At 40.3% G+C, this 49,158-nt stretch carries 51 protein-coding genes and 2 riboswitches; of the genes, 37 read left to right on the top strand and 14 right to left on the bottom strand.

The genetic code is table 11. From position 1 onward, the window contains the following. Positions 1-91: 91 nt before the first annotated feature. Positions 92-598, bottom strand: coding sequence for an Lrp/AsnC family transcriptional regulator (locus tag BBA02S_RS14710; RefSeq protein WP_041096671.1), 507 nt, complete (start codon positions 596-598; stop codon positions 92-94). A gap of 211 nt (positions 599-809) precedes the next feature. Here BBA02S_RS14710 and BBA02S_RS14705 point away from each other — a divergent pair, with 211 nt between their 5' ends. After that, a complete protein-coding gene (locus tag BBA02S_RS14705; RefSeq protein ID WP_041113357.1) occupies positions 810-1,727 on the top strand; it encodes a DMT family transporter in 918 nt (305 codons plus the stop codon). A 150-nt stretch (positions 1,728-1,877) separates the two neighbouring features. Here the strand turns inward: BBA02S_RS14705 and BBA02S_RS14700 are convergent, their stop codons facing one another. After that, the gene (locus tag BBA02S_RS14700; protein ID WP_041096667.1) at positions 1,878-2,141 is read right to left on the bottom strand and encodes an excalibur calcium-binding domain-containing protein; all 264 of its coding nucleotides are present in this window, start codon (positions 2,139-2,141) and stop codon (positions 1,878-1,880) included. Positions 2,142-2,529: 388 nt separating this feature from the next. Beyond that, a riboswitch (glycine riboswitch) is annotated at positions 2,530-2,610 on the top strand. A gap of 163 nt (positions 2,611-2,773) precedes the next feature. Here BBA02S_RS14700 and BBA02S_RS14695 point away from each other — a divergent pair. Both BBA02S_RS14695 and BBA02S_RS14690 read left to right on the top strand, forming a co-directional pair. Continuing rightward, positions 2,774-4,132 (top strand): amino acid permease, encoded by a 1,359-nt coding sequence (locus BBA02S_RS14695; protein ID WP_041096663.1) that lies wholly within the window; start codon positions 2,774-2,776, stop codon positions 4,130-4,132. A gap of 393 nt (positions 4,133-4,525) precedes the next feature. Beyond that, entirely contained in the window at positions 4,526-5,044 is a 519-nt protein-coding gene (locus BBA02S_RS14690; RefSeq protein ID WP_041098113.1) for a hypothetical protein, read from the top strand. A 336-nt stretch (positions 5,045-5,380) separates the two neighbouring features. Here the strand turns inward: BBA02S_RS14690 and dapA are convergent, their stop codons facing one another. After that, positions 5,381-6,274, bottom strand: a complete 894-nt coding sequence (gene dapA / locus BBA02S_RS14685) for a 4-hydroxy-tetrahydrodipicolinate synthase (RefSeq protein WP_041096661.1) — start codon at positions 6,272-6,274, stop codon at positions 5,381-5,383. A gap of 128 nt (positions 6,275-6,402) precedes the next feature. Further along, a riboswitch (Lysine riboswitch) is annotated at positions 6,403-6,582 on the bottom strand. A 214-nt stretch (positions 6,583-6,796) separates the two neighbouring features. Here dapA and BBA02S_RS14680 point away from each other — a divergent pair. From BBA02S_RS14680 to BBA02S_RS14665, 4 genes are all read left to right on the top strand, one after another. Then, a complete protein-coding gene (locus BBA02S_RS14680) occupies positions 6,797-7,279 on the top strand; it encodes a DUF2975 domain-containing protein (RefSeq protein WP_041096660.1) in 483 nt (160 codons plus the stop codon). 10 nt (positions 7,280-7,289) lie between these two features. After that, positions 7,290-7,505 carry a helix-turn-helix domain-containing protein gene (locus BBA02S_RS14675; RefSeq protein WP_041096658.1) on the top strand — a complete coding sequence of 72 codons (216 nt, stop codon included), beginning with the start codon at positions 7,290-7,292 and terminating at the stop codon, positions 7,503-7,505. 77 nt (positions 7,506-7,582) lie between these two features. After that, positions 7,583-8,374: a DUF817 domain-containing protein gene (locus BBA02S_RS14670; protein WP_041113358.1), complete on the top strand. Its 792-nt coding sequence runs from the start codon at positions 7,583-7,585 to the stop codon at positions 8,372-8,374. Positions 8,375-9,115: 741 nt separating this feature from the next. Continuing rightward, a complete protein-coding gene (locus BBA02S_RS14665; RefSeq protein ID WP_041096654.1) occupies positions 9,116-9,457 on the top strand; it encodes a hypothetical protein in 342 nt (113 codons plus the stop codon). Positions 9,458-9,513: 56 nt separating this feature from the next. On the opposite strand, the gene BBA02S_RS14660 is transcribed toward BBA02S_RS14665, so the two are convergent. Beyond that, a complete protein-coding gene (locus BBA02S_RS14660) occupies positions 9,514-10,119 on the bottom strand; it encodes a restriction endonuclease (protein WP_041096652.1) in 606 nt (201 codons plus the stop codon). A 255-nt stretch (positions 10,120-10,374) separates the two neighbouring features. Here BBA02S_RS14660 and BBA02S_RS14655 point away from each other — a divergent pair, with 255 nt between their 5' ends. Genes BBA02S_RS14655 through BBA02S_RS14635 form a run of 5 tightly spaced genes read left to right on the top strand, consistent with a single transcriptional unit; the run spans position 10,375 to position 15,321 of the window. Continuing rightward, positions 10,375-10,881: an RNA polymerase sigma factor gene (locus BBA02S_RS14655; RefSeq protein ID WP_041113359.1), complete on the top strand. Its 507-nt coding sequence runs from the start codon at positions 10,375-10,377 to the stop codon at positions 10,879-10,881. Further along, a complete protein-coding gene (locus BBA02S_RS14650; RefSeq protein ID WP_041113360.1) occupies positions 10,871-11,809 on the top strand; it encodes an anti sigma factor C-terminal domain-containing protein in 939 nt (312 codons plus the stop codon). The genes BBA02S_RS14655 and BBA02S_RS14650 overlap by 11 nt, the downstream gene beginning before the upstream one ends. Before the next feature lie 51 nt (positions 11,810-11,860). Beyond that, positions 11,861-13,834, top strand: a complete 1,974-nt coding sequence (locus BBA02S_RS14645; protein ID WP_041113361.1) for an ABC transporter permease — start codon at positions 11,861-11,863, stop codon at positions 13,832-13,834. Between the two features lies 1 nt (position 13,835). Next, positions 13,836-14,702: an ATP-binding cassette domain-containing protein gene (locus tag BBA02S_RS14640; protein ID WP_041113362.1), complete on the top strand. Its 867-nt coding sequence runs from the start codon at positions 13,836-13,838 to the stop codon at positions 14,700-14,702. Next, positions 14,695-15,321, top strand: a complete 627-nt coding sequence (locus BBA02S_RS14635) for a hypothetical protein (RefSeq protein WP_041113363.1) — start codon at positions 14,695-14,697, stop codon at positions 15,319-15,321. The genes BBA02S_RS14640 and BBA02S_RS14635 overlap by 8 nt, the downstream gene beginning before the upstream one ends. Before the next feature lie 552 nt (positions 15,322-15,873). On the opposite strand, the gene BBA02S_RS14630 is transcribed toward BBA02S_RS14635, so the two are convergent. Continuing rightward, complete coding sequence (locus tag BBA02S_RS14630; RefSeq protein WP_041096650.1) at positions 15,874-17,220, bottom strand: TrkH family potassium uptake protein; 1,347 nt, start codon at positions 17,218-17,220, stop codon at positions 15,874-15,876. A 253-nt stretch (positions 17,221-17,473) separates the two neighbouring features. Between BBA02S_RS14630 and BBA02S_RS20750 the strand changes: the two genes are divergently transcribed. The 3 genes from BBA02S_RS20750 (at position 17,474) to BBA02S_RS14620 (ending at position 18,872) form a co-directional block, all read left to right on the top strand. Further along, entirely contained in the window at positions 17,474-17,641 is a 168-nt protein-coding gene (locus BBA02S_RS20750; protein WP_156141441.1) for a manganese catalase family protein, read from the top strand. 110 nt (positions 17,642-17,751) lie between these two features. Further along, on the top strand, positions 17,752-18,135 hold the full coding sequence (locus tag BBA02S_RS14625) for a VOC family protein (RefSeq protein ID WP_041096648.1): 384 nt from the start codon (positions 17,752-17,754) through the stop codon (positions 18,133-18,135). Between the two features lie 212 nt (positions 18,136-18,347). Then, positions 18,348-18,872, top strand: coding sequence for a DinB family protein (locus BBA02S_RS14620; protein WP_041096646.1), 525 nt, complete (start codon positions 18,348-18,350; stop codon positions 18,870-18,872). 75 nt (positions 18,873-18,947) lie between these two features. Here the strand turns inward: BBA02S_RS14620 and BBA02S_RS14615 are convergent, their stop codons facing one another. Together BBA02S_RS14615 and BBA02S_RS14610 are read right to left on the bottom strand one after the other, a co-directional pair. Beyond that, positions 18,948-19,646, bottom strand: coding sequence for a DUF421 domain-containing protein (locus tag BBA02S_RS14615; RefSeq protein WP_041113364.1), 699 nt, complete (start codon positions 19,644-19,646; stop codon positions 18,948-18,950). Positions 19,647-19,777: 131 nt separating this feature from the next. Next, entirely contained in the window at positions 19,778-20,176 is a 399-nt protein-coding gene (locus BBA02S_RS14610) for a DUF1259 domain-containing protein (RefSeq protein ID WP_041113365.1), read from the bottom strand. 256 nt (positions 20,177-20,432) lie between these two features. Here BBA02S_RS14610 and BBA02S_RS14605 point away from each other — a divergent pair, with 256 nt between their 5' ends. Beyond that, the gene (locus tag BBA02S_RS14605; protein ID WP_041113421.1) at positions 20,433-20,930 is read left to right on the top strand and encodes a hypothetical protein; all 498 of its coding nucleotides are present in this window, start codon (positions 20,433-20,435) and stop codon (positions 20,928-20,930) included. A 405-nt stretch (positions 20,931-21,335) separates the two neighbouring features. Next, the gene (locus BBA02S_RS14600) at positions 21,336-21,764 is read left to right on the top strand and encodes a cytidine deaminase (protein WP_041096640.1); all 429 of its coding nucleotides are present in this window, start codon (positions 21,336-21,338) and stop codon (positions 21,762-21,764) included. A 192-nt stretch (positions 21,765-21,956) separates the two neighbouring features. Here the strand turns inward: BBA02S_RS14600 and BBA02S_RS14595 are convergent, their stop codons facing one another. After that, entirely contained in the window at positions 21,957-22,409 is a 453-nt protein-coding gene (locus BBA02S_RS14595; RefSeq protein ID WP_041096638.1) for a hypothetical protein, read from the bottom strand. Positions 22,410-22,630: 221 nt separating this feature from the next. Between BBA02S_RS14595 and BBA02S_RS14590 the strand changes: the two genes are divergently transcribed. The 7 genes from BBA02S_RS14590 (at position 22,631) to BBA02S_RS14555 (ending at position 27,283) form a co-directional block, all read left to right on the top strand. Further along, the gene (locus BBA02S_RS14590) at positions 22,631-23,041 is read left to right on the top strand and encodes an AAA domain-containing protein (RefSeq protein ID WP_370670963.1); all 411 of its coding nucleotides are present in this window, start codon (positions 22,631-22,633) and stop codon (positions 23,039-23,041) included. A gap of 274 nt (positions 23,042-23,315) precedes the next feature. Next, a complete protein-coding gene (locus BBA02S_RS14585) occupies positions 23,316-23,507 on the top strand; it encodes a hypothetical protein (RefSeq protein WP_041113367.1) in 192 nt (63 codons plus the stop codon). Further along, the gene (locus BBA02S_RS14580; protein ID WP_041096633.1) at positions 23,504-23,875 is read left to right on the top strand and encodes a GntR family transcriptional regulator; all 372 of its coding nucleotides are present in this window, start codon (positions 23,504-23,506) and stop codon (positions 23,873-23,875) included. Before BBA02S_RS14585 ends, BBA02S_RS14580 begins: the two co-directional genes overlap by 4 nt. A gap of 4 nt (positions 23,876-23,879) precedes the next feature. Continuing rightward, positions 23,880-24,746 (top strand): ABC transporter ATP-binding protein, encoded by an 867-nt coding sequence (locus BBA02S_RS14575; RefSeq protein ID WP_041096631.1) that lies wholly within the window; start codon positions 23,880-23,882, stop codon positions 24,744-24,746. Further along, the gene (locus BBA02S_RS14570; RefSeq protein WP_041113368.1) at positions 24,739-25,344 is read left to right on the top strand and encodes an ABC-2 transporter permease; all 606 of its coding nucleotides are present in this window, start codon (positions 24,739-24,741) and stop codon (positions 25,342-25,344) included. Before BBA02S_RS14575 ends, BBA02S_RS14570 begins: the two co-directional genes overlap by 8 nt. A gap of 268 nt (positions 25,345-25,612) precedes the next feature. Next, positions 25,613-26,575, top strand: a complete 963-nt coding sequence (locus BBA02S_RS14560; RefSeq protein WP_041096625.1) for a helix-turn-helix transcriptional regulator — start codon at positions 25,613-25,615, stop codon at positions 26,573-26,575. A 75-nt stretch (positions 26,576-26,650) separates the two neighbouring features. Continuing rightward, on the top strand, positions 26,651-27,283 hold the full coding sequence (locus BBA02S_RS14555) for a type 1 glutamine amidotransferase family protein (RefSeq protein WP_041113369.1): 633 nt from the start codon (positions 26,651-26,653) through the stop codon (positions 27,281-27,283). Positions 27,284-27,405: 122 nt separating this feature from the next. On the opposite strand, the gene BBA02S_RS14550 is transcribed toward BBA02S_RS14555, so the two are convergent. Next, positions 27,406-28,320: a LysR family transcriptional regulator gene (locus BBA02S_RS14550; protein WP_041113370.1), complete on the bottom strand. Its 915-nt coding sequence runs from the start codon at positions 28,318-28,320 to the stop codon at positions 27,406-27,408. A gap of 261 nt (positions 28,321-28,581) precedes the next feature. Between BBA02S_RS14550 and BBA02S_RS14545 the strand changes: the two genes are divergently transcribed. Beyond that, complete coding sequence (locus BBA02S_RS14545; protein ID WP_041113371.1) at positions 28,582-29,112, top strand: cupin domain-containing protein; 531 nt, start codon at positions 28,582-28,584, stop codon at positions 29,110-29,112. A 124-nt stretch (positions 29,113-29,236) separates the two neighbouring features. Beyond that, positions 29,237-30,040 (top strand): dihydrodipicolinate synthase family protein, encoded by an 804-nt coding sequence (locus BBA02S_RS14540; RefSeq protein WP_041096617.1) that lies wholly within the window; start codon positions 29,237-29,239, stop codon positions 30,038-30,040. Between the two features lie 177 nt (positions 30,041-30,217). Here BBA02S_RS14540 and BBA02S_RS14535 read toward each other — a convergent pair whose 3' ends face one another. Next, the gene (locus tag BBA02S_RS14535) at positions 30,218-31,069 is read right to left on the bottom strand and encodes an alpha/beta hydrolase family protein (RefSeq protein WP_041096615.1); all 852 of its coding nucleotides are present in this window, start codon (positions 31,067-31,069) and stop codon (positions 30,218-30,220) included. 608 nt (positions 31,070-31,677) lie between these two features. Here BBA02S_RS14535 and BBA02S_RS14530 point away from each other — a divergent pair. From BBA02S_RS14530 to BBA02S_RS14500, 7 genes are all read left to right on the top strand, one after another. Further along, positions 31,678-32,397 (top strand): ABC transporter ATP-binding protein, encoded by a 720-nt coding sequence (locus BBA02S_RS14530; RefSeq protein ID WP_041113372.1) that lies wholly within the window; start codon positions 31,678-31,680, stop codon positions 32,395-32,397. Further along, complete coding sequence (locus tag BBA02S_RS14525) at positions 32,366-34,828, top strand: ABC transporter permease (protein ID WP_041113373.1); 2,463 nt, start codon at positions 32,366-32,368, stop codon at positions 34,826-34,828. The genes BBA02S_RS14530 and BBA02S_RS14525 overlap by 32 nt, the downstream gene beginning before the upstream one ends. Positions 34,829-34,832: 4 nt before the next feature. Further along, on the top strand, positions 34,833-35,336 hold the full coding sequence (locus tag BBA02S_RS14520; RefSeq protein ID WP_041096608.1) for a PadR family transcriptional regulator: 504 nt from the start codon (positions 34,833-34,835) through the stop codon (positions 35,334-35,336). 245 nt (positions 35,337-35,581) lie between these two features. Continuing rightward, on the top strand, positions 35,582-36,886 hold the full coding sequence (locus BBA02S_RS14515) for a hypothetical protein (protein ID WP_041096606.1): 1,305 nt from the start codon (positions 35,582-35,584) through the stop codon (positions 36,884-36,886). 131 nt (positions 36,887-37,017) lie between these two features. Beyond that, positions 37,018-38,427: a YfcC family protein gene (locus tag BBA02S_RS14510; RefSeq protein WP_041096604.1), complete on the top strand. Its 1,410-nt coding sequence runs from the start codon at positions 37,018-37,020 to the stop codon at positions 38,425-38,427. A gap of 21 nt (positions 38,428-38,448) precedes the next feature. Continuing rightward, positions 38,449-39,630 (top strand): M20 metallopeptidase family protein, encoded by a 1,182-nt coding sequence (locus BBA02S_RS14505; RefSeq protein WP_041113374.1) that lies wholly within the window; start codon positions 38,449-38,451, stop codon positions 39,628-39,630. Then, on the top strand, positions 39,611-40,726 hold the full coding sequence (locus tag BBA02S_RS14500; RefSeq protein ID WP_041096600.1) for a mandelate racemase/muconate lactonizing enzyme family protein: 1,116 nt from the start codon (positions 39,611-39,613) through the stop codon (positions 40,724-40,726). The genes BBA02S_RS14505 and BBA02S_RS14500 overlap by 20 nt, the downstream gene beginning before the upstream one ends. 153 nt (positions 40,727-40,879) lie before the next feature. Here the strand turns inward: BBA02S_RS14500 and BBA02S_RS14495 are convergent, their stop codons facing one another. Beyond that, a complete protein-coding gene (locus tag BBA02S_RS14495) occupies positions 40,880-42,364 on the bottom strand; it encodes a flavin monoamine oxidase family protein (protein WP_041113375.1) in 1,485 nt (494 codons plus the stop codon). A gap of 342 nt (positions 42,365-42,706) precedes the next feature. Here BBA02S_RS14495 and BBA02S_RS14490 point away from each other — a divergent pair, with 342 nt between their 5' ends. Together BBA02S_RS14490 and BBA02S_RS14485 are read left to right on the top strand one after the other, a co-directional pair. Continuing rightward, entirely contained in the window at positions 42,707-43,366 is a 660-nt protein-coding gene (locus BBA02S_RS14490; RefSeq protein ID WP_041113376.1) for a GntR family transcriptional regulator, read from the top strand. Positions 43,367-43,880: 514 nt separating this feature from the next. After that, positions 43,881-44,879 (top strand): TauD/TfdA family dioxygenase, encoded by a 999-nt coding sequence (locus BBA02S_RS14485; RefSeq protein WP_041096593.1) that lies wholly within the window; start codon positions 43,881-43,883, stop codon positions 44,877-44,879. 232 nt (positions 44,880-45,111) lie between these two features. Here the strand turns inward: BBA02S_RS14485 and BBA02S_RS14480 are convergent, their stop codons facing one another. Together BBA02S_RS14480 and BBA02S_RS20745 are read right to left on the bottom strand one after the other, a co-directional pair. Further along, positions 45,112-45,669, bottom strand: coding sequence for a DUF4256 domain-containing protein (locus BBA02S_RS14480; RefSeq protein ID WP_041096592.1), 558 nt, complete (start codon positions 45,667-45,669; stop codon positions 45,112-45,114). A gap of 123 nt (positions 45,670-45,792) precedes the next feature. Further along, positions 45,793-45,975: a hypothetical protein gene (locus tag BBA02S_RS20745; RefSeq protein WP_156136592.1), complete on the bottom strand. Its 183-nt coding sequence runs from the start codon at positions 45,973-45,975 to the stop codon at positions 45,793-45,795. Positions 45,976-46,088: 113 nt separating this feature from the next. Here BBA02S_RS20745 and BBA02S_RS14475 point away from each other — a divergent pair, with 113 nt between their 5' ends. Then, positions 46,089-47,279, top strand: a complete 1,191-nt coding sequence (locus BBA02S_RS14475) for an RNA-splicing ligase RtcB (RefSeq protein WP_041113377.1) — start codon at positions 46,089-46,091, stop codon at positions 47,277-47,279. Between the two features lie 128 nt (positions 47,280-47,407). On the opposite strand, the gene BBA02S_RS14470 is transcribed toward BBA02S_RS14475, so the two are convergent. Continuing rightward, positions 47,408-47,941 carry an SMI1/KNR4 family protein gene (locus BBA02S_RS14470; RefSeq protein ID WP_041113422.1) on the bottom strand — a complete coding sequence of 178 codons (534 nt, stop codon included), beginning with the start codon at positions 47,939-47,941 and terminating at the stop codon, positions 47,408-47,410. A 690-nt stretch (positions 47,942-48,631) separates the two neighbouring features. Here BBA02S_RS14470 and BBA02S_RS14465 point away from each other — a divergent pair. Continuing rightward, positions 48,632-48,940: a hypothetical protein gene (locus BBA02S_RS14465; protein ID WP_041096588.1), complete on the top strand. Its 309-nt coding sequence runs from the start codon at positions 48,632-48,634 to the stop codon at positions 48,938-48,940. Positions 48,941-49,158: the final 218 nt, after the last annotated feature.

Here is a 49,158-nt window from a genome sequence, read left to right as displayed (position 1 = left end):
TGGAGAGCAACAGCCCCATCTACAAGAAAATTAAAAAGCCTGTAGATACAATTCAATTTTCATTGAGTTTGTCTACAGGCCGGAAGGTGAACTATTCACCTTCTTTTTTAGTTGTTCCCGGAGCTGGCAGGATAGGCAAAACAGTAGAATACTTGATTTCCCTTAAGGATAAATTTGTTTGGATTCTAGATATCCCCAGCTTATTTAACTTTCTGATGAAAACGTCTAATTCCTTTCTATCTCTGATAGCCGCTTTTAAAAGATAGTCATGTTCCCCTGTCAAGCAATGGCATTCCAGTATTTCCGGCATGGATTTTAAGGCATGTTCTAAGTCCTCTAATTGCTTTTCCTGATGCAGATTCGTACTGATTAAGATGTAGCAAAGCAAATCAAAATTCAGCTTTTCTTGATTTAATATTGCAACCTGTGCATCGATAAACCCTTCATTCTCCAGCCGCTTGATTCGCATATGCGTGGCTGGCGGTGAGAGAAGAATGCGCCTGGCTATTTCAGCATTGCTTAAACTGGCGTTTCTTTGAAGGATATCTAATAGCTGAAGGTCAATATCATCTAAAGCTTTTTGCTCGTAAAATGGCATGTCATCGGCTCCTTTTGTTTATTCAAAAAAATGTCCTTATTTTTCATTTGAAATGAACATTATTTTGAAAAGATAGTTCATGGCCTTATATTATTTTAAATTATTTGTATCAATAGTTTTTTTATTTTGTAAATGAATTCAAGATGTTAACATTATTATAACATTCCTTGTATTTAGCATAAAAGTGTTTAACAAAGGAGTTCTATGAGACATGAAAGATAGAAAAGGTTTTTATGTTTTTTTAATGCTTTTAACAAGCTTTCTATGGGGCGGGAATTTTGTAGTAAGCAAATCGCTAGTTTCTCATGCTTCCCCGTTAACCTTGACGAGCTTAAGATGGTTGATTGCTATTGTTTTGCTTTTACCGATGGTGTGGCGAACAGAAAGAAGAATCCTCCCTCCGCGCAAGGCTATTTTGCCCTTGGTTTTGATGGGAATCACAGGAGTGGTCCTATTTAATATTTTTCAATTTTTAGCACTAGAGCGAACTGCTTCCAATAACGTTGCTTTAATTTCTACATTAATTCCGATTGCGATTGCTGTTTGTTCCTTTATTTTTCTGAAAGAAAGAATGAATGCACTTCAAGTTTCCTCAATGATTCTTTCGCTTTTTGGTGTCCTTCTTGTCCTTTCTAACGGAAATATCAGCTTAATCTTTTCGCTGCAGTTTAATGCGGGGGATTTGTGGATGATAGGGGCGATCAGTGTATGGGGCCTGTATTCTATTCTCAGCAGATGGGCAATGAAGGAGACCTCATCGCTGATGGCTACTCTGTATTCGGGGGTTTTCGGGCTGCTGATCCTGCTGCCGTTCAATGTGTTTGATTTTGCTATATCCAGCATAGATCAGTCTTTTATTGTGTCTATTCTATATACAGGTGTTGTATCTACCGTAATTTGTATGGTGCTCTGGAATAGTTGCACCCAGAAATTAGGTGCTACAGCAGCGGGTGTTTTCTTAAATTTCAATCCAATATTTACAGTGATTTTGTCCTTTTTATTTTTGGGAGAACAACTTTCCATCATACAAAGCATAGGCGGCTGTCTAGTCATTGCAGGCTGCATTGCTTTCCATCATTTTCAATCGAAAACACCTTTTGTCAGTATAGCCGCAGTGGAGGCAAAATAGCTTTTGGGAATATATTTTTAACGAAACTGCTAGCGGGCTGCATTCATAATTTGCATTTCTACTCTAGATGCAAATATGTAAACTAGAGAAACGACCATTTAAAAAGGGACAAAAATTATCCCTTTTTAAATGGATAAATGGGAAGCCTGTTTATTTCTCGCAAGCAATGCCGTCTTTGTCTCTATCAAGCTTCGAATTGGCTTTGTAAAGCTCTGCTGAGACAGTTGGAGCAAATTTAGTTTTGCCGCCTTTATTTTGTACTTTAGCGTCTTTTGCTACGCCGCCTTTATAAGTCTTGTTTAGCTCCGTACAGTTTTTATAAGCCTTTGCAGCTGCATCAGCGGACGAAGGGGAGACAGCTGAAACTCCTAACAGTAAAGATGAGGATAGCACAACTGCAGTAATACGTTTCACAATCAATCAGCTCCTTTAAGTGATTTTTTTAGCCTTATAAACAATGAAAAAAGATTCGGGTAAAAATACCGGTGAAACCATATTGGCATATGTAAAAAGATATAGGTATTTTCCTATATTATCTAATATAGAAATTCAAAATTCTATATTTATCATTCGACAGTTAATGACAATGGACCTAAAATGAATGATTTAAAAAGGCCTGTATGATTATTTGGGCAGTTCCTATTTTATTTGCAGGAGATTCAATCAATAGACCGTCTTTTAGTTATTGACAAAACCTTTAACTGCTAGTACTATTAAAATTAAAAATTATTCAAAAATAATTATAGGTATCAAAAAATTTAATATACAGCGAGCTATAATTGCTATGGATCACACTATAGCAGGAGCAGCTTCTGGAGAGACCGCGGGAATTCCGCGGCGCCGAAGGGTTCACAATCTCAGGCAAAAGGACAGAAGAGTATTGGAATATTTATTTGTTGTACTGACAATAGTTAGTATGGCAAATATTATTTGTTATACTTATGACCATGAGATTGGATGTCCTCCAATCTCTTTTTTTATGGGTCTTGATTTATTGCTCATTATTTCACATTCATAAGTTCGCAGACTTCAAGGAGGAGTTACAGGTGGCACAACAAGAATTAAAGAGGGATCTATCCAATCGGCATGTTCAACTCATTGCCATTGGCGGCACTATCGGTACAGGATTATTTTTAGGATCCGGCAAAGCGATACAAATGGCTGGTCCCTCTATCATCTTTGCTTATTTAATTATGGGTATGGCTCTTTTCTTTGTTATGAGGGCACTAGGGGAACTCCTGCTATCGAATGCAGGCTATCAATCCTTAACAGACATTGCCGAGGATTACCTTGGACCATGGGCATCATTTGTAACAGGGTGGACCTATTGGTTTTGTTGGATTATGACCGCTATGGCTGACGTGATTGCCGTTGGTGTATATGTACAATATTGGTTCCATATCCCGCAATGGATTCCTGCCGTGATTTGCTTGCTCATTTTATTAGGGCTTAACCTGTTGACGGTCAAGTTGTTTGGGGAATTAGAGTTTTGGTTTGCTTTAATAAAGGTTATTACTATTCTTGCGTTAATTGCCATTGGAGTCATTTTGCTGATGGCGGGATTCAAGACAGATTCGGGAGCGGTTACGATTCAGAATCTTTGGGAGCATGGAGGGTTGTTTCCAAATGGGATTTCAGGCTTCTTGCTTTCCTTTCAAATGGTTGTATTTGCTTACGTCGGCGTGGAACTGGTAGGTGTGTCGGCAGCAGAAACGTCTAACCCGGAAAAAAACATCCCATCAGCCATTAATAAAATTCCTTTAAGAATTTTATTTTTCTACGTTGGTGCCTTAATTGTTCTTTTGTGCATCAACCCATGGACAGAACTAAATGCAGCAGAAAGTCCGTTTGTGAAAACATTTAGTTTAATCGGAATTCCGATTGCTGCAGGAATTATTAATTTTGTTGTATTAACTTCAGCCGCTTCCGCTTGTAACAGCGGCATGTTTTCAACTAGCCGGATTTTATATAATTTAAGCAACAGCGATCAGGGGCCAGCCGGTTTTGCAAAGCTGAACAAAAATCACGTACCGCGCAACGCGTTGTTCGTATCGACGCTTGTCATATCAGCGGGGGCTCTCTTGAGTAAACTTATACCCGAACAAGCCTTTGGAATCGTGACGACTATTAGCGCTCTTTGCTTTATTTGGGTGTGGAGCATTATTCTTATTTGCCATTTAAAATATAAGAAAACCCGTCCGCAATTACAGGCAAAGTCAACATTCAAAGCACCATTCACGCCGTTTGTTAATTATGCTGTTTTGACGCTCTTTGCTGCGGTTCTTGTGATTATGCTGGTTTCTGAAGAGACGCGCCCGTCCTTATTGCTCACTCCTTTATGGTTTATTCTCTTGTTTATTTTGTACGGAAACAGAAGAAAAAAGGAGAAAAAAGAAGGAATATAAAGATGGAGCAGCGATGGATGCGCGCCGGCTATGTTATTCAGACGCAAGGGGCAACTTCAAGAAAGCTGTGCTTTGGATTTCAGGCAGTAAATAAGGCTGTTAAGTGATAAATGGTTTACACTCCCTCAACTAGAGGCAAGCACGCGGCTTTTAAAAATGAATACACTAGTATTGATAAAGCTGGGCTTTTTCGTAAATACAGGGAGGGAGAAGGGCATGCACTATTTTTTAAATAGAGAATCTGTTTATATGATGCCAGCTTACACGGTTCCCAGTTACTTTTATATCGCTCCAGAACATGCTTATCCGGGCCGGCAAACGGGCCGCTCGCCATTAGTCCTTAATCAAAATAGCCGGCGAAAGGAATGTGTGACGCAAAGAGAAGTTGAATTGATGAGAAATGAGCGGAGCCTTTGGGAGGAGCATGTTGCTTGGACGAGAATGGCCATCATCAGCCTGACATTTAATCTTCCGGATGTTAACTTTGTGATCGCTCGTCTTTTGAAAAATGCTGGTGACATGGGTGAAATGTTCCGGCCTATTTATGGAGAGCCTGCCGCTAAGACATACGCAGCCTTAATTAAGGAGCATCTTCTGGTGGCAGCAGATCTTGTCAAGGCAGCTTTAGCCGGCAACACACAGGCAGCTGAGGCAGCCGAACGAAAATGGTATGCCAATGCAGATCAGATTGCCCTTTTCCTTAATAGTGTGAACAAATTTCTGCCAAAAGAAAAAGTGAGGGAAATGTTCTATCAACATTTAAACTTAACGAAGCAAGAAGCTCTGTATATGATCAATAAGGACTATCAGAAGGATATTGCTGTATATGATGAAATCGAAAAACAAGCCAGGGAAATGGCTGATATGATTTCAGATGCAATGATCAAGCTCTATCCGGATTTGCAGAGGTAGAGGAGAAAACAGAAGGTATTAGTTTGACAGATATTTTCGAGGGCAGCCGTTTGGTGGATAGGAACCCAAACTATGCTTGAAGCAGTTAGTGGAAAGAAAACACAAATGAGATGTCCCTCGTTTGTGTTCTTTTTATGCTTGTTACTGCACGAGGAGGGAGTTTCATCCATACTATGCTCAAGAGGCGGCGGACAAAGGCCGGTGTTGGTGTGAAATAAGAAGGGAGCTGACTTTTATGCGGAAGGCATAGGGGTCAGCTCCTTTTTCCATAAACAGGTTTCCTTTGACCAAGTCAGTCCAAGGCTCGGCTCATGAACAAATCATCAGAAAAGCTTTTTAAGAAAAAACCTTTTCTTCTGTATTCAGCAATTGCAGTGTTTGCTGCAGGGCCTGTTGTTCTTGGTCATTTAGAGGAATCATCGGCAAGCGAACACCGCCGACAGGGACTCCGTTTAAATTTAATGCTGCTTTTACAGGTGATGGACTTGGTGCAGAAAATACCGCTTTGATGATAGGAAGGAGGCTGCGGTGGGCCAGAGCAGCCTCTTGGAGCTTCCCATTCTTAAAGTTTTCAATCATCATCTGCATTTCATTCCCAATAATATGTGAAGCAACTGAGACGACTCCAGTGCCGCCAATTGATAATACTGGCAAGGTCAAGCCATCATCGCCGCTGTACAAAGAAAAATCTTCAGGTGTTTGGCTGATAATTTCGGTCATGGCCTCTAAATTGCCGCTGGCATCTTTAATGGAGACGATATTTGGAATGCTTGACAGGCGAACGACCGTCTCAACAGACATATTGGCAACGCTTCGTCCTGGTATGTTGTATAGCATAACCGGTAATGGCGTGGATTCTGCAACCGCCTTAAAATGTTGATATAGTCCTTCTTGAGATGGCTTGTTATAGTAGGGAACAACAAGCATAATTCCATCGACGCCTGCTCTTTCTGCAAGGTTCGTTAAGTGAATAGAGGCTCTCGTATTATTGGAGCCGGTACCCGCAATGACGGGTACTCTCCCGTTTACAACCTCAACCACAAATTGGAATAACTCAGCTTTTTCTTCTGTCGTTAGCGTAGGGGATTCACCGGTTGTTCCGGCTACCACTAAACCGTCTGTTCCATTGTCAATTAAATGATTGATTAAATTTTGGGCGGCATGAAAGTCAATCTCTCCATTTTGAGTAAATGGGGTCACCATTGCAGTTAAAATTTGTCCAAAGTTCATTGCTTCTCCACGTCCTTTATTTTTTTTATTCAATAGAGGGAGAAGGGCGATTCAGTATTCACGCAAAAAAGCAGCAACGAGGCTTCGTTGCTGCAGTAGAAACAATTATGTAGAAAAATTATTTCTGTGCGTAAGATAGCCCTCCATATAGTTTCCTATATGACAGTTCTGTATTTATTCAATAACAGAACCAGCTTCAAGAAAAATGAGATTCTTTTGGCTTCGGCAAATCCCCCTTTTCACAATCATCATCGGATCTCATTCTCCTCACATTGCGTACTCATGGTCTTTGCGCCTCTATCCTTACTTCAAAAAAGATTGAAATAAGTAAGTATTTAATTAGACTACATAATACCAGTTTTTTGGCTGAATTGCAATGAAGAGTTGACCATATGTCTAAGTGTTTGAATGAAGTGAAGGGATATAACAATAAAATTATGGTAAAATTCGATAATTATTTATTGTTAAACGATAAATAATAAGCTAAAATCAAGTTTACACTAAATAAGTGAGGTGCTTCTTATGAAAAGTGGTTCAACACTTTTTTTGAAGCTGGCTGTTTTTCTGATTGGAACACCAGTTTTTGCCTTGTGCCTATTTTGGCTGCCTTGGATCGTCAATGAAGCAGTGGAACATATTCCGAAGCTGGCTTATTTGCAGTATCCCGCTTTAACGGGCATGTATGTAACAGCTGCAGCGTTTTTTGCTGCACTGTATCAGGCATTCAGGCTTTTGAGCTTTATTGACAGAAACGAAGCTTTCTCAGAATTGTCTGTAAGGTCGTTAAAGAATATCAAATATTGTGCAATTGTAATCAGTGTTTTATATGTAGCAGGTATGCCGCTCTTATATCTCGTGGCGGAGGCAGATGATGCGCCGGGTCTCCTTATTCTTGGATTGGTCATTATTTTTGCCTCAACAGTCATCGCCGTCTTTGCGGCTGTTCTCCAAAGACTGTTACAAGAAGCTATTCATATAAAATCAGAAAATGATTTAACGGTCTGAGGTGGAAAACATGGCAATCGTAATTAACATTGATGTGATGCTAGCTAAAAGGAAAATGAGTGTAACGGAACTTTCGGAAAGAGTGGGAATCACAATGGCGAATCTTTCTATATTGAAAAACGGAAAAGCAAAAGCCATTAGATTTTCAACTTTAGAGGCAATTTGCAAAGCGTTAGAATGCCAGCCGGGGGATATTCTGGAATATCGAAGGGAGGAAGAGGAATAGTTTTCATATGGAAAGAAAGATTTTATTTTCCGGCATTTGATGGGTTAAATTTATAAGAAACTTTGGGGGCTCAATTTATGAGAGCAGTAAAGCAGCTCGTTTATTTTGGTTGGGAGCAGGCTTTGTCATGCTTGTTTCCGGTTGTTATTTTTGCCTCTTTGGCTTTTACACAAATCGTGCCGCTTCCCTTCCTGCCGCGGTATGACTGGCTCCTCATTATCTGTTTGCTGATGCAGTGGGGAATGGTGCGTGCCGGGCTTGAAACGCGGGATGAGTTAAAGGTCATCACATTGTTCCACCTGATTGGACTTGCTCTTGAAATTTTCAAGGTACATATGGGTTCCTGGTCTTATCCGGAGGAAGGATATTTCAAAATTTTTGGAGTGCCTTTATACAGCGGGTTCATGTACGCAAGCGTAGCGAGCTATCTTTGTCAGGCTTGGAGGAGACTGAGGATTGAGCTTGTTAAATGGCCGCCGCTTTGGGCAGTTGTTCCTCTTGCCGCTGCAATATATTTGAATTTTTTCGTTCATCATTACTGGATGGACGTTCGTTGGTGGTTATCCGGACTTGTAATTATCGTATTTTGGCAATCCTGGGTCCTATATGAGGTGAACGGCACTCGTTATCGCATGCCGCTTGTCCTTTCATTTGCGCTCATTGGTTTTTTTATATGGATAGCCGAAAACATTGCCACCTTCTTTGGCGCTTGGAAATATCCAAACCAAACCGATGCATGGAGTCTCGTTCATTTAGGAAAGGTGAGTTCCTGGCTCTTATTAGTAATTGTCAGCTTTCTGATCGTAGCCACTTTAAAGCAGGTGAAGAGAAAGAGCTCGGTGGGGATGGATACTGGTCAAACTCTGTAGCTGTTAACGGCTTTTTGATCTGAAGTATGTGAATATAAAGAGACAGTCCCGAAGTAATATAGACGACTAACGTGCTTTTGATGGAAAAAGGAGGGCGTCATGCTTGGGATGCAAAATTAAACCAATCAATTGGAACTTAGGTAATATTCGTACAGCACTCGACTTGCCAACTCTCTAGCACAGTTACAGGAACAGTTTGTTATTCAATATATAAACTGTTCCTTGCCTCTTTTCCAGATGGCGCATCTTCACAACCCGAATCCTCTAAGTTTGACTGCAGCAGCTTGCTTTGCGGCAGTCAGGTCTTTCGCCGGCCTGTTCTTCTTTCTCCACTTCTAACCCGGTAAAACCTCGGTTTTGCGGGCGTCTATATAACTAACCATTAACCCAACATACAGGCACGCCGAAATGAGATAAGCTAAAAAGCATGTTTATGTCATTCAGTAAATTGGTTGCCAATTATATATTTACCATTCGACAGTTACTGACAATATCTCCGCATACCATTCTTTACAATAAGTAGACAGCCCTCCCTGCAGCAATGAGCGGCCGCAGGGAGAAAGCCAGCTTACGCCTTATCAAATATACGGCAGGGAACATGGCAGGCTGTTTCACTTCGTAAACCTCGAGCGTATGAATGATAAGGACAAGATGAGTATCCTTCAATAAAGAGGGAGAGAAGTAATGGATGTTATTAACGGTTTATTTTTGTGAATGATCAAGAAAGGGGGAGTCCTGTGGATGAAAAAAATCTTTTTAATGTTCCTGTCATTGTTCGTTCTTTTCATTAGTATAAATGCTCCGGTCATTTTTCAAGAAGGCAACCCTATTCCACTCGCAGTTGGTATAGCAAAATTACATACGACGGATCAGAGTGTGGTCAAAATAGACGGTGAAAACAAAAGATATGTAACAAAAGCCGACTCTCAAGGAAACCAGCCATTTCTTGATTTGATGAGCTCAAAGAAATGGGTCTTTAAAGAGCAGGCTGGGGCAGGTCTGTTCTTTACTAAAGGCGAGAAAGAGTTGATTGTCGAAAGCGAAATGTATACATCGAAGTATAAAATTTATACATTAGATTAAAGGAATAAAACGTATAAATAAGCCCCGATCTGTTTAGATAGGGGCTTACTTGTATGTCAAGATTCTTCGTTTAGGATCACTTTTGCCCGAATTGGCCGTTCTCCATATTTATACATTAACGAAACCAATTCGTCCCGATCAATCAAGGCTACGTTATTGGCCATCGCTAAATGCTCTGCCTGTTTAGTGAAATAGCGATTGGTCACAACCATGCCTGTTGAAGCTTTATATATTGCTAAGGCGCCTACTACTTCTTGTACGGCCCTAACCCCTATTTTTTTGCCGTCTCCATAACATTTGGCTTGAACAATACTTCGCTGTCCTTTCTTACTCAAAATTAAATCCGCACCAAAATCACCGGCGCTTTTCGTTACTTCCGTCCGGTAGCCTTGCTTCTCAAATAACGGAACCAAGAAGTGTTCAAATTCATGCCCGCTTAAACAATCAACATCTTCAATGTGAGAAGAGAGGTAGCGGCGGTTTCTTAAAATCACCATAAAAGGCTTTCCAAATAGAAGATGAGCGCCATAAAAGAAGCCGATTATACAAAGTGGAATCAGGATGTCCGCGCTGTTTTTTGCTTGAGGGAGAAGGGCCACTAAGATAATCAATAGTGCAGGAGTGGCGATATGTTTATTCCGATGCCTTTTCCGCCTGGCCATAGAATCACCTGTTTTCTTTTTTCTTATATATGCCCAAAGAAGATGGCAGGTATTCGGAACAATACAGCAGCTGCTTCTCGTTGCTTTATATAGTTTTGCCATTTATATGTGCCGAGCTGTGTGGAGGGAAAATCCTACCAAGCTTAGTTGGTTAAAATATTGAGATATTTATCCTTTTATAAAAGTGCTTTTGGAAATGTGGCATTTTTGTTTACCTTCTAAAAGTTCAATCGTTATATAAGTAGGAGGGGCGATATGAATGATGCGTTCGAAAAAAAATTACAGCAACAATTACATGTGGTGTACTTAACCTTAATGAAGATGGGGACCAGTAAAGAAGATGCTGAAGATATTACGCAAGAAACAGTGATTGAATTCCTTCAATATATCGATGGAATTGATAGTAACTTTGCGCAGGCTTGGCTATACCGTGTAGCGATCAATAAATATTATGATTTGCTAAAGAAAAAGAAATCTCATGCAAATTATATATTGACATTTAATATGAATGAACTTTTTGATTACAACACACCGGAATACTTGTTATTAAGAAAAGAACTGCAGAAAGATATTCAACATGTGTTAAGGAGAATGAAGCAAAAAGAGGCAGAACTGCTTTTAATGAAATATAGTGCCAACTTTTCTCTGAAGGATATCGCGATACTATTTCACACAACTGATAAAACGATCAAAACACAGCTAGCGAGAGCGAAACGAAAATTGGTGAAGTTATTAGAGGAGGATAGGTTAAATGAAGGATAGGTCAATATTTGAGCAGGATGATTCATTCTCTGAACTGATGAAAAAGGCCAAACGTAAATCTATTAAGCGAAATATTATCATCTCCTTGTTTGTAAGTATTAGTGTATTAGTTGTTTTATGGTTACTTTTGTATATTGGTCAACATTTCATGTATGAAAGAATGTACGAGGATGCGGAAGAAACAAATGACTATTATCATATGTACGGGGCAAATGTCTACCCTAACGGAGCATCATATGATTATTTTTTCGTGGCAGGCCGCTCAAATGCATCTACATACAAAAAGGTGAACGGTCATTTGATTAATTGGGATTTTAAAAGCAATTTTCATACCATCCTAGGAACAAAAGCAAGTATAAATACAGCAGTTCTGATCGACAGAAATGACAGTACATATAAAAATAATTATAAAATGGTGAACTTTCATTTGCCTAATGAAAAAACGATTCATGACGACTTGAGCTATTTGAAAACTTTACCGGATTTTTATAGCGTAGAAGCGGCTTTATCTTTTCACGAAGAGATGACACTCAGTGAAGTTAACAAAGTCTTTCCAGAAGCGAGTTGGGTGTGGCTGTTGCAGGATCACTTATATAGAAATGCGTCATCTTTAAAAGAAACCTATCAAGATAATACCCTATCCGTAAAGCGAGATTTTAGCGAAGTGGATGGAGATCATGCACTTGGATTTTCTGTTGAAGCTAACAAGGCCTTTAAAAAAGGCGCTAAACAATATATCACATTCCTTGAAGAAAGATCAGATAGTTTAGCAGGTGCAAAAGAGGCCCTGCAGATGTTGAAACAGCAGGACCTAGATCAAATCCCTGTAGCAGGCGTTATTTTAACAGGAACAGCAGAGGAAGTCTTACCTTATGCAACAAAAGCACCTGTAAGAGTAGTTCGAACAGGGGTGATCATCCCGTATTAGGAGGGAGAACCATAAACAATATGTTAATTATAGTGAAACGAGGGAAATAAATTGCGCTGGAAATATCTTGTTCTTTTTTATATCAAACAAATAGCTAGGAGTAGGTTGTATGTTGGCGCGAGTGCATTATTCTTCCTTTTGTTAATCAGTCGACTAATCTTGTTTTTTTTCAATCCACATCATATGGAGCAATATGGACAATTACCGAGTGAGGTAGCGATGATTGTCCAAATGGTCTCAGTTTTTTATATAATTTTTTTCTATCGCCTTCATTCCAATGAATTACTTTATGGAACTCAGTCTTTCATTGTGGATGGTTATCGAATTATGTTAGAGAAAATTAGTGCCATGTTCTTAGCACATGTTATGTATCAAGGAATAATGTTAGCCGTTACATATACTATTTATACAGGAATTTATTTTAGCGTTGGGATAGAGCCTTCTGGCTTTTATCTGTCTTTGTGGCGTTTTTTGATCATTTATCTGTTTGCCCCTCTGATTTTAAGTATGTTATATGGTGTGGTTATAGCAATGATTTTTGGGGTAAAAAAGAGCAGCTTTTTGGTTATTTTATTGCTGTGGATTATGACCGGAAGTATGAGCACAGAGTTATTTTTTGATTACTTTCATAGTGTTCATGCGGATGAATGGTCGTCTTTACTTTTCATCGGAATGAATACGGTACAGCATGTATATAACTCTTATGTTGGTTTCGATGTGCATTGGGGAAATGAACTAAAGCTGATTACCTGGTTTCTGGTTAGTACGGGAGTTGCTTTGATTTTGTCACTTCGCTGGACACGTAGAGCAGAGGAGAGGAACCTTATCATTAAAGTGCTATTGGGAATGCTCTGTCTTTCTCTATTTGCTGCTTATGGAGTTACAGCATTAAGCACAAAGGCTTTTAGTAGAGCAGATGACTCGACAGAAACAAATTATTATATGAATGTAAATCAAGCTGAAGCGGACTTGCGTTATGAGGTTGAATCGTATTCGATTTCATTGGAAGGAAAACAAGCAACTGTCCATATTGAACTTTCTGGAATACATACTCTCGAACCAAGCTTTCAATTATATCATGCCTATCCAGTTAAGTGGATTAAAGCAGGCGATGAAAAGGTGAAGTTCGAACGTTATGGAGACATTCTGACGGTCCATCTGCCATCGAATCAGTCCTCCTTCACTGTTCGCTACGAAATAGCAGATACAAGCTTTATTCCGTATACTAATGGAAGAGTCTTACTGCTTGCTGATAAAGCTTGGTATCCGAAAAAGAGAGCTTCACATATGTATGAGAGGAATGAAAATACGGGAGAGATCGAGTTGAGCGAGAGCTTTTTACCTGAAGAACGTTATTCCTTTACGGTGAAAACGGAAGAGGTACTGTTTAGCAATTTGCCAAGGCAAGGAGATGAATACAGCGGTGAGGCACAGGCTGTGACTATTATAAAGGGGCAGGGGAAGCAGTTAATATATGGCGATTACAATATTACATATCCCGCAGACTGGCCTAAAATGAAAGAGAGAGTGCCAAAGGTATTGTCACAATTAGAAAAGACGATATACGAGGTGCAGCAACTTGTCCCTGAAGCAATCCAATTGTTACCTAAGTCTATTGTGTTTTCCAATTATGGGCTGTCTTCCTTAGTGACGAAAGATCACTTGGTATACAATACTAATTATGGAGATGCGGTGGATTCATACGAGACGACAAAGGATTTTCAAGAGAATCTCTTAAAGCTTGCCGTACAAAAAAAGGGGCCATATAAGCTGTATAGAGAATGGCTTTATCTTTCCAGTCAATTTATTCGGCAAAAAAATAACTGGAAAATTGAATCTAGAGAAAGAAGTGTTGACTCATTTTCTTTACCGAAAGCAGAACAAGAGTCAATAGAGTTTATTTACCATTCTTTTTATCAATTAAACGATAAACAACAACGTCAGTTTCTAAGTGGATGGTATGAAAAAATGAATGGAAATTGGACATGGGATCAGGTGCTGGACTTAATAAAGGAGGGAAAGTAGCGTGGAGATTTGCGTTCAGGAATTGACAAAGATTATCAAAAAACAACAAATATTATCCAATGTCAACCTTTCTTTCTCTGGAATTTACGGCCTGTTAGGACCCAATGGTGCTGGTAAAACGACATTGATGAAAATATTAGCAAGTTTGACTGAGTTTAATGAAGGAAGCGTATATATTGATGAGGAATTAATAAGCACAGTGACTTATGTTAAGAGAACAAACCATATTGGGTATTTGCCTCAAGACTTTATGATTTATCCTGAACTTAAGATGTATGAGGTACTTGAACATATTGCTGTTCTTCAAGGAAGTAAATCTACTATGTCGTATGACATACAAATTAAAGAAGTTGCAGAAGAAGTTAATCTGTCTGATCATTTAGATAAAAAAATGCGAGAATTATCTGGTGGAATGCGGAGACGTGTAGGCATTGCACAACTTTTATTGCGTAAACCCTCTATTTTGATTTTTGACGAGCCGACGGCTGGACTTGATATTGAAGAACGAATACGTTTTCGCAATCTGCTGAAGCAGATAGGGAAACACCACACGGTCATTATTTCCTCTCATATTGTTGAAGATATTGAATTTCTTTGTACGAAAATTGGTGTTATCAAAAGTGGAGAGGTGTTATTTGAAGGAACTCCAGAAGAACTAAAGCATAAAGCCGCTCACTGCACATATGAAATAAATATTCCACTCGAAGAATTAGACAAAGTTATTGCGTCAAAAGAAGTGGTCCAGATAAATGAAGAACCTTCTCACATTGTGGTGCGCGTATTATCAGATGAGCCAATCGGTCAGCCTGTCAGTCCGCGCTTAATGGATGGCTATATGGCACTTTTAAAAGAGGCGGCTCATGGATAAGCTCATTCATTTGTTTACCTTTGATATCAAATTGCTTCGGTATTTGTATGGCTTTCCATTTGTCGCTTACACCCTGTGTATTTTGCTAATGTTGACGATTGGGATGCGCTCTGATTCTCCGTTTACATCGTATATCTTCGTGCAGGGGATTGCTGTGCCGATGGCTGGCTTGCAATTGGTGTTCCTCTACAACAGTTTGTATGAGGAGGGGGCAAGAGAGACGTTACTCTTTTATTATCGCAAGGTGCTAATCGTCGATGTAATGCGCTATGCTTTTTTACATGGGGTATTTATTTTGTCGCTTGTAGGCTTAACGATTTGGATGAACGGTATGGGATTCTTTAACAGCACTATTATTATTCATCTTATTATGCTGTTTATCTTCTATCAAGTAGTAGGAATTGCCATTTTAAGCACCACAAATAGTTTCGATATCACTCTAGCCATAGTGGCAACATATACCTTTATGGAAATAGCAACGCAAGGTACGTTTATGCCTTGGCCACATTTATTTCTATTTGTCAAACCTATTGACGATATCTGGCTTTGGCTTACCTTTTTATCATTAGGAGTAGGAATTTTATTATCAGTGGTTCAGTTATTGAGGAAATTTAGATAAGAGAATAAGTGATAAGAGGAAAATAGGCATAGCTTGCGTGTAGAGCACGATTATATTAGCACTAGTTATTTAGCAGCATACAAACAAATACATAAATAAAGGAACTGTTCAATACGTCTCTAAAATTAAAACAGGCTGAGAAAAATGATGGGTTTTTCTCAGCTGATTGGGATGAAAGGGGCGGCTCCTGCGGGGATAGCACGAGCTGAAGACCTGCCCACAGAAAGCGTCCACCGGAATGAAGATTAGATTTTTTTACGTCAACAACCGTAACTTTATCGTATTCGCATGCTTTTGAGTACGATTTTATTTCTTCAATTGCACGTATTAATTTTTCATCATTTCCGCGATAGACATCAATCACAACTTCATTTTTATCTACTCATGCTCTTTTCTTTATTTTCAATAGGATGCGGGTGGATAGTTTTTACTGATAGCTTCTGCATGAACAATATAACGGCATATGTCAAAATCGAAATGCTGAGGACAGATGACAACAGCCTTGGTGAGAGCTATTTTTCAATAATGTTTCATATTTGGATGAATTAGTAGCTATCCAATGATCACCCGCTCTTTTGGATAATGATAGTTTTCCTGCGGTGTTCCCTTGCTCAATAAAAAGATAAAGGACAAAATTCCGATCCTGCCAATAAACATCAACAAGATAATCACACATTTCCCTGCAGAACTTAACTCCGGTGTGATCCCCATTGACAATCCCGTTGTCCCGAAGGCGGAGCTTACTTCAAATGAAATTTCCATCAGAGAAAACGGTTCGGTTGCAGAAAGGGCAATGGTAGCGATAAAACAGATAAAAAAGGCTGTAAAGGTAACGACAAACGATTTTCTCACATCTTCTATATGCAATTCACGCTTAAATACTTTTGTGTTCTTGTACCCTTTCGCGAAAGAATAAAGAAACAATAGGTTTACCGCAAAAGTGGTTGTCCTTACGCCTCCTCCGACAGAACTGGGAGAAGCGCCAATAAACATTAAAAAGGCTATCACCAGTAAGGTGGGGTCGGAAAATTCACTGACGTCCATGGTCGCCAGCCCGCCATTCCTTGTCGTAGCAGATTGGAATAAAGCGTAAAAAAAGGATTCGTGCCAGCTTTTGCCCTGAAAAAAGTGATTGGCTTCCAGCAGCAAAATCATGATGGTTCCAAACACAAGCAAAGAAAAGAAAGTAATGGTGGTTAATTTGGTATACAGGGAAAAGAAAGGTCCTGATTGATTTTTCTTGCTGACCATGAAATTTTTTAACTCAATCAGCACCGGGAAGCCGATAGCTCCCAGTATTAATAAGATAATGTGAACAAATTGGACAAAGTAATCTTGGGCAAAGGGGACCAGGGAGCTGCCTGTAATGTCAAATCCAGCATTGGTTGTAGCACTAATTGCTGCAAATAGTCCTTGGTAGTATGCTTCCTGCCATGTTGGGAAATAGTTCAGAAAATAGGTGCCTAATATCATTGTGCCAATCAATTCTATTAAGACAATGATGGCTAAAATTTGCCTCATTAAATTGACCAGTCCAGACAACTGTGATTGATTCTGATCGGTCATAATTAATTGCCGCCCTTTCAAGCCAATCCGCTTGCGGGCAAGCATCCAAATAAAAGTGCCGAGTGTCATAATGCCAATGCCGCCAAATTGAAGAATGAACATTAGAATAAAAATGCCCGCCGTACTGAATGTGTCGACGATTGGGACAACAGACAGGCCCGTTACACTAATAGCGCTCACGGCTGTAAACAGGGCGTCCAGAAAAGATAAGTGTACTCCTGGCTTTAATGCGATAGGCAGACTAAGCAAGGCAGTAGAAACAATTGTAGCAATCAGATAAAAAGCCACAATGATTTGAGACGGTTTTAAAGCCTTTTTTCTTATAATTCTCATGATGAAAATAGGACTCCTTTGTTCACTGATTTCTCACAGGATAAGTGCAGTGTTTAGCTAAATTTATCTCCCATTCCCTAAGGGCATAATCCACAAACTTCACAATGAATCCAGCATGCTTCATAGTATAGTGTCCACGCTTCTTTTCTATAATAAACGAATTCTCCTGATCATCAAGTAACTTTTTATGTCAAAGCAGCGTGTGGCCGAGCGGGGAATGCAGGCTGTCAAATGCTTAAAAAGATAAGGGGCCGTGAAAGATAAAGATTTACTGATGGATACGGGAACTGAAGAATTGGCTCATATAGAAATGCCGGCAGTGACTGCTGCGGAAAGCGTCCGCCTTCATTCTGATCAGCCGGTTGTTGAGAAGAAAAAAGGTCTGTCTCAAAAAGTCATTTTTCATGATCTTTTGAGATAGACCCTTTTGCATTTTATTCATTATTCCAAAAGAACATAGCCAATAAAAAGGTTATTCGTGTGAACTGTAGAAATAAATAAGAGCAAGAAAACATGTAAGGGGGGAACGAAATGATTCACAAAGTCGGCCAAATTATGCTTTATGTAAATGATCAAGATGACGCGGTGAAATTTTGGACGGAAAAAGCAGGATTCAGTGTTATTTCTGAAGAAGATAACGGTCAAGGAATGAGATGGATCGAAGTTGCGCCAACAAAGGAGTCAGAAACGAGTATTATTCTGCATAACAAAGAATTCGTCGCTAACATGTCGCCTGGGTTAAATCTCGGCACACCTTCTTTAATGTTCTTCTCGGAAAATCTTGATCAATTACATCACGACCTATCAAATAAAGACATTATAGTTGGAGAAATTGTCAATATGCCTGCGGGCAGAGTGTTTAACTTTGCGGATAGCGAAGAAAATTACTTTGCAGTTATGGAAAAGCACAAATAGGCCAGGCTTCTTAGGAAGAGCAGTTTGACGAGATATAGTTGCGGCAAAATTAAAGAGAAATTTTTTTGCTTTAAGAGCAATCTATTTTGCTCTTTTTCTTTTGGAATGGTGTGCGGTCCTACCCGGCTAGAGTCCGTTACACTCGCAGCACGGAGGACGGGAAACCATGTGGATAAAGAAAAGCAGGATAAGACCAGAATGGAGGAATTCCTATGGCGAATCAAATCATTCAGTTGTATGGGTATCATGCTTGGGCGAATAAGACTGTTTTTGAGCATTTGCGAAAATTGCCTGAAGATAGATGGCAGAAGGACGTATTAAGCGTGTTTCCATCTGTTTGTCATGTCATGGCGCACATTTATGCAATGGACACGATGTGGCTCAGTGTTATGAGGGAACGGCCGTTTAACGAGGCGAGGGAGCTGTTGATGCAGCTGCTTGATGAATCAAGCAGGGAGAGCTTGGAAGGCATGAAGAAGCGGTTCATTGAAACTGAAAATAAGTATCGGGATTTCTTGAATATGGCAGATGTTGAGAAGGCTATTCCCCTGTCACATCCTGTACACGGCTCTATTGGCACGCCATTGTCAGAATTAATACAGCATGTTGTCAATCACGGAACCTATCATCGCGGCAACCTGACGGCCATGCTGCGCCAGCTCGGCCATAGCGGCGTTCCGACGGATTATGTCTTTTATCTCTATACAGTGGAGGACGGCAGCCTTCCGCATTCATGAAACAGGCAGGCCGCCAATAAAGCTGATATTCTGGCCGGACCATCAGGAGGGCAATGGGAAACGCACGATCAACATTCAATGAAGCCGATCATTGTTAGTATCGATATACAATGTTCCATCTTTTTGCACTTCAGCATAAAAGACGTCTTCAATAGAGTGTATTCCAGCAAATTCCAGCTGCTGGTTTAACCAGCCACGGTCCAAGTTTAAGCTCTTTAAATGGTCATCGTTTACTTTACCATCTAAAATAACAGCCATCGGAATGGGGAAAACCTCTGTAGCAGGTTGTTTACGGTTCATATCACTCTTTGTTACAGGCTGTTTGGATTCTTTTTTCATAACAGAGAGGCTGCCATCTGTCTCAAGGATTGCATAGTCAACCTCAGAAATTGAAAATACATTTTTCTTTCGCAGCAAACTATTTAGTGAGTCTAAATCCAGCCGGGCCTTGCGGAGAGCATGCTCCATGATTTGGCCTTTCCTAATCATTATAATTGGATTCCCGACAATAGCATAACGGGCTGTTTTGGATTTTATATCTAAAAATCCAAGCAAAATAGTGAAAAACGTCCAACCGACAAGTGCGATTAAGCCATTGCGGATGCTGAATGAAGGATCCACCGCAAGAGAGGCGCCAATGGTACCGATAGAAATAGCAGACACAAAGTTGAAGAAGGTCATTTGTGAAATCTCTTTTCTTCCCATAAGCCTTGTTAAAGCTAATAAGGCAACAAATGCAATAGCCAGTCTAAGCAACAGTTCGTCAATTGCCAATGGTTGGACTCCCTTCTTAAGAAAGTGGATTATAGTACGTTATTGTTCCAACTTTCTAGTTTCTCATGCAGCGGATTTTCACAGCAGGCTATCGGCACCTGCAGAAGGGAGCTTGTTCTCTCTTACAGGAATTATCCATTTGTTTTTAGCCGCTTCAACGCCTCAGCTACTTTCCGGGCAAAAGATAAGGGAGGTTCCACGGACTGAAAGTGGACATAGAGGATATTCGGCTTCGTGTACAGCCAATGATTATGCAGAGCGCTTACTATGATCCCGCTTTTAACAAGAGCATTTGTGAATCGGGGAACTTCTTCTTCAAGAAGTACAATTTCTCCAAGATTAAGCGCATTGCCTTTCTGATCGAGTGACTCAAACATTATTTCGGCATGAAGTTCGCCGCGGCTTGGACGTCCTTGGATGGTTACGTGGAGATCGCGGTCCATCTCTACGGAACAAACGCCATGTGTGATCGTCGGCTTTTTATTAAATACTTGAGCATATTGCTGGCATAGCATGTGGAGGTTATTCATCCGGCAACATCCTTACTATTTTTAATACAATGTATGTTTGCGTGTTTATTTGGCAGCTTGTATATGAAAAAGGTTATTTAGGAGGGAAGGATGGAGTGTGCTGTAAACCGCTTTAGGGAGAACGAGTGGCATTTATTGAAGAAGATGATCTCTGGCGAATGATCAATTGGAGCTTTCAGCATGCAAGCAGATCTTTGGGTTAAAAGACTCTTCAAATATCTATCTGAAGTTTATACAGGAATACGAGGTGATTTCATTGTTTACGATCGAAAAATATAGCCATACAGTGAAGGAAAGTTTACAAAGAAGTTCAGAAGAATTAATTCAACAAATAAGAAAAACGCTTGATTTTAATTATTATGATCAGGTTGATTTATTGGATTATACGGCATTTATTCAGCCGTATGAAATTTCCGTCGTGATGTACTCTATGGACAGGAACGCAAATGAGGTTTTTTATCACGGAAGTGAAAGCAACATTTTTGCGGGCAGTTACGACCTAATGGAGGATGTTGAGTATTTTAATCTACCTGATGACGAAGAAGATGATTTTTGGACGTTTTATGAACAGCATGAGGAAGAAATCTCTAAAATTGAAACACAAATAATGGTAGATTGGTTCAAAGATTGCTGGAAGCAAGCAGGCGGAGAAAGGGTTAAATTACCGTCCTATTTCAGCTTCCATGATTATGATCATTGCTTTGATTTGAAGAATAATCAATGGATGACTGACGGAGACAAATGGTTGAATTAAAAACGGAAACTAGAAAGCCTGCAAAAAGATCTGTTTGTTTAGTTGGCCCCTATAATCGGTTCATAGGAATATCAGGGGAAGCGTCTACCTGAAAGACAGAAGAAGAGCTTCCTATTTTAAGTGGAAAGATCAGAAAACCTGGAGAATCTCCCTTTAAAATGCTTATGTGCATTCCGACAAACATTCGGACAGGCTTTTTATGCTGTGTAAAACGATTGTTGTGAGCAAAAGCAGGGAGAAAATCATCGAAAAAGCTAAGGGAACGAACTTTATAGCCCGGGCAATAGTTGTGTAAAGGTTGTGTGGGATTTCTCAGGGAAGGCTCGCAATGGTAAGGGGGATTATGTTGGTAAAAAATATCACGGTGTCAATAGCTGCCATAACGAAATGGAAGAGAGATGGAATTTGAGCATGGAACAACAATTATATAACCTGGTAAAAGATTTAATTGAGCAAAGATATCCTCACGGCTGGGGAGGAGCCGCAGCCGTTCGCGTGGAAGATGGAACGGTTTATACGAGCGTTGCGCCAGAGGTAATTAATGCTTCTACGGAGCTGTGTATGGAAACAGGCGCAATTTTAGAAGCGCATAAATTTAAAAAGAAGGTAACGCATTCTATTTGTCTTGCAAGAGAAAATGAACAGGCCGAATTAAAGGTTTTATCCCCATGCGGTATATGTCAAGAACGTTTATTTTATTGGGGACCGCACGTGCAATGTGCGATCACCAATCCTAAACAAGCAGTGATTTTTAAAACACTGCAAGAGCTTCAACCGTATCACTGGACAGACGCCTATCATGATGAAATGGCGGAAGAATGGCGCAAACGATAAAGAGACTGGTTTCCCAACATAAACAGCCCCTGTCTTTCAGCGCCTTCAATTAGTCACACTTTATCGAGAGTAATGCAGCAACACGAACAGCGCGAGTACCAATTGAGGCACTCGCTGTTTTAGTTCGTTCAGATCTAGTCGCTTTTCAGCCATGTCTATCTTGGCGTTCAGCTAAAAGGGACAACTGTTTTTTCAACGTCTGGCTCTCCCGTAAAGATAATCTGATGTCACAAAGACTCCAACAGGCGGCAACGCAGAAGTACTCATAGGAGGTCCAGTTAAAGCGGTGGTGGTCGTAGCAATCCAAGTTCCGCGCTCTCCTGCTTGCAAAGAGGGAGGCTTCATGACGAGAGATCCACTTAAAATAAAATGCCGGGCTCTAATAGAGGGGTCATCGAATATAGACAAATGACCAGAATACATAGCATAAGGTGAATCAAATCTTATTTGTTTGGTGCTTTCATTCCAATATCCACTAATCGGAATATCAGTGCCGCGGAAGTTGATTGTGCCAGTTACATTGTTGCCTCTGACAGAGTTGATAACGAATGTACCTGAAACGAGCGGTCTGCCAGCTACAGTGGAGTCGATGCCCCATCGTGACGGGGATGGCAAACTGAACTCGATGTTCTGAGGAGATGGCAAAGCGGATACCCCCTTTCTTTTGATAATAGTTTATGCAGGGAGCTTTAGTGTGGGAATACAGAAAAATTTACTGGGTAAAGGGATGGTCTATTTCGCTGCTGATGGTGTTTCGAAAGCCTCCTCCTCACTTCAAGCGTTTGATCGATTTATTTTTAAACAAGCATCATTCTACGGCTGCCTTCTTTTTGTGTCTTCTGTTGATTGGAAAGGAAGACCATATTATGGAATTGTGGAAGAAGGCTGCCGGGCCGCCAAATGTGTATGTGATCTCTCCTTTTACTGCAGTAAAGGATGGAATCAAAAAAGTTCTCAAGGATAGATTAAAAAGCATGAATGTTTCTGCAAAGGTATTAAATGGCTGGATACAGAATTCTGTCGGTACGGTTCATACATTTCAAGGAAAAGAAGCCGAAATTGTGTATTTCGTAACCGGAACTGACGAAAATAGTGATGGCGCAGCCAATTGGTCCTGTTCAAAGCCAAATTTAATTAATGTAGCTGTTACCCGGGCTAAGCAAGAGTTTTATGTAATTGGTGATTACAGCCGTTTTTCTAAAAAACCTAACTATACTTCTATCGCAAAAAACATAGGTAAAGTACAAGATACAAATCAATCGACCATAAAACTTTAAGAAAGGTAAAGGCAGGGGAAGGATAACTTTCTTCTCACTCTGAACGGACCCCTTAAGACGGGAAAAATAAAACACCTTTAAGTTGAAAACGGGTATGAAATACCTGAAAAACTTAGAGGTGTTTTTTTAATGGATACGAGAGTTAGTTATAAAGCGGACGTATTAAACAGGTGGACGCTGAGATAGAAAACAGCTGAAAACGTGGATAAAGTGGTACAAGGCAGGCGCACTTCACCGTTTTAAAATAGGGGTATTCCTCCGTAAAAGGATGTGAATGTACGCTATTATTTTTAAAAGTGATAGATCAAGTATCCTTTCTTTTCGGAAAAAAATGGTTGCAAAACGCTTGATTTTTGTATATATTGTACATGTGATATATACACAATATATACATGTCGGTTTTGAAGGGAAAAGAAGAGCGATTACTACTGTATTTCTAAAAAATAAAGAAGAGGGATTGGCATGAAAATAATTATTTCCAACAGTTCAAAGGAGCCGATTTATGAACAAATTACTAATCAAATTAAATCGTTTATTTTAGCAGGCGAATTGCGGGAGGGGGCAGCCATCCCTTCTATGCGCAAACTCGCGAAGGACTTGCAAGTTAGTGTCATTACGACGAAACGCGCCTATGAGGAGCTGGAGAAGGCTGGCTTTATTTATTCTATTGTCGGCAAAGGCTCTTTTGTCGCAGAGCAAAATGTAGAGGTCATGAGAGAGAAGAAACTGAGGGTCATCGAGGAACAGCTGAGCGCCGTCATAGCGAATAGCAGAGAAATGGGGCTATCACTCGATGAACTGCAGCAGCTAATGAAGATTTTATATGAGGAGTGAGAAAGTGGAAAATGTAGTTGAATTAAAAAATGTGACAAAAAAATTCAAGGATTTTTCCGTTAAACCTATTGATTTGCAAGTGAAGCAAGGATTTATAACGGGATTCATTGGAGAAAATGGCGCTGGCAAGTCGACAACGATAAAAATGATGATGAATTTATTAAGGCCAGATGCCGGGGAAATAAAGGTTTTCGGGTTGGACTACAGGACACATGAGAAGGCGATCAAGCAACGTATTGGATTTGTGTATGATGGCAATGTGTTTTTTGAAGGACTGAACTTAAAGGATATCAAACGTATTGTAGCACCAGCTTATCAACGCTGGGATGATGCACTGTTTTATCAATATGTAGAGAAATTCCAACTGCCGCTTAATAAAGCAATGAAAACCTTCTCAAAGGGGATGCAGATGAAAGCGTCATTAGCGGTAGCACTATCACATCATGCAGAGCTGATCATCATGGATGAGCCAACAGCAGGGCTAGATCCCATTTTTAGGAGAGAACTGTTGGGGCTCTTGCAGGAATTAATGATTGATGGTGACCGCACGATTTTCTTCTCTACACATATTACAACGGATTTAGACCGCATCGCAGATTATATAGCTTTTATGCAGGGTGGGAACTTGGTATTTAATCAGTCTGTTCATGATGTAGCTGAAAACTATGCGCTCGTTAAGGGAGGGTTGGATCTTCTGGATAGAGACACTGAACAGGCTTTTGTTCATGTTCAGCGTGCATCAACAGGATTTGAGGCATTAACAGATAATATTCAAGCAGTGAAAGATATTTTCGGAGACACAGTGCTCATGGAGCGCGCTTCTCTCGAAGATATCATGTACTACTCGAAAGGGGGCGTATCTCATGTTTAATTTAATCAGACGTGATGTCATACTGCAGAAAAGACAGCTCATCATCTTTATTCCTTTTATCTTGTTCTTTATTATAATGGGTGTTCCCCCGGTTTTGACTTTTCTGGTTTCCAGTATTTTCATTCCGTTTAACACATATGCGTACGATGAAAAGGCAGAGACGAATATATTATTAAACTCCTTGCCTTATACACGTGCCGAAATTATCGCATCACGCTATCTTGGCGCGATCGTATATATGATTTTATCCATTGGGGTGACCAGTCTGGCCTTATTTGCTTTCAATCAATCTTTTACTATAGCTGATGTGGCGATTGGCAGCGGCTTATTCTTATTGTTTGCCGGGCTCACCTTCCCATTATTTCAGATATTTAAACCAGGCTATATTACAACCGTTATTCTTATTAGCTTTGTTATTTTAACATTGATAGCGCGGCCTATGATATCATTTATAGCTGAGCACTTAACAGCCATCACCGATTTTATTGCCAATGCATCCATCCTGGCTTTATATACGGGTGCGGCACTTGCTATTCTGACCGTCTATGTGATTTCTTGGGGGATCACCACTATAATTTACCAACGAAAGGCGTTCTAAGCGGGTTTAATACCCCTTGGACAGAGCCTAATGAAATTTCTTCAAAAACATTTCCTGACACTGGGCAAAGAAGGAATCCGTTTTGATCATCTTTTTTCAAAACGGGTTTATTTTTATTTTGGAGCTGCATCTTACATAGGAAATTCATTGAACAGGCTTACCCGCAGCCAGCTCCCGAAGCGGTTGATCAAAGTCTTTTCGGGGAGAGGCAAGCCGGATGGCGGAATGATTAGACCAACTTACATTAACGAGACAGAGGTGGGGTTGTATGCCTAAAATGGACAATATGCTAGCCATCCTATGGATGCTTAGTTCAGGCAAAAAAATAACTGCAAAGCAAATTTCCGAAAAGTTAGAGGTGAATATAAGGAGCGTATATCGTTACATTGATACACTTTCAACAAGCGGCGTGCCTATCATTTCAGACACAGGACATAACGGCGGCTACACTTTATTAAACAATTTTATCCAGGCGCCGCTCTTTTTTGATTCTGAGGAGCAAACCTCTTTGTTTCACGCTGCCGTTTTTGCAGAAGAAGCCGGATATTATGGAGGTGAAGCGCTGCATCGGGCGATGTCAAAGCTAAGCAACTATTCGAATCAAGAGCAGGAAGTAAAGGTAAACCGACATGTAACTAGTCTTGAAGTAATCAGTCGAATCAGTTCCCTTTCATTAACGCCTTTCTTGAAGGAGCTGGAGCAGGCTGTAGCTGATGGCTGCTCTGTGAATATTCACTACCATCAAAGCGGGACAGAGCTATTCAAGTACAGGCTGGTTGATCCGTACAAAATTATTTATTGGAATAATAAATGGTATGTGATTGGCTTTTGTCACCTTAGAAGGGATTTCCGCAGTTTCAGGGTAGATCGGATGGAAAGCTTGATGGTGACGGAAAATAAGTTTAACCGGACAGAAAACTTTTCTGCATATGACTTTTTTATGAAGAATCTCCTGCCAACGACAGAAAATAAGGAAGAGATTGTTTCAGTGATTATTACTGGGGATATAAGGGCATTGGATGATATTTGCCAGCATTGGTTTTTAGGTCATTATTTACAAGAGCGAACGTCAAAGCAAGCAGTGTTTTTTCTTGAAAAAGATATGATACATACATACGTACCTTATTTGCTTTTGCCCTATGGCAAATCGCTTCAGGTTATTGAGCCAGCCAGCCTTAAGAAAAAGCTTATTGAAATTCTGTCGGAATTAATCAACTTTCATCAAGTATAGTAACTTCCCTGACGTTAGCTGTCAGGGAAGTTATCTTATACTAGGCTATATGAATGGTGAGGGGAGCGTTATTGGATGAAAACAAAAAAAGCTTATCTGTATGTATTTCATACCATGTCCGATTGGGAATACGGATATTTAATTGCTGAATTAAACTCGGGCAGATATTTCAAACAAGGTATAGCGCCTTTAAAGGTAGTTACGGTAGGAACGACTAAAGAAAGCATCATGACAATGGGAGGGGTGAATATAAAACCGGATATTTCCCTTGATGAGTGTACGGTGGGGAGTAAAGATCTGATCATTTTACCCGGCGGGAACACGTGGAGGGAAGAGATTCATCAACCTATTCTGAAAACAATTGGTGCAGCTTTAAAGCTTGGCACGGTTGTTGCGGCCATTTGCGGGGCAACTGAAGGCCTTGCAACGATGGGCTATCTCGATTCTAGAAAGCATACGAGCAACAGCCTGGAGTATATGAAAATGGTTTGTCCTGATTATAAAGGAGAAGGGTTTTATGAGATGGGACCTGCCGTATCCGATAAGAATTTGGTGACGGCATCAGGGGTAGCTCCTCTGGAATTTGCCATGGAAGTACTGAAAAAATTGGATGTATTCGCACCGGACACGTTGCATTCATGGTATAGCCTAAACAAGACTCATCAGCCTGAATACTTCTTCCAGTTAATGAATTCGATCAAACATTAGATAATTGGAGAAAGTACTTCAGACAGTCTCGTTGGGTGACCACTATCTATGAATATCCTCTGATTAAGACAAATCCCCGCTGAAGAAACCTGAATTCAGCGGGGATTTGCCAGTGCAGCTTTTTAGTCAGTGCTTTCAGTTGCCCTGTTATTTAAATGAAGCGACATGTCTTTTAGGTTCTTAATGAAAATATGTGCGGCGGCAGACAGATATTTGTCTTTTCTGTAGACGATTCCTATTTCCCGAGAAAGATTGGAATGTGAAATTGGAATAATCTTCAAACCGCTATGGCTAAGGTATTCTAAGTAGGGTTTAGGCAATATCGTTATTCCCGCACCCTCTATAACCATATTAATTAACGATTCCATGGTTGTAATTTCAAAGACTGGCTCGGGAACAAAACCAAAATCCTTACATGCCTTATTAATAAGCTGCCTGATAAAATAATTTTCCGGAAGCAAGATCGAAGGTGTTGTCTGCAACGCTTCTAAGCCTAATATCCTCTCTTTTTCTAATGGATGGCCAACGGGTACTGCAAAGGCCATTTCCTCTGTATATAAAGAAATTGTTTCTAATTCTTCCCCTTTCATAGGCAAGAAAACGATCCCGAAATCCAGCTGATTCTCCAATAAATGTTTTTTGATGTCCCCAGTACGAAGCCCAAATACCGATATCTTAATGGCGGGATACAGGCGATGAAAATCAAGCAGGGCAGGCGGAATAAGATAATTTTCAACTGTTAATACGGTTCCGATGGAAAGGGTTCCCCTTTGAAGTCCATTCAATTCATTGATTGACGTTTTTGCTTGTTCTATTTCCGAAAAAATATTGCGGGTATATTTTAAAAGTAATTTTCCCGACTCGGTAAGATCTATCTTTTTGCCTATGCGATCAAATAAAGGTGTACCTATTTCATGTTCTAATAACTTAATTTGCTGGCTTAGAGAAGGCTGGGTAATACCAACCTTTTCTGCAGCTTTTGTAAAGTGAAGTTCCTGGCAAACGGCATAAAAGTATTCAAGTTGTCTTAATTCCATTCTAAAGCCTCCTTGTTTAAAAAACATTCCGCAAAATACCAATGAAACGATGATTACAACTACACAGGTTATAATCATAGTTTTAACCTATCATTATTATACAAATAATTGAATTGAACTATCAATTATCCTATCTTAAACTATTCATAACATAAAAGTCCAACTTATTAAGGTAGTTAGATTAAGTATGGAACATCAATTAGGATGACAAAGCTTTTGATTGATGCTTTTATGGATTAAAAATTTAAGGGGGTTCACAAAATGAGCAATGAAAGAACGGGTATTATCAGCTACAGGGAGTTTTTGAAAAAGAGCAGGAAGCCGGCCATTCGGGCATGTTCCTGGAAATGGAAAGATATTTATCCTTTGCTTAATCAGTCTGTATCAGAGGATTTTCTTGAAGCTGGACGCGGAACATTATCGCTCATTCATAAGGATACGGGAGATGCGTATGGAACGTCATCAACGATGAACGTAGTAGTTCAGGTTTTCAAACCTGGTGAGCATAACAAGCCGCATCGCCATACGAATGTAGCTTTAAATTTAGTATTTCAGGGGAAAGGTTTTAGCATCGTAGATGGCGAGAAGATTGAATGGGAAAAAGGAGATCTATTCCTGGCTCCGCCTTGGTCTTCCCATGAGCATTGCAACACCTCCGAAACAGAAGATGCTATTCTTTTTACTTTCCAGGATGTTCCGGTTCTTACTTCAATGGGCACATGGTTTTTGGAAGAGCCAGTGGGGACTGCACCTCGACACATAGTAAAACCGGATGTGCCGATAAAGAAATAATAAAAAGTACTGGCAGGCAGCTGCCAGACGCACATTTTATGCAAACTAAAAACAATGTAGTCATTGAAATGTAATCTAACCTATAAGTCTAAATTTTTGTAATGAATACTGGAGGATTAAATAGATGAAAAATTTTAATGTGGCTATTCCCACTCCCTTTCACGAGGATGAGAGCATATATTTTGAAAGCTTTAATCCTATCGTTGAGTACTTAACTTATAACGGAATAGAGTCATTGCTTGTATCTGCTACTACAGGTGAACAAAACTCGATGAGCATCGAAGAGCGAGTGCAAATCATTGATTATTTTAACCAGCAGAAGTTTAAACATGTTGAACTGATGTTTGGTGTATCAGCTACAAGAACCAAGGATGCCATAAAGCTGATCGAGAAGCTGAATGACTCTGTTTTCGATGCGATTCTCATTCAGTTTCCTCCATATATCCAACCGACACAAGAACAAGCGGTTTTCTATATAAATGAGCTGCTGGGCCGCACAACGAAGCGCGTTGTGCTTTATAATAATCCGTTCCGAACAGGGTTTGAGCTGAGTGCCGAATCACTTGAGGCACTTATGAGTCAAAAGCACGCTAATCTGGTAGGACTGAAAGAAGAAAGCGATGTGAAACGCCATAAGAACACAAGTTTACCTAAGGATTTTATTATGTTTGCTGGAGGGGATGTCAACTTCACAGAAAAGGTAAGGGAGGGCTGCAACGGACTTTCCAGTATGGTAGGGAATGTCTACCCTAAAGAAATGAAGCAAGCCTTCAATGATCTCTTAATGAATAAGCCGGTTGATCTTAGAAACATCAATCAGCTGATTAATGAAGTGACGCAGCATCAGACAATTATAAACATAAAAAAACATTATAATTCTTTAGGCATAAAAGTGGGAAGCTGCCGTTCTCCTATTAAAGATATTTAACTGTTGAAAAAAACATTTTAAAATAACCGCTGAAATAACTAGATTGAGGCCGCCTTCTTACTAGAGGAATGCGGCCTCAATCATTCTTAATCTATTTCTATATGTGATGCTCTATTCAAGCGGCTGATTCTGGAATGATTCAGGTTGTTGAAACGGACTCATAAGCTTGAACGCTGATCAATCATTCCGTCCTAACTGCTTAATCATCCACTGGGTACGTTCTTGATAGGCAAGACGGCAATTCGTGAAAAGATGATCAGTTTTATACCAGGAAATCTTCTTTGGCAAGCTTGCAGCAGAATAGAATGTATCTGCTTGATGCTTTGGCACAAATTCGTCATCATAAGCAAATTGAAAGAACAGTGACGCAGGGGCAGCTTTATTTATGTAATGAACTGCATCCAGCGGCTCCAATTCAGAAATAAACTTCTGAAACGGCTGTTTGGGGAGTGCGGTGCGAATCAATGCCGCTAATGGGTGCTCACTTGTTTTATGCCACTCAGATACACTGGAGAACCCAGCCATTAAAACATATGATTGAATCCGTTCTTCAACCCCGGCAAGAACTCCGCCCCAAGTCGCACCCAAACTATGGCCAATATAGGCAAGACGGTTTGAATCAATATTTTCGAAGCTGCAAAGAAGATCAATACCCCTTTGAATGTCAACTACTGTCTGAGCATATTGACTAACCGCAGTGATTGTCTTGATCATCAGATTAAATTGCTCTTCCTCCGATAAGTCCTTTGGAGGCTGACTTCGCATGGCAGGGGCAGCAATTAAAAGAGAGACTATTCCTTTGGAAGCTAAAGATTCAGCTTCAAGCAAAAAAGTTGAGCGGCTGCCTTGGCCTGGATGCATAAAAACAACTGCTGGCAAAAGACCGTCAGTATTTGGAACGACTAGATAGGCAGGCACTTTCCCGCCATATGGACTTATATAAGACACATCCTTAACTGCATAACCATCCTTTTCAATACTCGAGTATTCTTCGAAACCTAAAGACAAAGAACGATTATAATTAAGCACGAACCCCACTCCTTTAAGGTTATTCAAAAGCGCCAGTGTTTTTATTTATATTACCACAATTTACCTCTGTGTTTTAGGAAAATTCGTTTCACACATAGACTTGTACAGATAGTTCCTTGGAAAGCGAGGGTCTCAAACGGGCTCACTTTTTTATCAACATTCGTGTTTGTCATTAGAATTATACATTCTTACAAGTAAAGTTTTGGATTTTCTGAGAGAAGGATAAGAGGCAATAGTCATCCTTTAGTTAAGCATAAACATTATATTTCATTATGTGCAAAATTCATATAAGTAATCAAACCATTACGCAGCAAGATAATTTGCCGCAATCTAAAGAGATGAAAGTAAAAAAGAGAGAAGCTGCCAATAGCACTTATTTTTATCACTGTAGTACGAGGGCGTATGGCGAGCTGCCTTTAGTTAAACTTGATAGAAAACAACCGCTTGATACAGCCTAATTCTCTTCTTTAGCACTTTCAGAATATATTTATTTAGTATATATACTTTAAGGGCTTTTTTAAGGAAAAAGAAAAAATAATCTATTTTATTCTTCTATTAGATATATACTTAGTATATAATGATAAAGGAAAATGATGGGAGGAGAAGCTATGATTAAAGTGACCAATCTAACAAAGGAATTTGTACAGGGGCAAGAGAGAACACAAGTGTTGAAAGGTATTGATCTGCATATTGAAGAAGGGGAATTCGTGGCTATAATGGGTCCAAGCGGCTCTGGAAAAAGCACATTGCTTCAATTGCTGGGGGGATTGGATGTGCCTACCAAGGGAGATATACAAGTTGATCAGCACTTTTTAAATAAAATGAAAGAAAGAGAAAGAACAATATTTCGAAGACAAAAGTTAGGCTTTATCTTTCAAAATTATCAATTGCTGCCGACTTTAACTGTGGAGGAAAATATCGCATTCCCGCTTCACGCAGACGGAAAATTAACGAATGAAAAAAATAAATGGATTCATGAATTAATTGCTTCTGTAGGATTAGAGGGATTAAATCGCAAGCGTGCCAATCTGTTAAGCGGCGGTCAGCAGCAGCGTGTGGCTATAGCTAGAGCGCTTGTTAATCATCCAGCTGTGCTATTAGCGGATGAACCGACAGGAAACTTAGACAGGGCTAAGGCAGAAGAAATTCTTGTTTTATTGTCAACGTTTCACCGTAGGAAAAAACAAACGATTGTAATGGTGACACATGATATTTTTGCAGCCGGTTTTGCAGATCACCTTATCCTTTTTAAAGATGGAGTAATAGATCAAGTGATATCCAGGAAGGAGGAGGACTATGCTAAATATTTGGCGAATTTCATGGCGTAATATAACCCAAAACAAAAAAAGATTTTTCTTTACATTGCTGGCTATGATACTGGGGACGTCTTTTTTAACATCTATGCTGGTAGCCGATAAAACAACAAAGGACGTATTTGACTATTATGAGCAAATGTATGTGGCTAATGCCGACTATTGGGTGCTTAGTGATGAACATACCTATCCTGAGAAGCTGATCTCGTCCATTCAAAAGGATTCTGCGGTCACTCATACATTACTTGCCCTTGATAAGCAAGCCTTCTTTGAACTTGACGATGATCACTCTTTGAATGAGAGGTCGGTTCGAATTACAGGAGTAAATGATCAAAATAGCCCTTTACTGAAGCTCCCAGTCATTGAAGGCAGCTTAGATAATAAAGGAATCATCTTGCCGGAAGCTGCTGCAAAGCTGTTGGGAAAAGGAGTTGGGGATACCGTTCGGTTTACCGATATGGGAGAGGCGAAAATTTCTGCCGTTGTTGAGTACACACAACTGCTTGCGAGTCCCAGTGATTGGGAAAGTGCAGAATCAACCAGCTTTCGCGTTATGGCTCCGCTTGAAATGTTAAGAGAGTGGACAGGAAAGAATGACGAGATTTCCTATATGCGCTTTCAAGTTGAAGGTGACGGCACGGATCTCTTTCGCTCTTTTCAGCAAGCATCCGTCGGTTCTGACGTTTATATAGAGCCGGTTGTGGCGGATGATCTCCAGAGCAATGATATAAGCGGACTTTACACCTTCTTCTATTTAATTGCGGGACTATCCATATTTATTAGCGGGTTTATTGTGTTTAATGTGATTTACACAAGCGTTATAGAAAGAAAAAAAGAATTTGCTATAATGAAAAGTTTAGGTTACACACAAGGCTCTGTCTCTAAACTTATTCTTATTGAAATGCTGCTGTTAGCATGGCTCAGTACAGCCGTTGGCGTTCCGCTTGGCATATGGCTGGGGGATCTGTTTATGCAGGCTCTTCTTAGTGTTTTTGAGTTTGATATGGTCTATACATTAAATTGGAAGCTGCCCATGCTGCTGGCTATTGTTATCGGGTTGCTAATCCCTGTCATATTTTCGCTTTTTCCTATTTACAATGCAGGCAAGACCTCGATTCTACTTGCATTAAAAATAGCCAATCAAACGTCCGCATCCTCAAGACGGCATTTTCTTAGAACGGCTGTCGGTGCAGTGCTTCTTGCCTTTGTGTTTGTCGATCACCCCGTTTCATATATGGCTATATTAATAGGTGTGATTCTTTTATTCCCTTTGCTATTGTCAGGTTTAAGCAAACTAGTAACGCCCATTTTGAAATATCTTTTTAACTATGCTGGCATCATGGCTGTAAAAAATCTCTCGCAGCAAATAAATCGCAATGCCAATACAGCTGCTATCCTTGCCATCGGCATATCGATTATATTATTGCTCGGTGCAGCGGTAGAGTCCGCTCCAAAAGGATACGAAAAAGAAATAAGGGGTACATATGGGGGAGATATGAGAGTGACATCCGAGACACCGTGGTCCTCCGAAGATAGAGCAAAGCTGCTTTCTTATGATGACGTGGCCGATGTTGAAACATTAACCGAAGCTACACCGATTACTTGGAAAACGAAAAAAGGAAGAAGCAGGCAATTTTCTGTTCTTTCTGTAAGTGAAAAGGGCCCCTCATTATTTGCTGATCCCCGCGAGAAGGATTTGTATAAAAAGCTAAAACAGGAGCCTTCTGTCCTGCTTGGAAATCGCGCTTTTGACGAGTGGGGCGGAGAAGTTGGACAAAGCATCCTGATGAATACACCAAATGGCGAACAGCATTTTAAAGTTGCCGGAGTAGTGAAAACATCGCATTATTCGGGTTATGTCGCATTTATGGATGAGGAATACCTTCATAACGATTTTGGATGGACCACTAGCTTTGATTTGCTGCTTACGATAAACAGTGAAGCGGGCGATTCTATTCGTGAGCGCTTATGGTCTGATTTTGGTGATCATCTTTCAAAGGTCCAAACCGTCGAGGATGAAATTGCCTCTACGACCTCAGCCATTTCCGGCATGAATGATCTTATTTTAGTCATGTTGTTTCTGATCATCAGTCTGGCCAGTATAGGTACGGCTAATACGCTGCTGATGAATATTCTAGAACGTGTATCCGAGATGGGAACGATGCGGGCCCTTGGCTTTACGAAACGGCAGGTTAGCAGCATGATACTTGCTGAAGGTATGCTCATCGGCTTATCAGGAGTGGTTGGGGGTGTGGCAACAGGTGTAATTTTAGTATATATAACAAGTAAATCCCAGCTGATGGAAGGGTTTGTGTCTTTCCAATTACCGTTGGACAATATTATACTAGCAATGATTGCCGGAGTTTCTCTAAGCCTCTGTGCAGCCTGGATTTCCAGCAAAAGCGCAAGTAAAATGGATATCCAATCATCACTTAAAGAAGGTTGATAATTTGTCAGTAAAGTATGGGATTTTAACATCATTATTCCGGCAAAGGCATCATGGGTACGAATTGAAATTAGAAGTAGATTCTCTGCTTGGAATCAAAGGCAAAATTAACCCTGGCCAGGTTTATACTACTCTTGATCGTTTGATGCGTGACCAGCTTGTCTCATCTCCGGGATGGGATGATCAGGAAAGAAAGTTGTTTCAGTTAGAAGCAAGGGGGAAAGATGAGCTGGAAAAGTGGTTGCTGGAGCCTGTGCCTTATTATACAGCCAAAGAGGATTTTTTCTTTAAATGGAACTGCGCCCGAAAAATTCACTTTGCTCAGGAAAAGCAAATGCTTGAACAGCAAAAAGAAATGATTATTAAAGAGGTGATGGAATTAACGAAATTAAAAACCGAATTATTGCTGCAAGGCGAGGAAAATAAATATTTATTAATTACTGGTACGCTGCTGCACTTAGAGGCGGACCTGAACTGGATAAATCAAGTTGAAAATCGAAGCCGTTGATATTGATGCTATAGCTATTGCCTGTCAGCTGCTTGACCAATATAAAAAACTTATTCAGAGCGTCACCTGCTGGTGGCGTTTTTATCATTTTAATTTTCAGCAAATGTCACAAGATTAGTTGGAAGGATCCCAAATTTTTTTGTTCGAACCGTTATTTATTGTACTATTAAAATAACGAAGGGAGCGGCATCTCAACTAATATGGTTTTTAGCCGACTTTAGATGTTTATATAAGGGGGATGTAGTTTGATAAAAGTAGCATTGTTCGGACCGGAGGAAGCAGTGAATCTAGTAAAAAAATATGATTCTGTTATCGAAGAAATAGAATTACAGCCTTTTATTTATCAAACAACAGAAGATATGGAAACACTCATTACTCAAGCTGTGCACTGTGACGTTTATTTGTTTTCCGGTATCTTGCCCTATTTCTATACAAAAAAAATCTTGGGCAGTTTCAGCAAGCCAGCCATTTATATAGCTGATAATGAGCTGGATGTGTCGTTGACTATATTGTCTGTCACTCATCATAAAGTGGCGGAACTAGACAGAATTTCCTTTGATTTGCCGGATCGGAGAAATCTGGATATTATTGTGAATCAACTGCAGATGAGCCCTAAGCCTGTTCATGTCTTGGATTATTCATGGGTGAAGTCGGACAGTGAAAGGAAGTTTGAAGTAGAGCCGATACTTAAATTCCACTATGAATTATGGCAGTCAGGGAAGGTGGACCTTTCTATTACGAGTATTCACGCTGTTTATGATCGATTAGTCCAATTAAACGTTCCATGCATGCGTATGATTGATGCGGAAAAAACGATCGTTGATGCCTTAAAAAAGGCGAAAAGTTTAGGAGAGCTGCAGCTGGCTAAATATTCGCAAATTGCTATGGGACATATTATGCTGTCGGCTAAAGATCAGGACATCAAGAATTTCGACCAATCCGTCGTCAAAGAAGTGAATGTGCTTATCAAAAAAATCAATTGTACCGTCCAGCCAACAACTGATGGCTCCATTGTTTTTTATGGCACAAAAGGGGGGATTGACTATTTAGTTGATAATCTCTATTTATTGGATGATGTATACAAGGCTGCAAATGAACAATCGGTTTATGTTCATATGGGCGTTGGTTTGGGGATGACGATTGTAGAAGCAAAAAATCATGCGCAAATTGCTATATCCTTCTCCAGCAAGAAAGGGTGCGATCATTCGATTCATATCGTGAATGAGGATAAAGTGGTCAGCAACCCGCAAAAATCAGCGGATCATCCGTCGATTCTTAAAACCGAGGATGAAAGAATCTTTGAATTGGCTAAGCAATTAAAAATTAGTGTGACGAACGTGATGAAAATGAAGCAGTTTATCGAATCACGACCAGTGAATAGTTTTACATCTAGTGATATATCTGAGTACTTCGGGATTACAAAGAGAAGCTCCGAAAGAATGCTGAAGAAATACATGGAGTGCGGGTTTCTTCATATTATCGGAGAGGAGCAGCCATTCCAAAACGGACGGCCGAGAGCGATTTATCGATTAGATTTAAAATATAAATAAACAAAATGCTAAAATAAATGCATTTGTTTTAAGAATAGTCAGAATTTTCGTTGACTATTCTTTTTTTATCGTGTAGATTATATGTTAGTTACCGACCATATACCGACCACTTAGGGATAGGAGTGAAAACGATGGGTGAAACAAACAAGGATGGTTCAAGAAGGGGGAAATGGAAGCTTTACGTTCCGCATGTTTACGTCATACTTTTTTCGATTATTGTTATTTCGGCAATGGCTACATATGTCATACCTGCCGGACAATACGAACAAACAGAGGATAAGAATGGCCGCACAATAGTGATAGATGGAACCTACCATCATGTAGAACAGTCTCCAGCTTCATTTTTAGATGTTTTTCAATCCATTCACCAGGGGATGTTAAACTCCGCAAGTATTATTTTCTATATTTTTATTGTTGGCGGATCATTTGGTATTTTACACGCATCAGGGGCGATTCCGGCGGCTGTTGGAAGTATATCAAAAGCTATGAAGGGCAGGGAGTACTTGCTTATTCCTCTGTTGATGACATTCTTTGCCCTGTCAGGTGCCATGTTAGGTCTAGCTGAAGAAACGATTCCCTATATCACCATTCTAGTTCCGCTGATGGTTTTAATTGGGTACGATTCGATTGTTGGAGCGGCTATTGTCCTTTTAGGCACATCGGCTGGTTTCACCGCAGCATTTATGAACCCGTTTACAGTCGGTGTGGCACAAGGGATCGCCCAGATACCCATATTTTCCGGTTTAGGATTCAGGGTTGTTCTATGGTTTATATTTTTAAGTGTAAGTATTTGGTATGTTATGCGTTATGCCAATAAAGTAAAAAAAGATCCTAAACAGAGTGTATTGTATGGTTCGGGGATTAAAGAGTTTGATGCACCGGAAAAGGTTGAAGAACTGACCACCCGCCACAAGCTTATTTTTCTAGTGTTACTTGCAACACTGGCAGGGCTTGCTGTTGGCGTGATGAAATATGGCTGGTATTTGACTGAAATTGCTGGTTTGTTCTTGCTCATGGGAATTTTAATGGGAATAATTGCAAAGATGAAAATGGATGCTATTGCAGAGGCTTTTATTGAAGGCTGCCGTGTTATCGTCATGGGTGCACTAGTTGTGGGCGTCGCTAATGCGATTCTTGTCATTTTGCAGGATGGAAAAGTTATGGACACGATTCTTTATGGATTTTCTTCATCCATTGGAGAATTGCCGTCAGGACTCGCCGCATTCGGAATGTATATTGTTCAATGTGCACTAAACTTTATCGTTCCATCAGGAAGCGGCCAGGCAGCGTTAACGATGCCGATTATGGTACCGCTTTCAGATTTGGTTGGCGTAACGCGACAGACCGCTGTATTGGCTTTTCAATTCGGGGATGGAATCTCAAATATCTTTACGCCGACATCAGGCTATTTCATGGCAGGGCTTGCTTTAGCAAGAATTCCATGGTCGAAATGGGTGAAATGGATTTTCCCTTTAATTATTATTCACTATGTATTAGGCGCCATTTTTGTCACTGTGGCACATATGATTGGTTTTTCCTAATGAACGCGGAGGTGAAACAAGATGAAAATTGAAGCTGAGTTAACGAATTGGATCGTTAAGCAACGCCGCTATTTACATCAGAATCCTGAACTCTCTCATCAAGAAAAAAGGACGAAGATGTATGTTAAAGAGCGGTTAAACGAAATGGGAATAGAAACGTATTCACTTACGGGTAAAGATGTCATTGGCATCATGAAAGGTGATCATGATGGAAAAGTCATTGGAATCCGTGCTGATATGGACGCATTACCGATTAAGGAAGAAACGGGTTTGCCGTTTGCCTCGACCAAACCCAATGTCATGCATGCCTGCGGTCATGATGGGCATATGGCTATTTTGCTTGGCATTGCAAAGGATTTATCTCATAAAAAAGACAAGATCCATGGAACGGTTCTATTCATCTTTCAACATGCAGAGGAAGCACTGCCAGGAGGGGCCATTGAATTAGTCGACAAAAATTTGCTGAATGGTATTGACGCGATGTTCGGCTATCATCTTTGGCAGCCGCTGGAATTAGGGTTCATCGGTATTCATCAAGGTCCCGCCATGGCAGGAGTAGATCGCTTTTGCTTCACGATATACGGGAAGGGAGGGCATGGATCGATGCCTCACCAAACCGTTGATCCTACAGTGGTGATTTCGAATATCATTACACAAATGCAAACAATTGTCAGCAGAAGCCTTGATTCAAAAGACCAGGCAGTTGTAAGTATTGGTGAACTGCATTCAGGCTCGAATTATAATGTCATCCCTCATACCGCTTATGCATCTGGAGCTGTGCGTTATTTTGACAATGAAGTTTCGAAGCTAATAAGAAAACGAGTGGAAGCGATTATCAAAGGAGTTTGTGATTCATTTGGCGCTTCGTTTGACTTATCGTATGAACAAGGGGACCCACCTTTACTGAATGATAAACAGCTCACAGCATTTATTCAAAAAAAGGCCATTAACCTTTTTGGCGAAGAGCGTGTCGTTCAAATGAACCCAATTATGGGAAGTGAAGATTTTGCCCATTATTCAGCTAGCATTCCAGCAACCTATACATTTATAGGGATCGGAAAGCCCACGCACCCGTATGGACATCATCATCCGAAATTTGATATAGATGAAGCTATGCTTTCGGCTGGTGTTGAATTATTTACCAACAGCGTGCTGGATTACTTGAAAGAGGAGGCGGACAAAAATGAAAATCCATTCAATTGAAGTGTTTGCTGTACGGCTTCCTTTGGTCAGCCCTTTCATCGTTAGTTATCATACATACCACGATATGCCGTCAATTGTTGTGAAAATAGAGACTGACAACGGTTTAATAGGATATGGTGAAGGTACGCCAGATGAACATGTCACAGGGGAAACATGGGAAGGCACGTATGCTGTATTGAGTCAAACACTTGGCCCTGCGGTCATAGGCATGGATCCGTTTCAAATTGAAAAGATCCATGAGAAAATGAATCGAACAATATTTGGGGCGACTACGGCCAAGGCAGCCATTGACATTGCCTGCTATGACTTAATGGGGAAAGCTTCGGGCCAGCCTGTTTATAATTTATTAGGCGGGCGCTATCATGAAAGCTTAGAGATTCCTAAAGTCATTAGTATATTATCACCGGATGAAATGGCTGAAGAAGCGATACAAGCAATGAAGGATGGCTACAAGACACTGAAGCTGAAAGTAGGAACGGATATAAATCTCGATAGTGAGCGAATTCGCCAAGTGCGGAATGCTGTCGGTCCGGAAGTTCCAATTAAGGTAGATGCAAACCAAGGCTGGGAAAATAGCGCGGATGCCCTGCGTGTCCTCGGGGAGGTTGTTGATTGCAAAATTGATTGGATTGAGCAGCCAGTTGCCGCTGCTGATATCGACGGGCTCAAGGAGATTAAGCAAAAAGCCATGATCCCGGTTATGATTGACGAAGGCCTTCATGGTGATAAAGAGATGCACGAAATTATCGTAAAAAGAGCAGCAGATAAGATCAACATTAAATTGATGAAATGCGGCGGGCTCTACCCAGCAGCACATTTAGTGCATCAAGCCCAGATGGCAGGTTTGACTTGCCAAGTAGGGTCCATGGTAGAATCAGCTATCGCATCAGCTGCAGGGCTTCACTTATCCATTGCAAAGAAAAAAATTCAAAGCAATGAACTTGTTGGCCCGCTGATGTTTAGCAAAAATGTTGCAGAGATGGATTATAAGATCCCGTATGTTCACCTTTCTGATAAGCCCGGGTTAGGCATTGAAATAAATGAAACGATCTTAAATGAATTAACGAGCCGCTGTGTGAAGGTTGAAAAGCAATAACATTTAGCCTCTTGATCGAACATCAAGAGGCTTTTTATAGCTTTGGGGCACTAAATATTTTCTCATGTTCCCGCCTTGGGAATCTAACATCTGCTTGTTTTTCACTTTCGATTAGCGCCCTAAAGGCATATAGCTGCCAGATAGTCAACCGATTCAGGAGCCAAAGAATGTTCTGGGCAAATCATTGACTTCATATGCCGCCCGGATTCCAGATTCGATGGCTCCTTGAATCCAGGCGTGGGCAGTTGAGGCATGTTCACCAGCAAAATGAATTCTTCCTTCTGGTGTGGATATATGAGGGGATAATTCTTTTATCTGTTCCGGCTTAAACATAGTGAAAGCTCCTGCAGCATACGGATCTCGATTCCAGCTGTGGCTCGCCCCTCCTTCGAAATCACGATACACCTGTTCACCATGTATGGCAGCTAAGTTTTTTAAAACATACTCCATGCGCACATCATCCTCCAGGCTATCCCAGGGGACAGTATCATCACCCCATGTATAACTGCCCAAAATCACCCCCGAACCTTGTGTGCCAATACCGTGGCTTGGGTAATGGACATATTTAATGGGGAGATCCGTAATCGTTTGGCCGCCATAGAGTCCTTGTTTTTCCCAGAACCTATTTTTGAACTCGATACCTGTTTTGGTAGCTCCAACATAGTGAAGTTCCCGAATGGCTTTCCATTTGTTTTCTGAAAATGAATGATGAGGCTCTACTTCGACGAATTGCAGAGTGGAAAAAGGAAGAGTAACAATCGCAAGGTCACCAGTCATTTGAAATGATCCTAAGACTTTATGGGCAGTATGGAGTGTCACTTGGCTGTTCTCCTGTACGATTCTCTTCAAGCTGTGTCCATAGCGGATCTCATCTTTCAGCTGAGCAGTGAAAGCTTTGGGCAGCTGAGCGTTCCCCCCGGTGATTTCATAAAACGTAATCGCAGGGGTAAAAAGGATGAAAAGTTCACGTAGTACATCTAAGAAAGAAAGCTCCGAAAGTCCCTCAAGCGTAAGGACGACCTTGATCATTTCAATGGCACCTGCAGATAAGGTGACTCCGTATGGGTTATATCTCAAATAATGATCCATTGAATATTTATCTAAAGCTCTTATGACCCGCGGCCAATTCTTTCTTGGATTTTGCTCAATAAAATCAATTATCGGCTTTGCTGCTAACTGAAGCAGTTCTGCAGCAGTTTTCCCTTTTTCATGAGGATAAACAGGGTATTGCAGAATATCTGGATTCTGTTCATATTTCATTAAACGGATTTTTTTCCCTTTCACATAGATGATGTCATTAGGGGTGGATTGGATAAATTCATTGGTTGGAAGCCGGAATTTTTTAATATATTCCATCGTCAGCAAATGAGTGTGCGGGATGCGCATGGCACCCGCCTCCAGGTATTGTTGGTTTTTAAAACGGCCCTTCAGCGTATATATTCTTCCGCCAACCCTGTCTGCAGCTTCGAGAATAGTGATATTGTGTCCAGCCTGCTTAAGCAAGGATGCCGCAACCAATCCAGCCATGCCTGCACCAACAATCATGATTTTCTTAGGAATATTAGTTTTTTTAAGCCCATTTCTAATAATTGAAATCATTTGTTCCGAGGACAAATGAGGAAATACGTAACTGAACATGCTATTCCTCCTCAAGGCAGAGAATTAATAAAGTATGTCTTCCTATCAATCTATTCAAATAAAAACTAGAATTATGAAGTGAAAAGAAAAAAGTTGTTTATGCGGGTTATTCCTGCCCCTTCGTGCGTATGAGAATAGTTGTAGCTTTAGTCAATAGGCATGGAGGAGTTGCGCTTTCTTCTTAATGTAGAGATTCCGCTAGAATCTCCCAACTTTTCAGTCTTGCAGTTCTCATCATTGCTCAATGCCATGAAATTATATAAAATGATAAAAAAGAATAAGAGGCTGTAAATTCGAAATTTTTAGATTTTATCACTACGAAAATTGATTGGAGATGAACGAATGGATAATGTCATAAAATCCGAACCCCTCCACCTTCAAGCGTATGCCATCATTAAATCTTCTATCTTGGAAGGGGTCTTCCAATCTGGAGAAAGGGTGGTTGAATCTAAGTTAGCAAGCAAATTTGGGGTAAGCAGGGGACCGATTAGAGAGGCGATTCGGATGCTGATTCAAGACGGCCTTCTCACACAGCATGATGGGCTTGTCCAAGTTTTTCAGCCCACTCACCAAGATATTATTGACATTTTACAATGCCGTCAAGGCTTAGAGGCCATAGCTGTTCGATTAGCGACCAACTCTCTCTCTTCGGATGAAAAAGAAAGGCTGTTACATTGCATTGATCAGACAAGAGAGGCCTACAAACAAAATAACTTTAAAAAATTAGTATTGTTTGATCAGCAATTTCACGATTTAATCATTGAAGGATCAAGAAATAAACAACTGATTCAGCTGATGGAGGTGATTAAATCTAAAGTGATCTATATCCGCAATCATATTATCCCTAATGAATGTATTCATCCGATTTCAGATGAGCATGAACGGATCTGCCAGGCGATCCTGGAAGGAGACGAAGAAAGGGCAGTGAGAGAAATGAATGATCATATCGACAAAGGACTAGAAAATATGTTAAAGATTCTGTCCTTGGATAAAAACGAATAAACAGATGGTTGAATAAATAGCGCTACAATAAACCTTAAGGAGAGCCAGCCTTCCTTAAGGTTTATTAAGTTTTCAAAATTGTTGACTGTTAACCGTTGACAATATAAACCAAATCATGTTATTTTTCTTAATATACAAAAATATTGAATTTTTCAACAATTTTCATTTGATGAAAGCAAAGGGGGTGAATAACGGCTTGGCCGAGGTTAAACGTTTCTGTGTAGAAGCTTAGCTTGCTTTTCTGAATAAACTTTAAGCTGTTGATGGTCGTTCATCACAGGAAACAGTCGGGCGGTATATCCCCATGAAAAAGTGTTGCCAAGTTCCGGTGATACTTGAGGCAGCCATCCGCGTGCCATCCTGATGAATCATGAGTTTTCCCGGTTCACACGCAATCAGATTGGTGCGAGCCAAGTCGGCTGATATAGCTGTTAATGCCTCTGGGTCGTATTGAAAAAGCACAATCTGATTTTTAGAGAAATACATTCATTCATAATTTAAAGGAGGAAGAGTGATGGGAATCATTTTAAAGGAAAAAGTTCAAGGGCCAGCTGTATGGAAGGGAAAAGAACTGCTGCAAGACGATTCCTGGATTTATTATTGGTCGAAAGACGCTATTGCTTCTCTTGAAAATGCTTTGCGGCATGTACAGGAAAAGGGATTAAAGGCGCCGGATTTTACCAAAGAAGATTTTCCGATTCCTGACCTCGCTAATGAGATCGCTTACTTTGTGGAAGAATTGGAGAATGGCCGAGGATTTCTGCTCCTTCGCGGACTGCCGGTTGAACAATATACAGATGAACAGGCGAGCATCATTTATTATGGTCTTGGGCTTCACATGGGCACGCCAGTTACGCAAAATGTAAAAGGGGATCTCTTGGGGCATGTGAAGAACATCGGGGAGAATAAGACAAAAAGTGTCCGGGTATATGAAACAAACGAACATCTTCCTTATCACACAGATTTATCCGATGTAGTCGGATTGTTTTCTCTTCGCAAAGCAAAATCGGGCGGTTTAAGCAGCCTGGCAAGTGCCATGACTCTTTATAACGAAGTGTTGGAAAAATACCCAGAGTACCTTGGAATTCTTTATCGTCCATACCTCATGGATCACCTTGGCGATGGCAGGCCGGATTTTACCCCGATCTTCAGCTACCATGATGGTAAATTAAGTTCACGGTATATGAGAGGTTATATCGAATCGGCAACAGAGACAGCAGGAACCCCTCTGTCCAAAGTGGAAGCAGAAGCATTTGATATAGTCGATTCCATCCTTCATGATGAGAAGATCCGTCTGGATATGATGCTTGAACCGGGAGATATTCAATTTGCTAATAATTATATGGTTTGGCATTCCCGTACACTATTTGAAGACTATGATGAGGTGGAACGCAGACGCCATTTATTGAGATTGTGGCTCAAGATGCCTAATTCTCGAAAGCTGGCGCCAGATTTTCCAGGACGGAACGGGATTCCAAAACGTGAAAAAATAGCTGATAGCGTAAATGCTTAAAGAGATGAAATGAAGAAAGCCTAATGAGGGAGACCGACAATACATCGCCGAACATATGAACTGTACAAACATGGACATAAAAAGCCGATTTTCCTGCATGAAGGAATTCATCGGCTTTATTTTTTTCAATAGGGGGAAGAGAGCAAGGAATTTCTCGTATTCCCGAATAAAATTAAAAGCCTTTTCTCGCGTGATCTGCTTTTTAATACTGATGTCGCCGTCTAAGCAAGGTTTAAACTCTGAGTGAGCCGCGAAATCCCCTGGCAGCATAGTAGGCTTCCGCTCCATTGTGGTAGACGAAGACCTTGCCGAAACGCCGATCGCAAAAAAGGGCACCGCCGAGTTTTCTAATATCAGAGGGTGTTTGAATCCAGCTTGAGGTTTTCATATCGAAATCTTCAATTTTCTGCAGCGCTCGATATTGTTCTTCTGTCAAAAGTTCAATGCCCATGGCGGCCGCCATATCAATAGCATTATTTTCTGGCTTATGTTTTTTTCTTGACTCCAGACCTTCACGATCATAACAAACACTTCTGCGCCCTTTTGGACTTTCCGCTGAGCAATCATAAAAAAGGTATTCGTCCTGCTGTTTATCATGGCCAACAACGTCCGGTTCTCCGCCGGTTCTTTCCATTTCATTGAGCGACCACATTTTTTCAGAATTAGCTTCCAGCTTTACTTGGACTTTGCTCCATTCAAGCCCTTTATGGCGGCTCATGTTGTTCTCAAAACGGGCTTTCAACACTCTAAATAATTCTTCGCGTTTTTCTAGCGGCAGCTCCATTGCCATAGTTGTATCCCCCTTATTGTTTGTATCTATCTTGATTTAAGTATATATAACTGTTTGTTTTTTTACCTTAAATAAATCTGCTTCTTTACACTCTGCTGGATGGTGGAATAAGAAGCCTTCGCTTCATCTTTCTTTAAATAAATAATCTTCCACAGCGTTTTTCACGGCCTGTTCTTCGGCGGCTTTCTTTTCTTCCTGTAAGTGCTGGAAGAAAAGAAGGAATGCTCCCATTAAAATAGCGGCAATCAATATAATCCAGCTCCACTTTTTGATGATGGTTCCCTCTTGCGAATGGCTTCTTATCATTTTGCGGCTGGTGAAGTGAGAACATTATTTGAAACATCATGTATAATAGGGAAGAATGAAAATACAAATTTTAGTAAAATGTTTGTTAAATCAAAGGGGGAGAAGATGACCATATGTTGCAATTGAAAGGAAAATACAATACAGCAAAAGTATTTACTGACAATGTAGAACAAACGGCTATGTCTCAAATTATTGAGCTATGTGACCAAGAGTTTGTTCAACATTCGAAGATTCGAATTATGCCGGATACTCATGCCGGAGCCGGCTGCACGATTGGCACAACCATGACGATTCAAGATAAAATTGTTCCCAACTTAGTGGGGGTCGATATCGGATGCGGGATGGAAGTGGCTGTGATTGATAAACATAAAGCGGAAGTCAATTTCGATCAGCTTGATGATACTATACGCAAATTTGTACCGAGCGGCTTTAGTGTCCGTTCCAGCAGCCAGCGCCATCCGCTTTCTAAGCGTGTCAATTTCAGAGACGTCCGAGCTCCATTTAATTTGAACCGGGCAAAGGATTCTATTGGTACACTCGGAGGCGGCAATCACTTTATCGAGCTAAATGAGATGGATGACCAAGTAGTATTGGTGATTCATTCTGGATCAAGAAACCTTGGTAAGCAGGTAGCCGAGTATTATCAGAAGCGCGCTTATGATGAGTTGACGGACATTAGTGCGCAAAGGAAAGCAATTATTGAGCGGCTGAAGAAAGAGGGCCGGCAAGCAGAAATTCCTGAAGCTCTACAAGCAATCAGCAAGCCGAAAGTTTCAAAGGATCTAGCCTATTTGAAAGGCCAAGGCTTTGATGATTACATGAATGATATGAAAATAGCTCAGGAGTATGCCAGGTTAAACCGTAAAGCAATGGTAGATGAAATTGTGACACGTATGGAGTGGGCTATTGTTGATCATTTTACTACTATCCATAACTATATCGATATGGAGAATATGATTTTGCGTAAAGGCGCTATTTCTGCTCAACAAGATGAGCGCGTCATTGTTCCGATTAATATGAGAGAGGGTTCGATCATTGCCATGGGAAAAGGAAATCCCGATTGGAATTTCTCAGGACCGCATGGAGCGGGGCGCATCATGTCGCGATCTAAAGCTAAGCAAACGTTATCCCTGCACGACTTCGAGGATTCTATGAATGGCATATGGACCACATCCGTTGGAGAAAGCACACTTGATGAATCACCAATGGTTTATAAGTCTATAGATGAAATTATCAATAACGTTAAAGAGTCTTTAACGATTGAACGGGTAATTAAGCCTTTGTACAACTTTAAAGCCCATTAATATAATTTAGCTGAAGCTGTAACAGATAAATAGTCTAAAAGAAAACATGAGGGCACCTCGGCCTTCTTGCACTAATGCATCTGTTCGCTTCAGCATTTGTTCGCAGCTGTTTATATCCCATGCTGTGATTAATATTGTTCGCAATCTTCTTTTAAGCAAATCTCGATGAATTCAAAAATATTTCTTGCTTCCACAGAACGATTTCCCCAGTCATGCCAAAAGTATAATACTTGTCCTGCTGTGCCAGCGTCAGATGGATCTGTATCAATGCAAAGGTAATCACCGCCGCCATTGGCCGCAATGGGAATCCACTTGGAATTCCAAAGAAATGGCTTAAGCTCTTTTTCAAATTCTAACTCTAACCCATCATCTGGATCGAATTCTTCTTGTAGAAAACACCAATTATCAATAACTTCAGAAGTGGGTGACAAAGTCAGATTTCTTACAAACGGATTCGTTCCAAGCTCCCAAACTTGTCCGTTATACACCCTGTAAAGACTCTTTACTTCTTCAGGAAGTGTCACCCCCAATGTCTTCTCAATAAGTTGAAAATCTTCATCACTTGCGCCTGGCTGAAGATTTAATGATTCCTTAAAGCCACTCTCAAAATTTTCTCCTCTTTCAATCATACGCTCCCATAACCATTCTGCTTGGTTTATCATACTTTCCATCTTCTCCTCACCCCTCAAATATAATACTGCCAAGAACAACAGGAATCAGGCTTTCCTTTCTTCTGTGAATGTATTTTACCATAACAACCCATTATATTGCGGTAGGGAAGTCAACATATCAAGATAGACAACGGAAAATTCATCATTTATTGGTATAATCTATTTTAGAAACGTGTCTTTCCTTGATTTAGATAGTCTATGGTTGAGTGTGAGGTTTACTCCAAATATTCTTTTCTTATCCTCTTTATTGCTGTGTGTAACCGTATATGCGAAAAACAGCTACATTGGATTATTTGTAACCTTAATGTACTTTATCATTGATGTTCTATCTGATGGCAGGATGTTTAAACTGTTTTCTATCGGTTCAAACACAAATAACTTTTTCTACTCAGTGTCGCCGGAATATTATTACCTGAATCGTCTAATGATATTGTCTTTAAGTTTCTTATTTTTATTTCTCTTCTGTAAGAGGTCAGTTAAGTTATAGATTTTTTCCTTGAACAGCTTACATTTCCGCTCGGAAACAGCGGCCAGTACGCTAACGAGTAGAGGCTATGACAAAGAAGTTAGCCAATGAGGCATTACGGCGGTTGGAGTTTTAGTTCAACTCTAATTTTACTTTTACAAATAGCTAAAACAACGGTGGTCAGCTCAAGTATATAGGAAAGGTGACTAGTATATATGGATATAAATGCCGAACACCTAATAAAGCTTTGCCAATTGCTAATGGAGAGCATTCAAAAAAGCGGTTTGGAACAGGTGCCTTTAGATTCAGATTACTATTGGGCAGTTTCAGATGATGATATTGAAAATTTGGATAAAGAAGTTCCAGAATTAGTAGTGGGGTCTTTATATGATGATTGGACAAGTCTACAAAAGGTAATGGAGGGAGCTTCCCCTTTAACGTCTATAGACATAGAGAGAGTTGCGGCTGTATTAAATTATTTAGCAAGGTACATACAGAAGTCAGACAATGAAGTTCTTTTTTAGAGAGTTGTGCAACTGTTGTCCCGTTTGCTAAATGTTTAATTGTTTATCAAAAAATAAACTGAAAGTAAAATTGGCTATTCAAACATGTAAGGACCGGTGAAATGTCGATTGAAATCAACATGAGCTGCAGGTTTAAAATAAAGCTGCGGTGTTTTTAAAAAAACTGTGACATTTATGGAAATCCCCCTTATTTAACAAGTGGGGTTGCAGTTTGTCGA

Source organism: Bacillus badius NBRC 15713, from assembly GCF_001591605.1.
GTDB classification, from domain to species: domain Bacteria; phylum Bacillota; class Bacilli; order Bacillales; family Domibacillaceae; genus Pseudobacillus; species Pseudobacillus badius.
Note: the sequence above shows the minus strand (reverse complement) of the source record. Positions and strands in the feature narration are given on the sequence as shown.

Bases quoted from the DNA above. Each gene is read 5' to 3' on its own strand.
- BBA02S_RS14710 (WP_041096671.1), bottom strand. From the start codon at position 598: ATGCCATTTTACGAGCAAAAAGCTTTAGATGATATTGACCTTCAGCTA.
- BBA02S_RS14580 (WP_041096633.1), top strand. From the start codon at position 23,504: ATGAAAATAATTATTTCCAACAGTTCAAAGGAGCCGATTTATGAACAA.
- BBA02S_RS14635 (WP_041113363.1), top strand. From the start codon at position 14,695: ATGGATAAGCTCATTCATTTGTTTACCTTTGATATCAAATTGCTTCGG.
- BBA02S_RS14475 (WP_041113377.1), top strand. From the start codon at position 46,089: ATGTTGCAATTGAAAGGAAAATACAATACAGCAAAAGTATTTACTGAC.
- BBA02S_RS14590 (WP_370670963.1), top strand. From the start codon at position 22,631: ATGGAATTGTGGAAGAAGGCTGCCGGGCCGCCAAATGTGTATGTGATC.
- BBA02S_RS14485 (WP_041096593.1), top strand. From the start codon at position 43,881: ATGGGAATCATTTTAAAGGAAAAAGTTCAAGGGCCAGCTGTATGGAAG.
- BBA02S_RS14500 (WP_041096600.1), top strand. From the start codon at position 39,611: ATGAAAATCCATTCAATTGAAGTGTTTGCTGTACGGCTTCCTTTGGTC.
- BBA02S_RS14680 (WP_041096660.1), top strand. From the start codon at position 6,797: ATGAAAAGTGGTTCAACACTTTTTTTGAAGCTGGCTGTTTTTCTGATT.
- BBA02S_RS14540 (WP_041096617.1), top strand. From the start codon at position 29,237: ATGAAAAATTTTAATGTGGCTATTCCCACTCCCTTTCACGAGGATGAG.
- BBA02S_RS14490 (WP_041113376.1), top strand. From the start codon at position 42,707: ATGGATAATGTCATAAAATCCGAACCCCTCCACCTTCAAGCGTATGCC.
- BBA02S_RS14620 (WP_041096646.1), top strand. From the start codon at position 18,348: ATGGCGAATCAAATCATTCAGTTGTATGGGTATCATGCTTGGGCGAAT.
- BBA02S_RS14545 (WP_041113371.1), top strand. From the start codon at position 28,582: ATGAGCAATGAAAGAACGGGTATTATCAGCTACAGGGAGTTTTTGAAA.
- BBA02S_RS14510 (WP_041096604.1), top strand. From the start codon at position 37,018: ATGGGTGAAACAAACAAGGATGGTTCAAGAAGGGGGAAATGGAAGCTT.
- BBA02S_RS14675 (WP_041096658.1), top strand. From the start codon at position 7,290: ATGGCAATCGTAATTAACATTGATGTGATGCTAGCTAAAAGGAAAATG.
- BBA02S_RS14705 (WP_041113357.1), top strand. From the start codon at position 810: ATGAAAGATAGAAAAGGTTTTTATGTTTTTTTAATGCTTTTAACAAGC.
- BBA02S_RS14525 (WP_041113373.1), top strand. From the start codon at position 32,366: ATGCTAAATATTTGGCGAATTTCATGGCGTAATATAACCCAAAACAAA.
- BBA02S_RS14655 (WP_041113359.1), top strand. From the start codon at position 10,375: ATGAATGATGCGTTCGAAAAAAAATTACAGCAACAATTACATGTGGTG.
- BBA02S_RS14585 (WP_041113367.1), top strand. From the start codon at position 23,316: ATGTACGCTATTATTTTTAAAAGTGATAGATCAAGTATCCTTTCTTTT.
- BBA02S_RS14560 (WP_041096625.1), top strand. From the start codon at position 25,613: ATGCCTAAAATGGACAATATGCTAGCCATCCTATGGATGCTTAGTTCA.
- BBA02S_RS14630 (WP_041096650.1), bottom strand. From the start codon at position 17,220: ATGAGAATTATAAGAAAAAAGGCTTTAAAACCGTCTCAAATCATTGTG.
- BBA02S_RS14470 (WP_041113422.1), bottom strand. From the start codon at position 47,941: ATGATAAACCAAGCAGAATGGTTATGGGAGCGTATGATTGAAAGAGGA.
- dapA (WP_041096661.1), bottom strand. From the start codon at position 6,274: ATGAACTTTGGACAAATTTTAACTGCAATGGTGACCCCATTTACTCAA.
- BBA02S_RS14570 (WP_041113368.1), top strand. From the start codon at position 24,739: ATGTTTAATTTAATCAGACGTGATGTCATACTGCAGAAAAGACAGCTC.
- BBA02S_RS14550 (WP_041113370.1), bottom strand. From the start codon at position 28,320: ATGGAATTAAGACAACTTGAATACTTTTATGCCGTTTGCCAGGAACTT.
- BBA02S_RS14465 (WP_041096588.1), top strand. From the start codon at position 48,632: ATGGATATAAATGCCGAACACCTAATAAAGCTTTGCCAATTGCTAATG.
- BBA02S_RS14610 (WP_041113365.1), bottom strand. From the start codon at position 20,176: ATGAATAACCTCCACATGCTATGCCAGCAATATGCTCAAGTATTTAAT.
- BBA02S_RS14690 (WP_041098113.1), top strand. From the start codon at position 4,526: ATGAGAAATGAGCGGAGCCTTTGGGAGGAGCATGTTGCTTGGACGAGA.
- BBA02S_RS14480 (WP_041096592.1), bottom strand. From the start codon at position 45,669: ATGGCAATGGAGCTGCCGCTAGAAAAACGCGAAGAATTATTTAGAGTG.
- BBA02S_RS14660 (WP_041096652.1), bottom strand. From the start codon at position 10,119: ATGGCCAGGCGGAAAAGGCATCGGAATAAACATATCGCCACTCCTGCA.
- BBA02S_RS14505 (WP_041113374.1), top strand. From the start codon at position 38,449: ATGAAAATTGAAGCTGAGTTAACGAATTGGATCGTTAAGCAACGCCGC.
- BBA02S_RS14625 (WP_041096648.1), top strand. From the start codon at position 17,752: ATGATTCACAAAGTCGGCCAAATTATGCTTTATGTAAATGATCAAGAT.
- BBA02S_RS20745 (WP_156136592.1), bottom strand. From the start codon at position 45,975: ATGATAAGAAGCCATTCGCAAGAGGGAACCATCATCAAAAAGTGGAGC.
- BBA02S_RS14670 (WP_041113358.1), top strand. From the start codon at position 7,583: ATGAGAGCAGTAAAGCAGCTCGTTTATTTTGGTTGGGAGCAGGCTTTG.
- BBA02S_RS14555 (WP_041113369.1), top strand. From the start codon at position 26,651: ATGAAAACAAAAAAAGCTTATCTGTATGTATTTCATACCATGTCCGAT.
- BBA02S_RS14665 (WP_041096654.1), top strand. From the start codon at position 9,116: ATGAAAAAAATCTTTTTAATGTTCCTGTCATTGTTCGTTCTTTTCATT.
- BBA02S_RS14495 (WP_041113375.1), bottom strand. From the start codon at position 42,364: ATGTTCAGTTACGTATTTCCTCATTTGTCCTCGGAACAAATGATTTCA.
- BBA02S_RS14650 (WP_041113360.1), top strand. From the start codon at position 10,871: ATGAAGGATAGGTCAATATTTGAGCAGGATGATTCATTCTCTGAACTG.
- BBA02S_RS14530 (WP_041113372.1), top strand. From the start codon at position 31,678: ATGATTAAAGTGACCAATCTAACAAAGGAATTTGTACAGGGGCAAGAG.